The 57671-nt window shown below is 60.8% G+C and carries 47 protein-coding genes, 1 tRNA gene and 3 pseudogenes (2 of these 51 only partly in view); 18 read left to right on the forward strand and 33 right to left on the reverse strand.

Features of this window, described 5'->3' with window-relative positions; translation table 11 throughout:
- On the reverse strand, positions 1-679 hold the 5' portion of the coding sequence (locus tag QSV36_RS15250; RefSeq protein ID WP_289132886.1) for a LysR family transcriptional regulator. 173 nt of this gene lie to the left of the window's left edge; the window shows 679 of its 852 coding nt (coding positions 1-679); the start codon lies at positions 677-679; its stop codon lies beyond the left edge, outside the window.
- 337 nt (positions 680-1016) lie between these two features.
- Here QSV36_RS15250 and QSV36_RS15255 point away from each other — a divergent pair, with 337 nt between their 5' ends.
- Together QSV36_RS15255 and QSV36_RS15260 are read left to right on the forward strand one after the other, a co-directional pair.
- Complete coding sequence (locus tag QSV36_RS15255) at positions 1017-1754, forward strand: SDR family oxidoreductase (protein WP_289132888.1); 738 nt, start codon at positions 1017-1019, stop codon at positions 1752-1754.
- 123 nt (positions 1755-1877) lie between these two features.
- Positions 1878-2777, forward strand: coding sequence for an AraC family transcriptional regulator (locus QSV36_RS15260; protein WP_289132890.1), 900 nt, complete (start codon positions 1878-1880; stop codon positions 2775-2777).
- A 36-nt stretch (positions 2778-2813) separates the two neighbouring features.
- Here the strand turns inward: QSV36_RS15260 and QSV36_RS15265 are convergent, their stop codons facing one another.
- Entirely contained in the window at positions 2814-3575 is a 762-nt protein-coding gene (locus QSV36_RS15265; RefSeq protein WP_289132893.1) for an SDR family NAD(P)-dependent oxidoreductase, read from the reverse strand.
- A gap of 302 nt (positions 3576-3877) precedes the next feature.
- Between QSV36_RS15265 and QSV36_RS15270 the strand changes: the two genes are divergently transcribed.
- The 7 genes and pseudogenes from QSV36_RS15270 (at position 3878) to QSV36_RS15300 (ending at position 12300) form a co-directional block, all read left to right on the forward strand.
- Positions 3878-5155: a bifunctional O-acetylhomoserine aminocarboxypropyltransferase/cysteine synthase gene (locus QSV36_RS15270; RefSeq protein WP_289132896.1), complete on the forward strand. Its 1278-nt coding sequence runs from the start codon at positions 3878-3880 to the stop codon at positions 5153-5155.
- Between the two features lie 63 nt (positions 5156-5218).
- Positions 5219-5983, forward strand: a complete 765-nt coding sequence (locus QSV36_RS15275; RefSeq protein WP_289132899.1) for a hypothetical protein — start codon at positions 5219-5221, stop codon at positions 5981-5983.
- 144 nt (positions 5984-6127) lie between these two features.
- Positions 6128-9355, forward strand: coding sequence for a T6SS effector BTH_I2691 family protein (locus QSV36_RS15280; protein WP_289132902.1), 3228 nt, complete (start codon positions 6128-6130; stop codon positions 9353-9355).
- Positions 9352-10167: a DUF6708 domain-containing protein gene (locus tag QSV36_RS15285; protein ID WP_289132905.1), complete on the forward strand. Its 816-nt coding sequence runs from the start codon at positions 9352-9354 to the stop codon at positions 10165-10167. The genes QSV36_RS15280 and QSV36_RS15285 overlap by 4 nt, the downstream gene beginning before the upstream one ends.
- 6 nt (positions 10168-10173) lie before the next feature.
- Positions 10174-10281: pseudogene (locus QSV36_RS25930) on the forward strand (PAAR domain-containing protein); the annotation flags it as partial.
- Positions 10282-10517: 236 nt separating this feature from the next.
- A complete protein-coding gene (locus QSV36_RS15295; RefSeq protein ID WP_289132907.1) occupies positions 10518-11354 on the forward strand; it encodes a DUF6708 domain-containing protein in 837 nt (278 codons plus the stop codon).
- A 130-nt stretch (positions 11355-11484) separates the two neighbouring features.
- Positions 11485-12300 (forward strand): DUF6708 domain-containing protein, encoded by an 816-nt coding sequence (locus tag QSV36_RS15300; RefSeq protein WP_289132909.1) that lies wholly within the window; start codon positions 11485-11487, stop codon positions 12298-12300.
- Positions 12301-12344: 44 nt separating this feature from the next.
- Here the strand turns inward: QSV36_RS15300 and QSV36_RS15305 are convergent, their stop codons facing one another.
- From QSV36_RS15305 to QSV36_RS15335, 7 genes are all read right to left on the reverse strand, one after another.
- Entirely contained in the window at positions 12345-12524 is a 180-nt protein-coding gene (locus QSV36_RS15305; RefSeq protein ID WP_289132911.1) for a hypothetical protein, read from the reverse strand.
- A gap of 89 nt (positions 12525-12613) precedes the next feature.
- Positions 12614-12916, reverse strand: coding sequence for a hypothetical protein (locus QSV36_RS15310; RefSeq protein WP_289132912.1), 303 nt, complete (start codon positions 12914-12916; stop codon positions 12614-12616).
- Between the two features lie 336 nt (positions 12917-13252).
- The gene (locus QSV36_RS15315; protein WP_289132915.1) at positions 13253-14209 is read right to left on the reverse strand and encodes a 2-hydroxyacid dehydrogenase; all 957 of its coding nucleotides are present in this window, start codon (positions 14207-14209) and stop codon (positions 13253-13255) included.
- Positions 14210-14218: 9 nt separating this feature from the next.
- A complete protein-coding gene (locus QSV36_RS15320; RefSeq protein WP_289132917.1) occupies positions 14219-15550 on the reverse strand; it encodes an MFS transporter in 1332 nt (443 codons plus the stop codon).
- A gap of 98 nt (positions 15551-15648) precedes the next feature.
- Positions 15649-17223, reverse strand: coding sequence for an aldehyde dehydrogenase (NADP(+)) (locus tag QSV36_RS15325; RefSeq protein WP_289132919.1), 1575 nt, complete (start codon positions 17221-17223; stop codon positions 15649-15651).
- Positions 17224-17428: 205 nt separating this feature from the next.
- Entirely contained in the window at positions 17429-18418 is a 990-nt protein-coding gene (gene araD1 / locus QSV36_RS15330; protein WP_289132920.1) for an AraD1 family protein, read from the reverse strand.
- Between the two features lie 28 nt (positions 18419-18446).
- On the reverse strand, positions 18447-19754 hold the full coding sequence (locus QSV36_RS15335; RefSeq protein WP_289132921.1) for an MFS transporter: 1308 nt from the start codon (positions 19752-19754) through the stop codon (positions 18447-18449).
- A 181-nt stretch (positions 19755-19935) separates the two neighbouring features.
- Between QSV36_RS15335 and QSV36_RS15340 the strand changes: the two genes are divergently transcribed.
- The 3 genes from QSV36_RS15340 (at position 19936) to QSV36_RS15350 (ending at position 24569) form a co-directional block, all read left to right on the forward strand.
- On the forward strand, positions 19936-21669 hold the full coding sequence (locus tag QSV36_RS15340; RefSeq protein WP_289132923.1) for an IlvD/Edd family dehydratase: 1734 nt from the start codon (positions 19936-19938) through the stop codon (positions 21667-21669).
- A 936-nt stretch (positions 21670-22605) separates the two neighbouring features.
- Positions 22606-23328, forward strand: a complete 723-nt coding sequence (locus QSV36_RS15345; RefSeq protein ID WP_289132925.1) for a FadR/GntR family transcriptional regulator — start codon at positions 22606-22608, stop codon at positions 23326-23328.
- A 77-nt stretch (positions 23329-23405) separates the two neighbouring features.
- Positions 23406-24569: an AAA family ATPase gene (locus QSV36_RS15350; RefSeq protein ID WP_289132927.1), complete on the forward strand. Its 1164-nt coding sequence runs from the start codon at positions 23406-23408 to the stop codon at positions 24567-24569.
- Positions 24570-24609: 40 nt separating this feature from the next.
- Here the strand turns inward: QSV36_RS15350 and QSV36_RS15355 are convergent, their stop codons facing one another.
- Positions 24610-25272, reverse strand: coding sequence for an HD domain-containing protein (locus QSV36_RS15355; RefSeq protein ID WP_289132930.1), 663 nt, complete (start codon positions 25270-25272; stop codon positions 24610-24612).
- 35 nt (positions 25273-25307) lie between these two features.
- On the opposite strand from QSV36_RS15355, the gene QSV36_RS15360 reads away from it, so the two are divergent.
- From QSV36_RS15360 to QSV36_RS15370, 3 genes are all read left to right on the forward strand, one after another.
- Positions 25308-26144 (forward strand): hypothetical protein, encoded by an 837-nt coding sequence (locus QSV36_RS15360; RefSeq protein WP_289132931.1) that lies wholly within the window; start codon positions 25308-25310, stop codon positions 26142-26144.
- Positions 26145-26455: 311 nt separating this feature from the next.
- Positions 26456-26698: a hypothetical protein gene (locus QSV36_RS15365; RefSeq protein ID WP_289132932.1), complete on the forward strand. Its 243-nt coding sequence runs from the start codon at positions 26456-26458 to the stop codon at positions 26696-26698.
- 82 nt (positions 26699-26780) lie between these two features.
- Entirely contained in the window at positions 26781-27044 is a 264-nt protein-coding gene (locus QSV36_RS15370; RefSeq protein WP_289132933.1) for a DUF3077 domain-containing protein, read from the forward strand.
- Between the two features lie 96 nt (positions 27045-27140).
- On the opposite strand, the gene QSV36_RS15375 is transcribed toward QSV36_RS15370, so the two are convergent.
- From QSV36_RS15375 to thrS, 21 genes and pseudogenes are all read right to left on the reverse strand, one after another.
- Entirely contained in the window at positions 27141-27944 is an 804-nt protein-coding gene (locus tag QSV36_RS15375; RefSeq protein ID WP_289132934.1) for an HNH endonuclease, read from the reverse strand.
- A 187-nt stretch (positions 27945-28131) separates the two neighbouring features.
- The gene (gene glsB, locus QSV36_RS15380) at positions 28132-29040 is read right to left on the reverse strand and encodes a glutaminase B (protein ID WP_289132937.1); all 909 of its coding nucleotides are present in this window, start codon (positions 29038-29040) and stop codon (positions 28132-28134) included.
- 213 nt (positions 29041-29253) lie between these two features.
- Positions 29254-29475: pseudogene (locus QSV36_RS15385) on the reverse strand (OST-HTH/LOTUS domain-containing protein); the annotation flags it as partial.
- Positions 29476-29490: 15 nt separating this feature from the next.
- Positions 29491-30640, reverse strand: a pseudogene (locus QSV36_RS15390) (IS3 family transposase).
- Between the two features lie 94 nt (positions 30641-30734).
- The gene (gene mads8 / locus QSV36_RS15395) at positions 30735-36332 is read right to left on the reverse strand and encodes a methylation-associated defense system ATP-binding protein MAD8 (RefSeq protein WP_289132940.1); all 5598 of its coding nucleotides are present in this window, start codon (positions 36330-36332) and stop codon (positions 30735-30737) included.
- Positions 36329-38002: a methylation-associated defense system protein MAD7 gene (gene mads7 / locus QSV36_RS15400; RefSeq protein WP_289132942.1), complete on the reverse strand. Its 1674-nt coding sequence runs from the start codon at positions 38000-38002 to the stop codon at positions 36329-36331. The genes mads8 and mads7 overlap by 4 nt, the downstream gene beginning before the upstream one ends.
- On the reverse strand, positions 38002-42177 hold the full coding sequence (gene mads6 / locus QSV36_RS15405) for a methylation-associated defense system protein kinase MAD6 (protein ID WP_289132944.1): 4176 nt from the start codon (positions 42175-42177) through the stop codon (positions 38002-38004). The genes mads7 and mads6 overlap by 1 nt, the downstream gene beginning before the upstream one ends.
- Position 42178: 1 nt before the next feature.
- The gene (mads5, locus tag QSV36_RS15410; RefSeq protein WP_289132947.1) at positions 42179-43597 is read right to left on the reverse strand and encodes a methylation-associated defense system restriction endonuclease subunit S MAD5; all 1419 of its coding nucleotides are present in this window, start codon (positions 43595-43597) and stop codon (positions 42179-42181) included.
- A complete protein-coding gene (gene mads4, locus QSV36_RS15415) occupies positions 43594-44238 on the reverse strand; it encodes a methylation-associated defense system protein MAD4 (protein ID WP_289132949.1) in 645 nt (214 codons plus the stop codon). The genes mads5 and mads4 overlap by 4 nt, the downstream gene beginning before the upstream one ends.
- Positions 44235-45596, reverse strand: a complete 1362-nt coding sequence (mads3, locus tag QSV36_RS15420; protein ID WP_289132951.1) for a methylation-associated defense system AAA family ATPase MAD3 — start codon at positions 45594-45596, stop codon at positions 44235-44237. The genes mads4 and mads3 overlap by 4 nt, the downstream gene beginning before the upstream one ends.
- Positions 45593-47635 carry a methylation-associated defense system DNA methyltransferase MAD2 gene (gene mads2 / locus QSV36_RS15425; protein WP_289132953.1) on the reverse strand — a complete coding sequence of 681 codons (2043 nt, stop codon included), beginning with the start codon at positions 47633-47635 and terminating at the stop codon, positions 45593-45595. Before mads2 ends, mads3 begins: the two co-directional genes overlap by 4 nt.
- On the reverse strand, positions 47628-47843 hold the full coding sequence (mads1, locus tag QSV36_RS15430; protein ID WP_289132955.1) for a methylation-associated defense system helix-turn-helix domain-containing protein MAD1: 216 nt from the start codon (positions 47841-47843) through the stop codon (positions 47628-47630). Before mads1 ends, mads2 begins: the two co-directional genes overlap by 8 nt.
- A gap of 288 nt (positions 47844-48131) precedes the next feature.
- Positions 48132-48208: transfer RNA gene (locus tag QSV36_RS15435), tRNA-Pro, on the reverse strand.
- 112 nt (positions 48209-48320) lie between these two features.
- The gene (locus QSV36_RS15440; RefSeq protein ID WP_170030400.1) at positions 48321-48677 is read right to left on the reverse strand and encodes a MerR family transcriptional regulator; all 357 of its coding nucleotides are present in this window, start codon (positions 48675-48677) and stop codon (positions 48321-48323) included.
- Positions 48658-48960 (reverse strand): integration host factor subunit alpha, encoded by a 303-nt coding sequence (gene ihfA, locus QSV36_RS15445; RefSeq protein ID WP_003250679.1) that lies wholly within the window; start codon positions 48958-48960, stop codon positions 48658-48660. Before ihfA ends, QSV36_RS15440 begins: the two co-directional genes overlap by 20 nt.
- 4 nt (positions 48961-48964) lie before the next feature.
- A complete protein-coding gene (gene pheT, locus QSV36_RS15450; RefSeq protein ID WP_289132960.1) occupies positions 48965-51346 on the reverse strand; it encodes a phenylalanine--tRNA ligase subunit beta in 2382 nt (793 codons plus the stop codon).
- A 33-nt stretch (positions 51347-51379) separates the two neighbouring features.
- A complete protein-coding gene (pheS, locus tag QSV36_RS15455; RefSeq protein WP_289132962.1) occupies positions 51380-52396 on the reverse strand; it encodes a phenylalanine--tRNA ligase subunit alpha in 1017 nt (338 codons plus the stop codon).
- Positions 52397-52505: 109 nt separating this feature from the next.
- Positions 52506-52862 (reverse strand): 50S ribosomal protein L20, encoded by a 357-nt coding sequence (gene rplT, locus QSV36_RS15460; protein WP_003250671.1) that lies wholly within the window; start codon positions 52860-52862, stop codon positions 52506-52508.
- Positions 52863-52889: 27 nt separating this feature from the next.
- On the reverse strand, positions 52890-53084 hold the full coding sequence (gene rpmI / locus QSV36_RS15465; protein WP_003250667.1) for a 50S ribosomal protein L35: 195 nt from the start codon (positions 53082-53084) through the stop codon (positions 52890-52892).
- 61 nt (positions 53085-53145) lie between these two features.
- Positions 53146-53697 carry a translation initiation factor IF-3 gene (gene infC, locus QSV36_RS15470; protein WP_013972005.1) on the reverse strand — a complete coding sequence of 184 codons (552 nt, stop codon included), beginning with the start codon at positions 53695-53697 and terminating at the stop codon, positions 53146-53148.
- Positions 53697-55619, reverse strand: coding sequence for a threonine--tRNA ligase (gene thrS / locus QSV36_RS15475; RefSeq protein ID WP_170030404.1), 1923 nt, complete (start codon positions 55617-55619; stop codon positions 53697-53699). The genes infC and thrS overlap by 1 nt, the downstream gene beginning before the upstream one ends.
- Before the next feature lie 337 nt (positions 55620-55956).
- Here thrS and QSV36_RS15480 point away from each other — a divergent pair, with 337 nt between their 5' ends.
- Together QSV36_RS15480 and QSV36_RS15485 are read left to right on the forward strand one after the other, a co-directional pair.
- The gene (locus QSV36_RS15480; protein WP_186690584.1) at positions 55957-56262 is read left to right on the forward strand and encodes a hypothetical protein; all 306 of its coding nucleotides are present in this window, start codon (positions 55957-55959) and stop codon (positions 56260-56262) included.
- 162 nt (positions 56263-56424) lie between these two features.
- On the forward strand, positions 56425-56637 hold the full coding sequence (locus QSV36_RS15485) for a cold-shock protein (RefSeq protein ID WP_003250656.1): 213 nt from the start codon (positions 56425-56427) through the stop codon (positions 56635-56637).
- A gap of 201 nt (positions 56638-56838) precedes the next feature.
- Here QSV36_RS15485 and QSV36_RS15490 read toward each other — a convergent pair whose 3' ends face one another.
- Complete coding sequence (locus QSV36_RS15490; protein ID WP_289132970.1) at positions 56839-57153, reverse strand: I78 family peptidase inhibitor; 315 nt, start codon at positions 57151-57153, stop codon at positions 56839-56841.
- Between the two features lie 272 nt (positions 57154-57425).
- Between QSV36_RS15490 and QSV36_RS15495 the strand changes: the two genes are divergently transcribed.
- Entirely contained in the window at positions 57426-57638 is a 213-nt protein-coding gene (locus QSV36_RS15495) for a hypothetical protein (RefSeq protein ID WP_289132973.1), read from the forward strand.
- Here the strand turns inward: QSV36_RS15495 and QSV36_RS15500 are convergent.
- A protein-coding gene (locus tag QSV36_RS15500; protein WP_289132976.1) for a nucleoside hydrolase crosses the window boundary here: on the reverse strand, positions 57610-57671 show its 3' end. It continues 940 nt past the right edge of the window; only the last 62 of its 1002 coding nucleotides appear in the window; the start codon falls outside the window, past its right edge — the gene reads right to left on this strand; the stop codon is at positions 57610-57612. The genes QSV36_RS15495 and QSV36_RS15500 overlap by 29 nt on opposite strands.

Genomic DNA, 57671 nt, shown 5'->3' on the forward strand with positions numbered 1-57671 from the left:
CTCCAAGCCCCTTCGCGCACATCTGCGCCTGGACCGTCCGGCTGCTGCTGGTGAACACGGTGCGGGCCTGCGGGTAACGCTGCTGTAACCAGTGCACATCCGGGTAATGGGCCTGGGCAACGTTCATCAGGATGAGCCCCAGCCCCTCGCCGTCCGGGTGTGGCGCCGGGGCATGCAATGCGCTGTAGAGTCCGTACGGCAAGGTCGTCAGCTTGCGCTGGACGATGTCAGGCTCGGTGAAGGGCACGATCCGGAAAGCGATGTCGGCATCGCGGCGGGCAAGGTCGAACAGCCGATGCCCGGCAATGACTTCGGGCACGATCAATGGAAACCGCCGTGCCAGTTCGACCAGCACCGGCGACAGCACATGGCAGGCGAACCAGTCGGCCGAGGAGATGCGCAACAGCCCCTCCGGCTGATCGCCATGCCCCGCCAGGCGACGTTCGATGGCGAGGGCACTGTGCTCCATGGCCAGCGCCAGGTCGAGAATCCGCTCGCCATTGTCGGTGAGCACCAGCCCCTGGGCGGTGCGCAGGAAGAACGCTTGCCCGCTGGCCTGTTCAAGCACCTGCAAACGCCGCCCGACGGTCGGGTGACTGACGCCCAATGCTCTCGCGGCCCCACCCAACGAGCCACTGCGGGCAATTGCCAGGAAGATCCGCATGTCACTCCAGTCCATGCCGCCCTCCTGTTCCAGAATGAGCGATGAGGTTGCAACAATGACGGTCAGGCTGCAATCCCCTGAGCAACTGGCTTTGAACGTACTGGCCGGCCAAATTCACCCGCAGCGGACAGCTGAAGCCAGGGCGGCTGCGGGGCCCATCCCTGCCAGGCGCGGCGCCTACAGGTACAACGCAGGCCTGATGGCAGATGAAATCCCAGCGCGGCAACCCCTGCAGGATCGTGCATGCCATTCGCAGGATTGGCCTAACCTGACCCAGCCCAGGCTTTTTACTCTTGTTTCACCACCTGCTTATCGACAGGGGCTTCTCCAGCCACGAACAGGAGTGAGTAAAATGCACGGCATTGAACAAAAAGTCATCGTGATCACCGGCGCCAGCAGTGGTATCGGCGAAGCGACTGCGCGCCTGCTCGCCAGCCAAGGCGCACGTGTGGTGCTGGGCGCCCGCCGCACCGACCGCCTGGAAGCACTGGCCAGGGAGATTCGTTCAGCGGGCGGTATTGCTGATGCCCTGGCGCTGGATGTCACCCGCCTGGATGACATGCAGTCGTTCATCGACTTCGCTGTCGAACTGCATGGCCGCGTCGATGTGCTGATCAACAACGCTGGCGTCATGCCGCTTTCCAAGCTGGAAGCGCTCAAGGTCGATGAGTGGAACCGGATGATCGACGTCAACATTCGCGGCGTACTGCACGGCATTGCCGCAACGCTGCCACTCATGCAACAACAGCGTGCCGGGCAGATCATCAATATCGCCTCCATCGGTGCCTACGCCGTGAGCCCTACCGCTGCGGTGTACTGCGCCACCAAATATGCCGTACGGGCCATTTCCGAGGGCTTGCGCCAAGAGGTGGGCGGTGACATCCGGGTCACCGTCATTGCTCCGGGCGTCACCGAATCCGAACTGGCTGACAGCATTTCCGATGAGGGCGGGCGTGCCGAGATGCGCGAGTTCCGCAAGATCGCGATTCCAGCTTCGGCGATTGCCCGAGCGATCGCCTACGCCGTGGAACAGCCTGCGGATGTCGATGTCAGCGAACTGATCGTGCGCCCGACCGCAAGTCCATTCTGAGTGACCGGACGACAGCGAGGAAAGCAGATGGAGCAGGCCGGAATGGAGACATTCCGGCTTTTTGGAGGTCGATGTCCCTGGAATGGTTTTTCCAGGCGGCCAGCAAGAGAGGCAACGCTACCCATGAACGTCATCGAGCGGACTTCTGCCCATGGTCTGGAAGCTTATATCCGTGGGCAGCGGCTTGCCGCCTCGGATGTTCTGGCCGATCGCGACATGCTGGTGCAGATCTTCAACCGTGAGCGCGAACAAGGTGACTTCATCGTCCCTGCGGTAGCCGAGCCCCTGCTGGTATGGGTCATCTCTGGCAACGCTACCGTGGAGGAACGCGAGCTTGGCGGCGAGTGGCAAAGCAGCCGGGTGGCCAGGGGTGATTTCTTCCTGACGACCTCGGCACAACCTTACGAAATGCGCTGGAAAGTGGACGGCGCAGACCCCTTCGAAGTGATGCACATCTACCTCGGCATTCCGCTGCTGGAGAAAGCCATTCATGAGGTGTTGGGCGGCGTTGTGCAAGCGCTTCGCCTGCGTGAAGTCTCGGGCGGGCGCGATGAAGGCTTGTCCGTTCTGCTGCAACACGTGCAGCGGGAACTGACCGGGCAACGGCCCAGCCCGCTTTATCTGCAAGGGTTGGCCCAGTGCATCGCCGTTCACCTTGCGCGCAACTACCTGGACAACTCAGCGGACGATATCGCGCGCCGCAATGCCCTCCCCGCTTACAAGCTACGCCGCGTGTTGTCGGCAATGGAAGCCAACCTGGCCGGGGAATTCCAGCTCGGGCAGCTGGCCGAGATAGCCGGAATGAGCGCGTACCACTTCAGCCGGCTGTTCAAGAAGGCGGCGGGCTACTCGCCGTCACAGTTCTTTATCCGGCTGAGGATGGCAAGGGCGCGGCAACTGCTTGTGGAAACGGACCGGAGCGTCATTGATATAGGGCTTGAGGTTGGCCACAGCAGCCCCAGCCATTTTTCCCAGGTGTTCAAACGAGAGGTTGGCGTTACGCCCACTCAATACCGCCAGTAGCGAGTGGGCAACGCCATTCACAGGTTCCGGCGCGCATCACCCCACCGCGACGCTCATGCCGCCGTCGGCCATGACCACCGAACCGACAATGAAGCTGGCGCGCTCCGATGCCAGGAAGGCGACGATTTCGGCGATTTCCTGCGGTGCTGCCGCCCGGCCGATAGGCGCAGACTTGCCGTGCTCCTGCAAGAACCCGCGGCCGTCTTCCATGAAATGATTCAACAGATTGGTCACCACGTCACCCACGCCAATGGCGTTGACCCGGATGCCATGTTCGATCGCCTCCAGCGCCTGGGTGCGGGTCAATTGCGCCAGTGCGCCCTTGGACGCGGTGTAGGCCGCGATACCGGGGAAGGCGAAATAGGAGGCGTAGGAGGCAATGTTCACGATCGCCCCACGCTTGTTCTTGAGCATTTCCTTCATCGCTTCCCGGGAATGCAGGAACGCCCCGGTCACGTTGGTCTGCATCTGCCATTCCCAGTCTTCGCGGGTCATCTCGAGCAGCGGCTTGTACAGAATGCGACCGGCGTTGTTGACCAGCACGTCCAGCTTGCCAAAGCTGTCGACCGCCAGCGCCACTGCCTGCTCGGCAGCACCGTCGACCGTGATGTCAGCGACAAACGGAACAAGGCCAGCACGCTCGAGTGCGTTGACTGCGGGGTCGATGTCCTCGGCGATCACCTTCGCACCGCGAGCATGAAGGAGTTCGGCGGTGGCCTTGCCGATGCCGCTGGCCGCGCCGGTGACCAGCACTACCTTGCCTGCCACTTCGTTTGGGGTTGGGGTGAAGTCGGTCATTTTCTCGTCTCCAAGTCAGGAATGGGTTGTCGCTTTCGACGGTGCCAATTTCTTCCTTTTCGACGTAGGCCGCCCTGGCGACCTTGCTCCGGCTGTCGGAGTTTTGCTTCTTTCAAACAATGAACAATCGCCCCGTCGGCCAGGCGGCGTATGGGTTGCGAGGATAAAAGCCCCACTGGGGGCCGCTGTGCCATCAGTCACTGCCTGGGCCCGGCGCCGCGGCAACTAGCCTGGCACCCTTGACCCACCCCCTCCCCGCGTCACATGCTCGCTCGCTCCACCCACGCTCAAGGAACGATTGCATGAAGCTGGAAACCCTCGCCATCCACGCAGGCTTCAGCCACGACCCGGCCACCCGGGCCGTGGCCGTGCCGATCTACCAGACCACCTCGTTCGCCTTCGACGACACCCAGCACGGCGCCGACCTGTTCGACCTGAAGGTGGCCGGCAACATCTACTCGCGCATCATGAACCCTACCAACGACGTGCTCGAACAGCGCATGGCGGCGCTCGAGGGCGGGGTCGGTGCGCTGGCGGTGGCCTCGGGCATGGCGGCCATCACCTATGCCATCCAGACCGTCGCCGAGGCGGGCGACAATATCGTCTCGGTGGCCAAGCTGTACGGCGGCACCTACAACCTGCTGGCGCATACCCTGCCGCGCATGGGCATCCACACCCGCTTTGCCGCGCATGACGACATCGCCGCCCTGGAAGCACTGATCGATGAGCGCACCAAGGCGGTGTTCTGCGAGTCCATCGGCAACCCCGCCGGCAACATCGTCGACATCGCCGCGCTGGCCGAAGCCGCCCACCGCCATGGCGTGCCGCTGATCGTCGACAACACTGTGGCCACCCCGGTACTGTGCCGGCCGTTCGAGCATGGGGCGGACATTGTCGTGCACTCACTGACCAAGTACATCGGCGGCCATGGCACCAGCATCGGCGGCATCGTGGTCGACTCCGGCAAGTTCCCCTGGGCCGCGCACAAGGCGCGCTTCGCCCTGCTCAACACCCCCGACCCGTCCTACCACGGCGTCACCTACACCGAAGCCTTCGGCGCGGCCGCGTTCATTGGCCGCTGCCGCGTGGTGCCGCTGCGCAACACCGGCGCCGCGCTGTCGCCGTTCAACGCCTTCCTGATCCTGCAAGGCCTGGAAACCCTGGCCCTGCGCATGGAACGCCACACCGAGAACGCGCTCAAGGTGGCCCGCTACCTGCAAGCCCACGAGCAAGTCGCCTGGGTGAAGTACGCCGGCCTGCCCGACCACCCCGAGCATGCCCTGGCCCAGCGCTACACTGGCGGCAAGCCGGCGGCGATCCTGTCGTTCGGCATCAAGGGCGGCCAGGCCGCCGGGGCGCGCTTCATCGATGCGCTGCAACTGGTGGTGCGCCTGGTGAACATCGGCGATGCCAAGTCACTGGCCTGCCACCCCGCCTCCACCACCCACCGTCAGCTCAACGACGAAGAGCTGGAAAAGGCCGGCGTGCCGCGCGACATGGTGCGCCTGTCGATCGGCATCGAGCACAGCGACGACATCATCGCCGACCTGGCCCAGGCCCTGGAGGCCAGCCGCGGTTGACTTTCCGCGCCCCACCCAATGCCGACGGCGGGCGCACCTCGTGCAAAAGCGGATTCCCTTGCAATGACCCTGTTCTACCTGAAACTCATGGTTACCCCGCTGCTGATGTGGGCCATTTCCCTCGCCTCGCGGCGCTGGGGTGGCCTGCTGGGCGGGTTGCTGTCCGGCCTGCCGGTGACCTCGGCACTGGTAATGACCTTCCTGTGCCTGGAACAAGGCACGGCCTTCGCCCTGGGCGCGGTGCCCGGCGCGCTGGGCGGCCTGGCCGCGGTACAGGCCACCTACACGTTCTACCTGTTCGCCACGCGCCGGCTCGGCATAGCCCCGGCCGTGTTGCTGGCGATCCTGTTCTACGGCCTGGCTGCCTATGCATTTACCCACTGGGGCAGCCTGTACTTGTCCATCGGCGTGGCGCTGCTGCTGATCGGCGTATTGATACGCGCCAGCGGCCGCGAACCGAAACCGGACACCCTGGCCCGCCCCCGGCATCGCTACTGGGAGATCCCCCTGCGCATGGTGTCGGCAACCGCGCTGCTGATGCTCACCACCCGCCTGGCCAGCTGGCTGGGGCCGGCGACCAGCGGGATGCTGGCGCCGATCCCGGTCATTGCCTGGCCGCTGGTGGTGTTTGCCCATGTGCAGCATGGCCGCGCCGGGATGGCGGCGATGGTGCGCGGCAATGCGATTGGTGCGGTGGGGGTGATTGCGTTCTATCTGGTGATCGCGGGGCTGCTGGAGGCCTGGGGTGTTGCCATTGCCATCAGCCTGGCCATGGTTTGTGCCGTGGGGCTGACCATCGGGTTGGCGGCTGCGTTGCGACGGCGTTGAGCCATCAGCCACACCTGCCTGAGCGGCATCCATCACTCAGAGAAGTTTCCTACAAGCTTTTAGGAAGGCCAAAGCCTCTCTGGAAAGCGATTCCCCGTTAGTGTTCAGGGGCCGACAAGGCCCTGGCCAACACGAGGATCGCCCGTGAACATCAGTCAACGCATCGCCATCGCCGCAGCCGAAGCGGGCCTGCCGCACGACCAGTGCATGTCCTGTGAACGCCAGGGCCTGCCGATCCTGCCGCTGCGCCGCGCGCTGGTGCCAGACACCCGCCCCGAGTGTGTCGTCACCGTGGCGGATAACCTGCATATCTCGACCAGGATCGGCTTGCGCACCTTGCGCATGGGCTACCTGTACGTGCTGCTCGACCAGCAGGTCTGGCAGGCCTATGCCGTCAGCGCGCAGGGCCACCTGCGCCGCTTCAACCCGTACGAGCCACCGGATGGCCCGCCAAGGCCACTGCCGGAAAAGTGCGTGCATGAAGACCACGACATTCCCTCCGCCTTCCTCAACCTCGACACCGAGCGATACAGCAGCGCCTGGCTGGCCTTTTCCAGCGACGCCTGGCCGGTCAGCGTGCTGAACGCCTACAAGCGGGGCCAGGCTCCGGCGCAGCGCTTCGAAGGGCTGGACCTGACCCAGGCGCGCAAGCATCCCGAGCTGCTGGGCATCGCCATGACGCCGGACAACTTGCAGGTCGACACGCAGGTGTTCGAGTACGCCCAGCAGGCGTGTTCACCGTTCGACAGTGCGCACGGTTTCCATAGCCGCTGGCTGCGCCGGTTCGCCCTGCGTGGCTACCTGATCAATGCGATCAACCGCCACCAGCTGGAAAACGGCGTGCTGGCCGTGGTGCTCGACGACACCGTAGGGCTGATCCAGGAATACAACCAGCAACGCCTGAACTGGGTCGTGAAGCGCCAGGCCTGGCGCGAGGAGCCGATGCGGGCCTATCAGTTGCAGACCTCGCAGATCCTGCAGATCATTCGTGCCACCAACAGGGAACGGGCCGCGCAGGAAGTACCGTCGCTGGAGCCGCTGACCGGTGATGGCCCGCCGGTGTTCACCGACCCGACAGTCACGCGACAACAGTTGGTCGAGCGGAAGCAGCAGGAGAGTGACGAGCGGCTTGAACAACGCTACCACGAACCGCAGCGCGCGGCGTTCCAGGCGGCTTACGACCAGCAGGAAGGCGAGTTTCAGCGTTACATCGACCAGGACGCGCAGGCGTACGTTGCCTTGTTCGATACGCCGATGTTCCAGGTGGTCGAGGCGTACGACTACGACGGTAACGACCGTGAGTCCGGCGTGGCGTATGCCAAGACCCTGGCGCTGTGCCTGGGCGGAGGCATTACCGAAGCCATGGTGCCGACCACCGAGCCGCGTATTCCCGCCGCCGGAACCAGCGAGGCCCTCTGGCTGAAATGGCTGCAGGACCCTGACAGCCCACCCTACCGCGCCTTGCTGATGCGCGACCGGGCGTTGCTGGCCGGGCTGCTGCCGAGCTTTGCCGCGGGTGACGGCATCAACTGGAATGACAGTGACAAGCTCTACAGCATGCTGAGCAAGATCATTGCCAGTGACGACGCCGGCTTGCGCATGCGTACCACCCTCAAGCAGGCCATTGCTGAAACGCAAAGCGCGCTCAACGCGGCCAGTCAGCGGCTGGCGCCCTGCCTGTCGCCTGGCATTCAGAAAGCCGTGCGGCATCTGAACAGCGCCACGCAGTATCTCTACAACGGCGTGCAGCTGATCGAGCTGGAAGTGAAGATGAAGCTGGGCGAGTACTACGCCCTGCAGAGCCAGCACCTGCGGGAAATGCAGCACAAGGCCAATGCCTCCATCGCCGCGGCGCGGGACCGGATGCAGCGCAACCTTGACGATTTCGAGTTTGGCTCGATGAAGTCGATGCGCAAGGTGCGGCCGATCATCCAGCACGGGCTGATGAGCCTGGCCGTGCTCGACCCGCGCTTCACCCACACGATGATCAGCGTGACGGTGTGGGTCGAGGGCACGGCCGAGGAAGTGCATGGGCGGTTGTTCAAGGAAGCCAGCATGGGCGTGAACCAGGCGAGCAGCGCAGCGCAGCTTGCCCTGGTGGATATCTCGGTGGCGGCGGGGACCTTGGAAAGCGATGCGCGCAGGTTGTTGCAAGGGATGAAGATCACCTCGCAGCAGGCGGCGCGATTGGTAAAGACCGGTTTTTCCGGGTTGCGCGGGGTGGCTGGGAGCTGGGAAGTGCTGTTGGCGATAGGTGGGTTGTATCTGCAGCAGGACAGCCTGGGTAGGAATCAGGAGAGGGCGGAAGAAGAAATTGGGCCCAAGGCGCATGAGGCCAAGTTGGCGTTGCAGGGATCCCAGTTGGGCGTGTTGGGTGGGCAGATTGAGCTGGTGGGGCTCATTCTGAGGTCAAGTACCCAGCATATTGCCGCGCCGTGGGCAAAAAGCGCGTCTGGTACTGGAGTATCGCTGATAAGAATCGGTGCCTTGATAAGTGCAATAGCTGGGGTTTTCGACACCGTACAAGCTTTTACTGCTGCTAAGCGTGCACGGGCAGCCGGCGACAACACAGCAGAAACGAATTATTTCCGTGCGGCTTTTTTTAACGCCTTCTCAACTGGCGCGTTTGTCTGGGCAATATTTAAGCCCGCCCTGCGAGGGCCTTTAGGTCTGGCTATAATACTGGCACTCACTGCGTACGCACTTACTCGTTCAGCTGGACAAAACGAATCTAATGCACTAGAGCGGTGGGCGCGACGATGTTGTTTTGGGAGAGGTGATAGAAGTCCGGTCATCTCTTGGGATACACCTGAATATGCCGACATAGCGTTTGCAGAACTGAATGCTGCCACGATCGGCGTGCACGCAGCGGTTCATTTCGAATCCAAGCGCTTAAGCGACCCGACCGCCCCCAAGATTGGTGAACTGGTCAGCCTGGAGCTAGAGCACAAACTAAAATTTCACATCATATTGCCCAAATACGATGATGAATACTCGGCCTATCGCTGGATCCTGTCAGTACATCGTTATGGTGACGGAACCCTCCCTGATTTTATTGGCGGAGAAACCCTCGCACTTGATGAGTACGGACCAGTTCAAGTTGAACCCCTTACCGAGGGGGCAAAATTCCACGGCTTTTCGCAGCCAAAGCAGCCTGACTACAAAGATAATATTTCAGTAAAAAAAGAGCGACGTCCGTATGACTTGGATGAGCCGCATCTGTCTTGGCTAGAGTTCACTGGAACGGTGGAGCTTATGCCGACTATTGGACCACACACCATAAGAGCCGCGACGCTACTGATATGTTACTGGCCAGATAAGAGACTACCAGAGGCATATGTCGAGGTCTGCGTTAAGGAAGCTAATGAATGAAAGCCAAACCCAAAATTCTTTCGGAGCGGGCTTTATGTTGGAGTCACGACCTGCCTGATGTCAGTTCAAGTGCAGTTCCACGCTTAAGCTTTGAAGATATAGATCCTTCGCCAAACTTTTTTGACGAGGTATGCTTGGAGCTTCCTCGCTCTACTGTCAGTTTACGTGGTATTGTCCTGTTAACAGGAGTGCCGATATTGGCTTTTACTGCTGGTGTATTTATCTACATGCCTGGCATTTTTTTCAGTATTAATTGGTCGGGTGACTGGCATATTGACCTCCTAGCCTCGCTAATGGTTCTGGTTAGCATATGGGCCACTGCGACATACATAAAGATAGATTTGTTGCTACCACGGGACGAACCTATCCGTTTCAATCGCTTACGACGCAAAATCTATCTCTATCAATTCAGATTCCACTACATCTATCTGTTCAGCCGCAAACACTGGGGCGTAAAACCGGTCGCCTACAACTGGGACGACGTAACCGCCGAAGTCTACCGAGTCTACGCCCCCGGCCACGGTGGCCTGTTCGAAAACGTCATGCTGTCAATCCGCAATCCGGATACCAACGAAGTCATCGACCGCGTGTTCTTCACCCACGACCTCCGCCGCGGCGAAGCCTACTGGGCCATCGCCCGGCTGTTCATGCAGCAGGGGCCTGAAGCCCTGCCGAAGTTCGTCCACCCACCCCGCGACTGGAATGACGACGATGGCTTGAGCCACATGCACTGTCTAGCGCCAAAGGTACTTTGGCCGGAAGCCATTGACCGTGAATCCCGTACTGCCCCGGCTGAAGGTGAGGCCCGATGAAACCCGCTGCATGGCACCAACCCGGTAGAAAGCGGCAGTTCCGCGTACACCTTCAATGGCAAGCCGGTTGCCAGAGTGGGAAACCGCACCACGTGTGGCGCTGTAATAGTATCGAGTTTTACGCCGCCGAGGTTTCCGGATTACAAACCTGATTTTAATCTAAGCAAGACCAAACAAGCCTATTCCGATACCGCTATAGGTAGATCGCAATTGAGTATATCGGGTGCGATAGAGCTTTTCCCTGTCTCTGGAAGACATACGATAAGGTCGGCAACATTACTGATTGCATATTGGCCAGACAGAAACATATCAGGCGCACGACTTGAAACGTTTGTGCGGGAGGTGAATGAGTGAAAGATCAGCATAGGGTATTATGCGAGAGAGCACTGGGTTGGAGCTACGATTTACCCCATGTTGAGGAAGCGCCACTTCCCCTGTTTGGCGCAGAAAGAATTTCGCCGCCTCCAAATCATTATGACGAAATATATCTAGAGCTATCACGAGCCACAATTAGCCTGCGAGGATTGGGCGTTTTGTTAGGTGGTGCCGCACTGATTTTAGGTGGTGTAATGAAACTGTTTCTATTTTGGCTGATGTTTTTTAATGATTGGCAAGGCGACTGGATAACGAAGGTTTTTCTTTTACTTTGCCTCCCAGCTGTAGTGTGGGCGCTATTACCGTACGTAAAGCTGGATCTGGTACTCCCCAGAGATGAACCGATTCGTTTCAATCGGCTGCGTCGGAAGATTTATATTTATCAGTACCGATTTCACCGCTTTTTCATCTTTAGCCGCAAACACTGGGGCGTCAAACCGGTCGCTTACAACTGGGACGACGTAACCGCTGAAGTCTACCGAGTATACGTTCCCGGCCACGGTGGCCTGATCGAAAACGTCATGCTGTCGATCCGCAACCCAGAGACCGATGAAGTCATCGACCGCGTATTCTTCACTCACGACCTCTACCGCGGCGAAACCTGCTGGGCCATCGCCCGGCTGTTCATGCAGCAAGGCCCTGAAGCGCTGCCGAAGTTCGTTCACCCACCCCGTGACTGGAACGACGACGATGGCCTGAGCCACATGCACTGCTTAGCGCCAAAAGTTCATTGGCCAGAGGATATTGACTGTGAATCCCGTACTGCCCCGTCTGGGCCTTCAGGATCGAGTTGTACAGCCCCAACCAAGTAGGAAACGGTAGCTCTGGAAGTGCCTACCATGGCAGGGCGTTTCATACCTTTTCGCAGCAACACTGCTGACAATGTATTGGCCGGGTTAAATATTGAAATTGCGTATACTGAAGTGCATATCCGGAGGAAGCATGTCGCATAAGCCAAGCGTGTTAATGGGCCGAGCGCCAAGCTGGAGCTACGATCTACCGAGCATTAACGAAGCCCCCGTATCCGACCTTATTCTGGACAGCGTCAACCCGCCTCCCAATCATGTCAATGGCGTGTACATGGAGTTACCTCGTTCCACTGTACTTCTACGCGGCGTATTGGCTTTGCTTGGTGTTCCGATGCTGTTGTTCTTGTTTGGTATAGCGGCACGAGTATACTGGAGCCTCATTGATTACGGCCATACCTTCGATTGGATGATGGTGATAATTTCAATATTCGGCCCTCTAATTTGCATATGGGTCGTCAGCGCATTTGTCAGGCTAGATTTAACACTTCCGCGGGACGAGCCAATACGTTTCAATCGCTTACGTCGAAAAATCTATATATATCAGTTCAGATACCACTACCTGTACCTGCTCAGCCGTAAACACTGGGGCGTTAAACCGGTCGCCTACGACTGGGACGACATAACCGCAGAAGTCTATAGAGTCTACGCCCCCGGTCACGGTGGGCTTATTGAAAACGTCATGCTTTCGGTCCGTAACCCGGAAACGGACGAAGTCACCGACCGCGTGCTCTTCACCGATGACCTTCACCGAGGCGAAGCCTACTGGGCCATTGCGCGATTGTTCATGCAGCAAGGACCTGAAGCCTTACCGGCATTCACCCACCCACCCCGTGACTGGAACGACGACGATGGCCTGAGCCACATGCATTGCCTGGCACCAAAAGTTCACTGGCCGGAAGACATAGACCGTGAATCCCGTACTGCCCCGTCCGAGGTAGAGGATCGATGATCGTGCCGCGGTTGGCCAGCCTTACTGTTCGCCTGCCCAGCCAATCATTCCCTACGTTGGTCCAGCCCCACGGCAGGCTGCTCGACGCTCTGCCTGCCATCATCAGCCAGGCCGTCATCCGCCGGGCCATCGCCGCCCTCTTCTTCGTTCATCAGCGGGTCGTCATCAGGGTCGGGGATGGTCGGCCGATCGGGGTCAACTGCCGGGTCGGGTGAAGTGGGCAAGTCAGGGTTCGTACCGCCTTGTGCACTCGGATCGGGGCTCATCGCTGCATACCTCTCACAAAATTGTTAAACGAATCTCGGGCCACCTATCAGCGCGGTTGCGGATGCTCGGCAGAAACCGAATTGTTGGCTTCCACATCCTGCATCTCTTCCTCGACAGGGCCCTCGTCATCCGCAGGTAACGGGACTTCCCCAGCACCGCTGCCGGCCTGCGCGTCGTTGGTCCTTGCGCTGCCATTGTCCCGATCCAGCTGCCCGTCCTGGTCCGAACCGGGGTTGCCAGGCGGTGGGTCCCAATCGACGGGACGCTTTTCGGACCACGCCTCGCCGACGCCTTGCCTTGGCTCGGACTCGGTTTTCTCGAGCCCGGGGCCTTTCTGATCGTTTGCCATGGAAGTTCTCCTCGGTTTGCGCGTTGATCGCGCATACAGATCGGACGGGAAACGGCCAGCAGCAGTGCCTTGGGTTCGACAGGTGGCACAAAAGGCCGGGGTACCGATCATGGCTTGCCGCTCTGGACAGCCGTTCCCCGTTAGGGTTCGGAGGCCGTCAAGGCCCTGTTCAACACGAGGATCGGCCAAGTCATCGAGCGCCGGTTCCTGTATCACGACATAAAGCAAGGCAAACGAAGGTGTTCGAGGTTGACCGGTTGGGGCGCTCGACCACCTTGTAAGCCAGGCCGCTACCGGCGCCTGCTGGACGGTGCCGCTTGCTGGCTGTGCGCAGCCCTATGGAACCGGGTGGTTCGGTGCCCTGCCCTCGAGCACCGCTGCCAACTCGGCCGCCGCAGTGCGCGCCATCAGTGCACGCGCCTCGACGGTGGCCGAGCCGATGTGCGGCAGCGCCACCACCTGTGGCAACGCCAGCAACGGCGAGGCGGCCGGCAGCGGCTCTTGCTCGAACACGTCCAACCCGGCCGCGCCGAGCTGCCCCTCGACCAGCGCCTGCACCAGCGCGGCCTCATCGACCACAGCACCACGGGCGATATTGACGAACACGGCATCGGCCCGCATGGCTGCGAACTGCTCGCGGCCGAACAAGTGATGCGTGGCCGGACTCAGCGGCACGCAGACGCAGACGAAGTGCGCCTCCCCCAACAACTGTTGCAGCGGCACCCGCCTTGCGGCGAACTGCGCTTCATACTCGGGCTTGGCACTATTGCCGCTGTACAGCACCCGCATGCCAAAACCGAAGTGCCCGCGCCTGGCCACCGCCGCACCGATGCGGCCAAGCCCGACGATACCCAAGGTCTTGCCGTGCACATCGCGGCCGAAGCGTGTGGCGTCGATAGCCTGCGTCCACTCGCCATCACGCACCATCCGCGCCAGCTCGCCAGCGCGTCGGGCTGCCATCATCAGCAACATGAACCCGGTATCGGCGGTGGCTTCGGTCACCGCATCCGGGGTGTTGGTCAAGCGGATACCGCGCTTGCGCAAATACGCCAAGTCATAGTTGTCGAAACCGGCAGACACGCTGGCAATGGCCTTCAATGCCGGGGCCTGGTCAAGCAGCTCGGCACCCAGCGGCAAGGTACTGCCGATCAGCCCGTCGGCGGTGGCCAGCGCCGCAAGAAAGCGTTCGCGGTCGGCCAGCGGCTGGTCGAAACGCTGAAAGTGGTAACGTCGGCCCAGGTCGGCCAGCACCTCGGCGCTGGAAATGGGGCCGAAGGAAACGACACGTTGCATGGAACCTCCTCAGTCGATAGGCGTTTCAGGTTGAGCCGCGTACAGCCGACGCGGGACGCCCCAGATGATCAATACCACCGCCAGCAGGCTGACTGCCGCCAGCAGCCACAGTGCCGGGGTCGGCGACCCGCTGACGTCGCGTACCCTGCCGACCAGATACGGGCCGACAATGCCGCCGAGCTGGCCGATGGAGTTGATCAGCGCAATACCCGCCGCCGCCGCCAGGCCGGCCAGGTACTTCGGCGGCAGGGTCCAGAAGATCGGCATCCAGGCGATGATCCCGGTCATGACCAGGCTCATGCCGAGCATCAGCAGCCACAGCTGGCCGCTGAAACCCGCGCATAGCGCATAGCCTGCGGTGGTCATGGCCGCACAGCTCGCCATGTGCCAGCGACGCTCGCCGCGCAGGTCGGAGCTGCGGCCGATCAGCAGGTTGCCCACCACTGCCAGCAGGTACGGGATCATGCTCAGCAAACCGATGTCCATGGCATCGGCCACGCCAGCATTGCGAATCAACTGCGGCATCCAGAACAGCAGCCCGGTCAGTGCCATCACCAGGCACAGGTAGATCGCCGACAACGCCAGCGAGGCCGGCTCGCGCAGGATGGCGCGAACCGAGCTGCCTCCTTCGGGCCTGGGCTCGGCATCGAGACGCTCGCGCAGGTAGCGCTTTTCTTCCGCGTCGAGCCAGCGGGCATCCTCGATGCGGTCACTGACCAGCCACAGCACCAGCAGGCCCAGCAGTACCGACGGCAGCCCCTCGAGCAGGAACAGCCATTGCCAGCCGGCCAGCCCGTTGACCCCGTCGAAGTGGCTGAGAATGAACCCCGCCAACGGGCCACCGACGATGCCGCACAGGCAGATCGAGCTCTTGAAATAGGCATTGATGCGCGCACGGCGGTCGCTGGGGTACCACTGGGTGAAGAAATACAGCACCCCGGGCACGAAACCGGCCTCCATTACACCGATGAGGAAACGCAGCACGTAGAACCAGGTTTCGCTGGTGACGAACATCATCGCCGCCGAGGTCAGGCCCCAGCTGATCATGATCCGGGCGATCCAGATGCGCGCGCCGATGCGGTGCAGCAACACGTTGCTCGGCACTTCGAACAGGAAGTAGCCGACGAAGAACAGGCTCGCGCCCAGCCCGTAGACCGCGTCGCTGAAGCCCAGCGCGCTCTGCATCTGCAGCTTGGCAAAACTGATGTTGACGCGGTCCAGGTAGGCGAACAGGAAACACACGATGAACAACGGCACGATGCGCCAGTTGATCTTGCGGAACAGGTGGTTATCCAGCGATTCCCGCGCAACCAGGTCGGCGGGTAAGGAGTGACTGGGCATGGCTGCAACCTCTTGTTGTTGTTCTCGGGGTATGGGTCGAATGCCCGCCCGGGCCTTGGCCGGGCGGGGGCAGCGAGATAACGGCGCAGCTCCAGGCGTCAGGCCAGCGCCTCGCGGCTGTGCTGGCCGTCGACCAGGCGCTGCAGGCCCAGCGGGTTGGCGTTTTTCAGGGCGTCGGGCAGCAGCGCATCGGGGTAGTCTTGATAGCACACCGGGCGCAGGAAGCGGTCGATGGCCAAGGTGCCGACCGAGGTGCCACGCGCGTCGGACGTGGCCGGGTACGGCCCGCCATGCACCATCGCATCGCATACTTCCACGCCGGTCGGGTAGCCGTTGACCAGCAGGCGCCCGGCCTTGCGCTGCAGCACCGGCACCAGCGCGGCGAAGCGCTGCAAGTCTTGCGGCTCGGCAATCAGGGTGGCGGTCAGTTGCCCATGCAGGGCTTGCACGGCGCGGCGCAGCTCGGCTTCGTCGGCAACGGCGACGGCCACCGTGGCCGGGCCGAAGACCTCTTCCTGGAGCAAGGCGTCACCGTTCAGCAGCAGGCTCACGTCAGCCTGGAACAGCTGTGCCTGGGCCTGGTCACCCACCTGTTCGGCGCCGGCCAGATGGCGCACGCCCGGATGCTGGTGCAGGCGTTGTACACCTTGGGTATAGCTGCGCAGGGTGCCGGCATTGAGCATGGTCTGCCCGGGCTGGTCGGCCAGTTGTGCGCCAAGCGTGGTGAGGAAACGGCTGAACGCTGCGCCAGCGATACCCAGGACCAGCCCGGGGTTGGTGCAGAACTGCCCGCAGCCCAGCACCACCGAGCCGGCCAGTTCCCTGGCCACCTGCTCGCCCCGGGCCTGCAAGGCCGCTGGCAAGACCAGCACCGGGTTGATGCTGCTCATTTCGGCGAACACCGGAATCGGCTGCGGGCGCGCCGCCGCCAGCTCGCACAGGGCCCGGCCGCCTTTGAGCGAGCCGGTAAAGCCCACCGCCTGGATCGCCGGGTGGCGCACCAGCGCTTCGCCGACACCGGCACCGTAGATCATGTTGAACACGCCGGCGGGCATGCCGGTGGCGAGCACGGCGCGCTCGATCGCCTCGGCCACCTGCTCGGCGGTGGCCATGTGGCCGCTGTGCGCCTTGACCACCACCGGGCAGCCGGCGGCCAGCGCTGCGGCGGTGTCACCGCCAGCGGTAGAGAAGGCCAGCGGGAAGTTGCTGGCACCGAACACGGCTACCGGGCCGACGCCGGTACGGTACTGGCGCAGGTCCGGGCGTGGCAGCGGCTGGCGCTGTGGCTGGGCGCGGTCGATGCGCGCGCCGAGGAAGTCGCCGCGGCGCAGCACGTTGGCGAACAGGCGCATCTGGTTGCTGGTGCGCGCCCGTTCACCCTGGATGCGCCCGGCCGGCAGCGCGGTTTCGCGGCACACGGTGGCGATGAAGCTGTCGTCCAGCGCATCCAGCTGGTCGGCAATGGCATCGAGGAACTGCGCACGGCGCTGCGGCGCCATGCCGTTGTATTCGGCAAAGGCCGCTTCGGCTGCCTGCGCGGCGGCGTCCACTTCTTCAGGTGTGGCTTGGGCAAAGGCCAGCGGCAAGGCTTCGCCGGTACGCGCATCGAGGCTGTGCAGGCGCACGCTGCCGGCGGCGCTGCGCTGGCCGCCAATGAAGTTGCTTCCGGTCATGGTTGACTCCTGTAAATGAGAAAGAAGGTTCAGATGCTCGTGTCAGGCAGTTAGCGGAAAGGGGGCTGCTGCGCAGCCTTTCGCGGGCTCGCCCGCTCCCACAGGAACCGCGCAGTTCTGGCAGCTTGCGCCGTATTTGTGGGAGCGGGCGAGCCCGCGAAGGGCCGCAAAGCGGCCCCGATTCAGCAACCGGCTGGCAGCGAGCTCAAAGGCTTTTCACCAGCCCGGGGCGGACCTGCGCGGGTGCGGCTGCAATGCCATTGCGCAGCGGCTGGCCAAAGGCATCAAGGCTGACCTCGAAGGTATCGCCCGGGCGCGCCTGGATGCCGTCGGCGAACGACAGCGTGGCGGTGCCGAAGTAATGCACGTGGATATCGCCAGCGCGCAAAAACTGCGGGTACTTGAAGTGGTGGAATTCCAGGTTCTCAAAGCTGTGGCACATGTTCTGCTCGCCCGACAGGAACGGCTTGCGCCACAGCTCCTGGCCGTCACGCAGGATGCGGCTGGTGCCTTCCAGGTGGGCCGGCAGCGCGCCCAGGCGCAGCTCGGGGCCGAAGCTGCAGGCGCGCAGCTTGGAGTGGGCCAGGTACAGGTAGTTGCGCCGCTCCATCACATGGTCGGAAAACTCGTTGCCCAGCGCATAACCGAGGCGATACGGGGTACCGTCGGCAGCAATCAGGTACAGCCCGACCAGCTCCGGCTCCTCACCGGCATCCTCGGCAAACGCCGGCAGCGGCAGGTCGGCGCCCGGGCGCACGACGATGCCGCCGTCGCCCTTGTAGAACCACTCCGGCTGCGCGCCCGCCTCGCCTGCCGGCGGTCGACCGCCGTCCAAGCCCCACTGGAACATGCGCATGCTGTCGGTCACGGTGCCTTCGGCCTGCTGCTGGTGCATCTTGTCGCGGGTGGCGGCGCTGCCCAGGTGGGTCAGCCCGGTGCCGGTGACCAAGCAGTGCGCCGGGTCCGGATGGTCCAGCGGTGGCAATACCCGGCCTTCGGCCAGCAGGGCCAGGTAGTCGTGACGCTCGCCCAGGCCAGCGGCCTGCACTTCGGCGGCCAGGTCTCGGCCGGCGGCAATGGCTTGCAAGGCCAGCTCACGGGTGCTGCCGGCGCCACGTACTTCCAGGGCGTACTCGCCTTCCACCACGCCCACCCGGCGTGCGCCGGTGGCGGTTTCGAATTGAATCAATCGCATGCTTGTGCTCGCTCTTCGGTTGCGAAAGTTAGCGGGAGGCCGGGGCTACCCGCGTAGAAGCCAGGCGCTGGCGGCGCTCGAGGCGGTTGTAGACCACCCCGGTCAGCAGCAAGCCGAACAGCATCACCACGGCCAGGAAATACAGGCCCGACGACAGCTGCCCGGTGTGCTCCTTGAGCGCGCCGATGCCGAACGGGCCGAGGTAGCCGCCGAGGTTGCCGATGGAGTTGATCAGCGCGATGCCGGCAGCGGCACTGGCGCCAGAGAAGAACCGCCCCGGCAAGGTCCAGAAGATGGCCGTGCAGGAGAACAGCGCGAAGGCCACCAGGCACAGCGCCGCCAGCTGCAGGCCGGGCACGCTCAGCCAGGCACTGAGGAACAGGCCGAGCGCCCCCAGGGCGTACAGCAGGCCGAGGTGGCCGTAGCGGTCATTCAGGCGGTCGGAACTGCGCGGCACGATCAGCAGGCCGATGATGCCGAACAGGTACGGCACCGCCGAAACGAAGCCGGTGACCAGGTCGCTGCCGCCAAACTGGTGGATCAACGTGGGGAGCCACAGGCCCAGGCCGTAGATGCTCAAAGTGACCGGCAGGTAGAACAGCGCCAGCAACAGCACCCGCCCGTCCTTCAACGCATGCAGGGGGTTGCCGTGGCGGGTCTGGCCGAACTCGCGCAGGTCGTTGGCCAGCTGTTCCTGCAGCCAGCTGCGTTGCTCGTCGCTGAGCCAGCGCACCTTGGCCGGGCCGTCCGGCAACAGGCGCAGGGTCGGCCAGGCCAGCAGCACCGCCGGGGTGCCGATGCAGATGAACAGCCATTGCCAGCCATGCAGGCCGAAGCTGCCATCAAGCCCCAGCAGCGCGCCGGAAAGCGGCCCGGTAATCAACATGGCCAGCGGCTGGGAAAGGATGAAGAAGCCGAGGATCTTGCCGCGATGGCGCACCGGGTACCACTGGGTGATGTAGTACAGCACCCCCGGGAAGAAGCCCGCCTCGGCCGCCCCCAGCAGAAAGCGCATCAGGTAGAAGCCGTTGGGCCCGCTGACGAACGCCATGCCGACGGTGATCGCGCCCCAGGTGACCAGGATGCGGGCGAACCAGCGGCGCGCGCCGAAGCGGTCGAGCAACAGGTTGCTGGGCACCTCGAACAGGAAGTAACCGATGAAGAACAGCCCGGCGCCCAGGCCATAGGCCGCGTCACCCAGGCCGATGTCGGCGCCCATGTGCAGCTTGGCAAAGCCCACCGCAGAACGGTCGACATAGGCCACCAGGTACAGCAGGACCAGAAAAGGGATGAGTTTCAGTGTGATCAGGCGGACGAGCCGCTGCTCCTGAATCATGGCGATGTCTCCGATTGTTCTTGTAATGGGCAGAGCACTGGGTCGGGCTTTTTGGCAGGCCATCGACCGGAAAATCGATCATATAGTATTACCATTTAAAACAACAAGCCTTCACATGGCGCTTTTTTGTCGATACAGTCAGCCACACAACGACAAATAGTAATACTAATTAGGTGTCCCCATGTCTGATCACAAACGCCCGCTGCGCTCCGCCCAATGGTTTGGTACCGCTGACAAGAACGGTTTCATGTACCGCAGCTGGATGAAGAACCAGGGCATCCCGGACCACGAATTCCAGGGCAAGCCGATCATCGGCATCTGCAACACCTGGTCGGAGCTGACCCCGTGCAACGCGCACTTCCGCAAGATTGCCGAGCACGTCAAGAAAGGCGTGCTGGAAGCGGGCGGCTTCCCGGTGGAGTTCCCGGTGTTTTCCAGCGGCGAATCCAACCTGCGCCCCACCGCCATGCTCACCCGCAACCTGGCCAGCATGGATGTGGAAGAGGCGATCCGCGGCAACCCGGTGGATGCCGTGGTGCTGCTGACCGGCTGTGACAAGACCACCCCGGCGCTGCTGATGGGTGCGGCGAGTTGCGACGTGCCGGCGATCGTGGTCACCGGCGGGCCGATGCTCAACGGCAAGCACAAAGGCAAGGACATTGGCGCCGGCACCATCGTCTGGCAGATGCACGAGGCCTACAAGGCCGGGCAGATCGACCTCAACGAGTTCCTCTCGGCCGAGGCCGGCATGTCGCGCTCGGCGGGCACCTGCAACACCATGGGCACCGCCTCGACCATGGCCTGCATGGCCGAGGCACTGGGCACCTCGCTGCCGCACAACGCCGCCATCCCGGCGGTAGATGCACGCCGCTACGTGCTCGCCCACCTGTCGGGCATGCGCATTGTCGACATGGTGCGCGAAGACCTGCGCCTGTCGAAGCTGCTCACCCGCGAAGCGTTCGAGAACGCCATCCGCGTCAACGCCGCCATCGGTGGCTCGACCAACGCAGTGATCCACCTCAAGGCCATCGCCGGGCGCATCGGCGTGGACCTGCAACTGGAAGACTGGACCCGCATCGGCCGCGGCACGCCGACCCTGGTCGACCTGCAGCCTTCGGGGCGCTTCCTGATGGAAGAGTTCTACTATGCCGGTGGCCTGCCCGCGGTCATCCGCCGCCTGGGCGAACACGGCCTGCTGCCCAACCCCGGCGCGCTGACCGCCAACGGCAAGAGCCTGTGGGACAACTGCCAGGCTGCGCCGCTGTATGACGAGGAAGTCATCCGCCCGCTCGACAAGCCGCTGGTGGCCGACGGCGGCATCTGCATCCTGCGCGGCAACCTGGCGCCCAAGGGTGCCGTGCTCAAGCCGTCGGCGGCCACCCCGGCGCTGATGCAGCACCGCGGCCGGGCGGTGGTGTTCGAGAACTTCGAGGACTACAAGGCACGCATCAACGACCCCGAGCTGGAGGTCGACGCCAGCTCGGTGCTGGTGATGAAGCACTGCGGGCCCAAGGGCTACCCGGGCATGGCCGAGGTCGGCAACATGGGCCTGCCGGCCAAGCTGCTGGCCCAGGGCGTGACCGACATGGTGCGCATTTCCGACGCGCGCATGAGCGGCACGGCGTACGGCACCGTGGTGCTGCACGTGGCGCCGGAGGCTGCGGCGGGTGGGCCATTGGCTGCCGTGCGCGAAGGTGACTGGATCGAACTGGATTGCAAGGCAGGCCGCCTGCACCTGGACATTTCCGAGCAGGAACTGGCCGGCCGCCTGGCCGACCTGCAAGCCCCGTCGCAGTTGATCAGCGGTGGCTACGCCAGGTTGTACCTGGACCACGTGATGCAGGCCGACGAAGGTTGCGACTTCGACTTCCTGGTCGGTTGCCGCGGCGCGGCGGTGCCCAAGCACTCGCACTAAGGCGCGTCCTTGGGGCCGCTTTGCGGCCCCAAATCGCTTGACTGAGTTGCATCAGAGCATGCCCACAAACACCGGCAATGCCGCTGCCATCCTCCGCGTCGCCTGCTTCGCGGCACAAGGCCGCTCCCACAGGTACTGCGCTGCTTCGAGTTGTCACTGCACCTCTGGGAGCAACTGCCTTGCTCAAATGTTCAAAGCTGGCGTTATTCCTGTAGGAGCGGGCTTGCCCCGCGAACACCGGCAAAGCCGGTGCCATCCTCCGCGTCGCCTGCTTCGCGGCACAAGGCCGCTCCCACAGGTACTGCGCTGCTTCGAGTTGTCACTACACCTCTGGGAGCAACTGTCTTGCTCAAATGTTCAAAGCTGGCGTTATTCCTGTAGGAGCGGGCTTGCCCCGCGAACACGGGCGAAGCCTGTGCCATCCACTGCGTCGCCTGCTTCGCGGCACAAGGCCGCTCCCACAGGTACTGCGCTGCTTCGAGTTGTCGCTACACCTCTGGGAGCAACTGTCTTGCTCAAATGTTCAAAGCAGGCGTTATTCCTGTAGGAGCGGGCTTGCCCCGCGAACACGGGCGAAGCCTGTGCCATCCTCCGCGTCGCCTGCTTCGCGGCACAAGGCCGCTCCCACAGGTACTGCGCTGCTTCGAGTTGTCACTACACCTCTGGGAGCAACTGTCTTGCTCAAATGTTCAAAGCAGGCGTTATTCCTGTAGGAGCGGGCTTGCCCCGCGAACACCGGCAAAGCCGGTGCCATCCTCTGCGTCGCCTGCTTCGCGGGGTAAACCCGCTCCCACAGGTACTGCGCTGGCTTCGAGTTGACACTACACCTGTGGGAGCGGCTTCAGCCGCGAACACCGGCGCAGCCGGTGCCATGCACCGCGTTGCCGCGCTAATGCTATGATGCTGCCCCCGCCCGAAGGATCGCCCCCGCCGCACATGAACTACCGCCAGCCCACCACGCGCAAGAGCATGCACGCCACCCTGGTCCAGGACCTTGGCGTACAGATCGTCTCCGGCCAGCTCGCACCCGGGCAGAAGCTGCCCTCCGAGGCCAGCCTGTGCGAAACCTACGCGATCAGCCGGCCGGTATTCCGCGAGGCCATGCGCGCCCTCACCGCCAAAGGCCTGATCGAAGCCCGCCCGCGTACCGGCACCCTGGTCCGGCCCCGGCATGACTGGCACATGCTCGACCCCGATGTACTGCACTGGCTGATGCAGGCCACGCCGCAGCAGGAATTCTTCAACATGCTGTCCAGCGTGCGCTGGGTCATCGAGCCCGCCGCCGCCGCGCTGGCCGCCACCAACGCCAGCGCCGAGGACGTCGCTTCGATCGCCGAGGCTTACCAGCGCATGGAAGCCGCACGCAACCATGAAGAGCGCCTGCAACCCGACCTGGACTTCCACGCCCGCATCGCCGACGCCACCCACAACGACCTGCTGGCCTACCTGTGCAACATGCTGTCGATGGCACTGCGCGAGTCGGTGCGCTATTCCAACCAGCGGGCGAATTTCGACCAACTCGCCCTGCCCCGGCACAAGGCAATCCTGACCGCCATCCAGAACGGCGACGCGCTGGGCGCGCGGCATGCTTCACTGGTGCAACTGGAAGATGCCCGCGTGGCCCTGGCCAAGGTGCTGGGCCAGGACCCGGCCAGCTGAGGCGGCGCTGAACGGTAGCCATGCCGCCGCCGTTCGGCCAGAATGACCCGCTCGGCGCCATAGCCTGGACACACCGCATGCTCACCACCCTCGCCATCGGCAACTACCGCTCGATCAACCACCTGGTACTGCCGCTGAGCCAGCTCAACCTGGTGACCGGCGCCAACGGCAGCGGCAAATCCAACCTGTACAAGGCCCTGCGCCTGCTCGCCGAAACCGCCCAGGGCGGCGTGGTCGCGGCGCTGGCCCGTGAAGGCGGGCTGGATTCGACCTGGTGGGCCGGGCCCGAACCCAGCGCCCGCATGCAACGCGGCGAAGTGCCGATCCAGGGCCAGCACCCGAGCCAGGCCAAACGCCTGCGCCTGGGCTTCGCAACGGCGGACCTCAGCTTTGCCATCTCCCTCGGCCTGCCGATTCCGTTGCCGTACCCCTCTGCCTTCATGCTCGACCCCGAGATCAAATGCGAAGCCATCTGGGGCGCGGGCGCCTACCGGCCCGCGTCGTTGCTGGTGGAGCGCCGAAACGCCCTGGTGCGCGCCCGGGAAGGCAACAGCTGGGCGGTGCTCGACCAGCATGCCGACAGCGGCGAGAGCTTTTTCAACATTGTCGGCCGCCCGCGCCAGGCGCCAGAGATTGGCGAGCTACGCGCGTACATCAATAGCTGGCGCTTCTACGATCACTTCCGCATCGACCGCGACGCCCCCTGCCGCCAGCCACAGCTGGGCACCCGTTCACCAGTGCTGCACCACGACGGGCGCAACCTCGCCCCGGCGCTGCAAACCATCATCGAAATTGGCGATGTCGAAGACCTGATGGCCGCACTGGAGGACGCGTTCCCCGGCAGCCGGCTGGAGATCGATGCACCGCCTGGCGGGTTGTTCAGCGTGCGGCTGCACCAGCACGGGCTGCTGCGGCCGCTAGCGGGTGCGGAACTGTCGGACGGTACCTTGCGCTACCTGTTGCTGATGGCCGCGCTGCTGACACCCCGCCCGCCCTCGCTGATGGTGCTGAACGAACCGGAAACCAGCCTGCATGCCGACCTGCTGCCAGCCCTGGCGCGCCTGATCATTCGCGCTTCGCAACGTAGCCAGGTGTGGGTGGTGTCGCACAGCCGGCCTTTGATCGAGGCATTGAGGGCGTGCGACGGGTGCAATGTGCTGGAGCTGGAAAAGCGCCAGGGGCAGACCGGGTTACGCGGGGTTGGCTTACTGGATGAGCCGCTGTGGCGATGGCCTGATTGAATCTGCGCCCTCGTAGACCTTGAGCCATGTGCCACTTCCGTCAGCCAACGCCGTTAGCCCCAACCTCCTCCATGAAACCCGCAAGGTAGGTTTCCAGCCGCGCGTGGCGTTCGGCAGCCAAGCGCGCCCCTTCCGCCGTCTTGAAGCCCGATGCCAGCTTGAGCAGCTTGGTATGAAAGTGCTCGATGGCGTAGGCCGTGTCCTGATACACCCGCCCCTGCGCAGCGGGATTCTTGAAATCGTACAGCGCCGAGCCCATCCGCCCGGATACGTAGAAACATCGGGCAATACCCACCGCACCGATGGCGTCCAGGCGATCACTGTCCTGCAGAATTCTGGCTTCGAGGCTAGTTGGCTCGAAACCTGCGGAATAGCTGTGCGTTTTGATCGCATGGGCTACCTGCTCGACACGCGGCAACGGCCAGCCAAGCGCGGTGAGGATGGCGCAGGCCTTGTCGGCCGACAAGCTCGACGCCTGCTTGCGCAAAGGTGAGTTCTTTTCGACCGGCACACAGTCGTGCAGTAGCGTCGCGGCCAGCAGTACCTCCAGGTCGCCGCCCTCTGCCCGCTGGATGCGCTGCGCATTTACCCATACGCGGTGGATGTGGGCGAGGCCGTGGGAGCCGTCTTGGTGGTCTGGCGGGAGATGTTTCAGCAGTTGAGCGGCGAGGTGTTGGAAGGGGGTGAAAGCTTCGCTGGTCACAGGATCGCTCCATTTTTTCTTTACATGGCATCAAATTGACACTGTCCGACCATTTTGTAACCCTGACGCACAGCAGCGTCAGCCCGACGAAGCGGTTTGGAAAACAAGCGATGGAAAGCAAGCACCAGCAACTGACGAGCGCATACCGCCAGACATTATCTGACCTTCCCCTGCACTGGCTTGATCGGAGCCGCGAGCACGAAGCTGATTTCAAGCACCTTTCTGGTTTGTTTCTTCCCGGTACCTCGCTGCACTACGAGCAGGCAATGAAACGTATCATGGTCATCGGCCGAGAAACGCGTCGCTGGGATATTGTCACTGCCAGGGAACCCTTCATTGACTTGGATGATTACATCCAGCGCGCCATGGCAATCCAGCAAGAACACTTGGCCAAATACAGTTCCGGTAAGGCCGACCGGGGTGCCAGTTTCTTCAATTTTGTGCGCGAAATTCGCCAAGGCGATAATACCCTCGGCGTCGCTTGGGCCAACCTCTTCAGCTTTGCATGGCAGCGAGGGTCACCCATGCGTTGGGAGCACTTCAAAGAACTCGTGAAGGTATCCAAGCGGCTGCTCGAGGTTCAGATCGACATACTCCGACCAGACATCATCGTTTTCGCCAACGGCGCGAGCAGTGCCCATATACGGCAGCAGTTCTTCCCGCATAAAGGCGAGCTGAGCGTTTGCAGCGAGCTTGGAGATTATCGCGAGCATGGCATTTCGCTCAACCAGCTGTGGCGGTTCCGCCTGCACGATGCGATTCAGTGCTATCGCATACAGCACCCTAGTAGTGTGAGTGCGAAATCGCGCGCAGCGCGTCGCTTCCTTCTGGAGCAGATTCTGCTCTGCAAAAGGTCGACCATTGAGTTGTAGCTATTGGAAGAAGCCCGGGAAAATATCTGAATTAACCTCTTCCTTGTAGGCCATTTCCCAAAGATACTCCCCTTCCCTGTTTTTCGTTGCGGACGTTTTTACAGCGTTCTAGTCTCGGTCCGTCGTTGCATATCAACGACCGGCTTTGACAGGCCGCGACGATACACAGTGCATGCCCGTTCATGGCGGTTGTGCATGGGGCACGCTCGCGTGCGCCGGTTTCTGTGTTCGCCGGTCTGTCAACCCATGTACAGCTGCCACCTTTCCGTTTGACAGCGGGTTGGCGGTGGCCCTACCGAGAACACAGTAAAATGCTAAAAATCGTTCCAGATCCGCCTCAAAACCTCCAATCCCTTGAAGACATCCTGATCCAGGCGACGGATTACGCATTGTGCGCGTCGACTGTCGTACATCAGGCAATGCTACTGCATCCCAAGTCATCGGCATCAATTCTCATGATGGCGTCGATGCATGAGCTGGAGACGCTGCGAGCCCTGCTTGAGCAAGCGCTGATCCAGGTGCAAATGCCCTCTGAGCCTCAGACCTTGCACTAAGGCTTCAACGATGTTTCGCCTGAGCTGGCTTGCCGGCGACAGGGCCAGCGCAGGCACTAGAGATTTTCGGGGAGATTGAACAATGCCCACTGAAGAAACCAAATTCACCGTCGGCAAGACCACCTTCTACCAAGGTGCAAACCAGACCCATCCCCTCTTCAGCATCGCAGCCGGCATCCCTTGTCAAAGCGCCCGTGAACAGGCCTCGGAACTGATGGGTTACGCACGGGACCTGTCCCTGGACGGCTTGATGGAAGACAAGCCTCAGCTGATATGGGCTTCGCACTACCTGTGCGCGTTAGCCAAGGCGCTGATGGATGATGCCGAGCTGGGCATGATGCGCTGAATTACCCTTCATCACACCTTCAAGACCTCGCTTGCCCGGTTTTGAAGGTGTGCTCCAGCTACCCAAGCCGCCTCTGTGTACCCTGCCTACTGACTACTAAGGCTCAATGACCCATCGCCCGCGCAAAATCCCTTTCAGCGCATCAATGCTCAATGTCATATCCCGCTTGCGGTGGACCACCGCGTGACAGTTGGCGCACAACGTCACGAGATCTGTCTCAGGGTTCACGACCTTCTCGCCACCAAAGTCCGAAATCGGTACGACATGGTGCACATGAATGAAACCTTTAGCGTGCTCGCCGTATGCCTGCTCGAAATCAAACCCACATGCCTTGCAGTCGAGACCGTGGATAGCAATGGCCTTCATCCGCAGATCTTTTCGGCGTTCGTAACGGGTTCCAAAGTAGCTTGTTTTGCTACCTTCACTGGCAGACTCAAAGGTAAGTGAACCGTCCTCCATATCCGCTACAGCCGCGTCGACCACCGGAGGCAACAGCTTCGCGTGGCTTAGGATGGCGTCGTAGTCGGATTGAGAAATGGGCCGGACCCCGTCACGCCAGTAGTTGCTCACACGACTGGCAGAGATTGTCTCCAGGTACTCCCCTCCAATTTTTGAGGGGACGGCGTTTTCAAACGGGGTGAAGTTTTCAATCAGGGCAAACAGGTCACCCTTGTCACTTCGCCGGTCGGCGTAGACCTTGCCTATACGCGCCTTACCAAAATAATGCGGATCGGCGCTTAGGCGGACAGAAGCAAAGGCTTTATCTTTGATACGTCCCTTGTAGTAGACCACCTCGGTTCCCTGAGCAAGCCAGGTTTGGTATCGCTTGGGGAAGTGATAGACGGCGCCTGTCTCATCTTCCCACTGCGACGTGTCGTTTTCTACGATGACAACGGGCATTCCCTTTTCCTCTCGGCTGATGGCAAAAGCCTATCAAAAAAGAGGAAATTTCCTACATAGCAATGACAAAAATCGGGAGCCTCGCGGCGTCGTCTATTTCGCTACGACCAACGCCGCTACGCGCATTTTTCTAACCGACGAGCGCCATTGCCGACCCGCTCTCATCTCTGTATCTGGTCAGCCCTGTTCAGAACACCGACCATCCAATACGTGAACTCAGCAACTCAAGCGCCGCCATCCCGGCCAGAGAGTTGCCCGCAGCGTTCAGCTCAGGTGACCATACGCACACAGTGAATTGCCCCGGCACGATCGCCACGATGCCGCCCCCTACGCCGCTCTTGCCAGGCAACCCCACACGGTAGGCAAAATTGCCGGCCTCGTCATACAGCCCGCTGGTGGCCATGATCGAGTTCACCTGCTGGGTCTGGCGTGGGGTGAGAATCTGCGAGCCGCTGTGCTTGCAGAAACCATCGTTGGCCAGGAAGCAGAACGCCTTGGCCAGGTCGAGGCAGTTCATTTGCAGCGCGCAATAGCTGAAATAGCTCCGCAGCACCGTTTCGACTTCGTTATGGAAGTTGCCGAACGACTGCATCAGGTACGCCATGGCCGCGTTACGCGCGCGGAATTGGTACTCCGAATCAGCAACGCGCGCATCGATCGAGATGTGCGGGTTGCCCGACAGCCGCCGCACGAAATCGCGCATCGACAAGGTAGGTGCTGCGAAGCGCGACTGGTTGATATCGCAGATCACCAATGCACCCGCGTTGATGAACGGATTGCGCGGGCGCCCGCGTTCGAACTCCAGCTGTACCAGCGAGTTGAACGGCTGACCGGAGGGCTCATGGCCAAGCCGCTCCCAAATGGCCTCGCCCGAGTGGCCAATGGCCTGAACCAGGCTGAACACCTTGGAAATACTCTGCACCGAAAACGGCACCAGGGCGTCGCCTGCGCAGTGATAACTGCCATCGTTGCCGTAGACGGCGATGCCCAACTGGTTCGCCGGCACGTCGGCCAGCGCAGGGATGTAGTCAGCCACTTTGCCCTTGCCGATCAAGGGACGTACTTCTTCGAGAATCTCGTTCAACAGCGTTTGCATGGAGGGCCCTGTATCAATCCCCAGACGACGGCTTAGGGGTAGTGTTCTTGACGAAGGTTAAGCGGGAGAAATCACACATTCGACAAGAAATGGCGGAGGCTACCATGCCGGGCTGCGGCCATGGGGCCAGCAGGATCAGGCGGGCCTGTGCCTCCGTTGGCACTGGGCAAGTCATCGGCGGATACAACGCAAACGGCTCGATGCAGGTCGCACCTAGCGGGCGGTTTTGTGGCGAACGTAAAGCGCACTCGCGCCACCTGACAGCTGCCGAGCCTGTAGCTCGAACGCATGTGGATGCCCCTTGATCAGATCGCTCAGCTTCTTGAAGCCATGGGTGCGCGGATCGAACTCCGGTCGGAGCTTTGTTATGTTTGCGCCCGGCATCCCCAAGCTCGCCCAGCCCTCCTCGTCAGCAAGGTCGTCCAGGATCTTTGAATCGCCCCTGGTTTCCTAGACACTCTCCAAGCTCAGAAAATAGCGTTTCTCATACTCTACTGGTGACAGCTGCATAGCACTGCTGTGTCGGCGTTTAGGGTCATAGAACATCTCGATGTAATCGAAAATACCACTTCGGGCTTCGTCACGCGTTGCGTAGATCCTTCGTCGGATTCGCTCCCGCTTCAAAAGCTGGAAAAAGCTCTCGGCTACGGCATTGTCGTGGAGTTTTCCCGTCGGCTCATGCTGCTGACCACATTGTTGGCCTTAAGGAAGCTTTGCCAATCTGAGCTACTGAACTGACTGCCTTGGTCTGAGTGAATCATCACTTGCTGCTGTGGCTTGCGTCGCCAAACGGCCATCAACATCGCGTCGATAGCAAGGTCGCTGCACATCCTTGGCTTCATTGACCAACCAATGACTTGGCGTGAGAAGAGATCCAGCACTACCGCCAGATAAAGCCATCCTTCATAGGTGCGGATGTAAGTGATATCTGTCACCCAGACCTTGTTCGGCTCGCTGACCTTGAACTGCCGCGCAAGGTGGTTGGGAGATGCCACTGTTGGCTTTCCGCCATAAAACCCAGGACGACGGCGATAGCCCGTTTGCGAACGTACCCCCTCTGCCTGCATCAAACGACCGACTCGATTCCGCCCGCATGTCTCTCCCAGCTCACGCAGGTCATCGTGAATTTTGCGGTAGCCGTACACACCTCCGCTTTCGAGCCAAGCATGTTTGATCAAGCCAAGCAGACGGTGATCTTCTTTTGCTCGGGCAGATTGCGGCTCAGCCAACCAGGCGTAGTAGCCGCTGGGATGCACCTTGAGGGTTTGGCAAAGGCGCCGCACCGGGTAATCCGTCGAGTGCGTCTTGATGAAGGCGTACTTCAGCCGCACTCCTTGGCAAAGTACGCGGCGGCCTTCTTTAAGATGTCTCGCTCTTCCGTCACGCGTTTGAGCTCGGCGCGCAGCTTGCGCAGTTCGGCCTGCTGATCACTGTCTTGCTGACGCTGCTCTTGAGGCTTGCTGTAGACCTTGATCCAGGCGTAAAGGCTGTGCACGGACATGCCCAGGCGCTGGGCGACCTCGGCGACAGGTTTGCCTTTTTCGGTCACTTGCTTGACCGCTTCGATCTTGAATTCTTCGGGGTAACGCTGACGACTCATGGCACCTCCTATTTGGGCCTCATTATGAGGCTTGGAGGTGTCTACGAAACCAGGGGCGATTCAAAGGCTAACTTATTGGAAAGGCCAACAAGTCTTAACGATGGCCAATCCCCTCCTCAGCAACTGCAACTCTAGTTGCGCCACCATGCTGTGTTACACGCGGTCGACACCTCAGCTTTACAGCTCCCTTAGAAAACGACTCATCCGTGGCCTTGCTAGACCACACGTAGGCTTCCCCGGCTTTCAGCAGAGCCATACGCTCTGGCGTCAGGTTGCCGAGTGCAGCGTTAGCCTTCTGGATGTGCTTCAACCAAGCAGGCGAATTGAACTTGTGCATGATGATCTGGCTGGACAGTTCGATCAGGCTGACAGGCACAGATGGCGGGTCTTGGCTTGCAACCATGATGCTGACGCCCTTGTGCCGCATCTCTCGGACCACTTCGATGAGCCCGGCAACCAGGTCAGGACTCTCGATGTATTTATGGGCCTCATCGAACACCACCAGCTTATTGAAGCTGCGCCCATCGATCCGTGCATCAGCGAACAGCTGCAGGAGCACGACGAACAGTCCGAGGGCTTCATCCTTCTCGATGAATTCGTCCCGCAGGTCCACGATGATCAATCGGCCTGGTCTCACCACCTCAGTGAGCGAGGTGCCGTCGCTGATGTACTCGGCGGCCAGGTCAAGGCGCATCCGAGCCAGCTCCTTGAGGTGATCGGGAACCGACGATGCATCGATGCCTGCACGCAAGCCCTCAAGGGTGATGTCGTCGCGCATCGCCTTCATGATGCGCATGATCTGACGGATGTACGTGGCTTGATTGCCTACGGCTCCCATCAAAAACTTCCAATGCGAAGCCTTCAGCTCTGAGGCCGAGAACTGCAAAGGGCGTACTTCGATGTCGGGGTACTCGGCCTGACGCTCTTCGATCTTGTCGGCTGGTACGAGAAGCAAGACATCCGCGAGTGCCCTCGGCTCCGCGCCATACACCTCCTTCAGAGCGCGAACCTGATCTTCCTCCGAGTTCGCCCCCACCATCGACGTGAATTCGGGTTTGTAGTCCATCGTCGGGCTGTAGTGGAAGATCACCGTGGACAGCGGCTCGGGAAGGCAGTTGATACCGGGGATCTGCAGCGAAGCCATCTCTGCCACGCTGCCCAAGGTGTAGCTCTTGCCGCCACCTTGAACGCCGAACAGGCTGATGGTGTGGGTCTGATTGAGGTCGAGTGCCACCTTGCGCCCAGACACTTCGCCAAGCAAACCGTACTGCGGTGTTGCTCCCGTGGCACCGAGCATGATGTCGTAAGCCGCGCGACTATCGGTAGCCTCGCCGTCTTGAGGCTGCGGCTGCGTAACGGAGGCTCTCTGGGGAGCCTCCTCCCCCGCAACAAGAACCGATGCGGGCGCCTGTTCCGCAGTCGCAGTCGCATCCGAACCCGGCTCGTCTGCTGACGGTGGTGTGCCAGCGCTTGCAGCCTGCACGGTGCCAACTGGCTGGGGAGCCGCCAGCGCCACGGGGGCAGGCTCCGGCTCACGCACGTGCACGCTTGAAGCCACCTCATGTTGCGTGTACTTGCCCCTCGGACTGTCGTCCCACGCGAGTGTTCGATCCCGTGGCGGGCTGAGGAAGGCAGCTGTTTCAAAGGTAGGAACGGCTGGCGCCAACTCCCTGCGACGAAGCAGTTCTTGCGTGACCTCTCGCACTGTGTCGGCAGAGCGGGCGTACTGGACGCTAGCCACCGTTTCGGTGTCAGTCACTGCCGACTCCACCAACTGTCGAATCAAATCACTACCGATCCGATAGAACTCGATGCCGTTTTCATGCTCGGCGGGCTCAGTACCTGGCTTGCTGAAGTCAAACACCACAGCACTTCGTGTGAACTGCAGGGTGTAAGGCCGTTCATCAAGGCGTCGCAGGAAGTAGTGAGCCTCTTCGGCGGCTTCTGGCAAGACCACGCCATAGCGTTCGGAGCGGTCTAGATAAAAGCCCAGCAGTGCAGCAAGATCGCGATTCTTGATGGGGCGGTCAGGCCGATCTACGTCAGCCATCCTGGGGTCGAAGTGATAGGCCAAGACGTGCTCGGACTGAGCGATCTGATCTGTGATAGACGCCTTCAACTGCGAGTAGGCAGCCACATCACCCACTTGGCTGTAGCACTTCACTTCAACCAGCCGACATGTCACCACGCGACTTGCTGGGTCGAGGTCGAACAGAGCAAGGTCAGTCCGTCGGAAGCTGACTTCATCGCCCATTTCCTCAGCGCTTTGCTTCAACGCCTTGTATAACTCCAAGTGCGCGTCCAACGGCACGACGACTTGATTCTGGAAAACGCCCTGGTGTTCGAGGAACAAACGCGAGAGCGCCAAACCCATCGCCTCGGCCCGCTGGGATGAAGAGGACAGTAGCTTCAAGGCCAACCGGCCGGACAACGATCGAAGCTGGTCCAGCATCACCAAGGCATGTCGCCCCGTATTGGGCAGTCCGTACTCACCCAAGATGGGAATCAGCAACGACTCAAGCTCAGCAACGGACCGCGAGGTTATTGCCAATCGATGGCTCATCGCGCTCGCCATGTCGGGCGAGTGGTCGATCAGATAGTCTGGCCGTGTGGCATGCCGACGATGGTCGAAGAACTCGATTCCCAAGTTCCGATCAATCGTTAGCACCCAATCACTGACCTCATGAACCTGATGGAGCATGGCACGCTCATCTGCGGACAGGCTCAGCGCAACAACAGGGCGCGCATGCGGCAGGTATTGACTGCGAGCAACCGTCGCCACTGCGACCGAGACAGCACGGGAAACGCCACCCATGAGGTCGGATAACGCCTCCGCCCCCACCAGCGGCTGCGCCGCGCCATGAAGCGGACGACGCAGCCAAGTGATGGACTGCTCGTCTTCCAGATAGTCCACTTCGAAGGGCTGAACCAGACCATGAACAAACGAAGAGTCGTCACTGTCCTGGACATCAACTGCTCGAATTTCCTCAGCCGGGAACAAGTCAAACAAGAAGGACAGGTGCGCCGCATGCAAATCCGGATCCTCACGGAATTCCTTGATCGCACGAATGGCCAGTCGCAGCTTGGGGTGCAAATGACTGTTGGTCGGCGTCGAAAAAGCGTCTGCCTCCTTGGCGCTCGCTCCCGAGTCTGGCGACAAGAGTTCCAGCAATGCTTCCCCGGTCGAAGGGGCTGCAGGATCAAGCACGAAGAGCCGGATGTCGTAACGTAGATCGGCGAAGTCAGGATGTCGCTGGAGTGCAAGCAGCACCTCGGCCATTGCGCCTGCGCGCCCCGCGTTGAATGCGTTGATCGTCAGCGTCTCCACATACGGGTGCTGGACCAGATAACGCTGCACGCGCGCGACAAGATAAGCACTATCGATCGTTGCCCCGCCTATGGCTGGCTCTGGCAAGCCCAAGGCAGCACAAACCTCCCCAATCAGGCCACGAGGGTCCTTTTCATCGGTCGCCGCGTACAAGGACCAGAACGGGTTGATGTTGTCCACAGCCAGCGCTGTCCGCCCCAGCTCCTCACCGAAGGGAACAACCGGCGGAAATGCCGCTGGCGCAAGCTGCTTGATCACTGCGTCACGTGTCGGGATCACAAACTCTTTATTGCTAGCCCGGCTCTGCTCCATCCAGGTCTGGCCGAGATGGCTCCATGCAACATGCCAGTTGGCACGCAGAGGATGCGTTGGCCCCAGCAGCACAGCATCTCGTCGCCTGCCTTGGTAGTCTTCCAGCACGAGGGCCACTGAATCTATGGTGAGCGCGTAGCGAAGCTCATCCATCGCTTGCCGCGCTACGGCCGTCTCGGTGGAGCTGGCACGTGCAAGCGCTGTGTCGATCCAAGCCAAGTAGGCGGAGGCGTAGTTCTGAGCCGGCTCCTGAAGGGACAGAAGATCGCTGGCCTGCATGGTCAGCCGTTGGTCCCCCTTGAGCACTGCGGCGAAGAACAACTCCCGAGCCTCCCGGAATCGAGTTACCTCGTCCGAGACCGGCCACTTGAATGACGTCGTAGATCGGGTGGCAACACCCGAAGCGCTGATCGAAAGTCTCAAGCGGTTAAGATCTTCCGGGTCTTCAAGAAAAGCCCGCTCCAGGTTCGCCAAAAGGCTGGACACCAAGACGTTCGCCTTACCCTCCTTGCCCAGGCGAATCTCCAAGGTTTCGGCGCTGGCTATGGCCTTGCTACTGCGCTCCACCCAGCCGCAGCCGGTCACAGTAACGGCTCCAGGATCACGATCCTGAGTCACCGCCGCAAAACGTGCACGCAGCAACGCATGCATCAAGCTTGCCTCACGCGGGACCGCACGCTGCGGTGGTTCTACCTCCACCTCGTCGTCGGTGACCACGTAAAACAGGTCACTTTCGTTGGGGCTGGCGTGCGTCTCCGCTCCATCAGTGTTGAACCGGATGGGATTGCCTTCTCCGTCCGCGAGAGGGATGCGATCACCGTCCTCGGTCTCTGCATACACCCGCACGTAGTGCCAGCCTTCCTCCCAGTCAATCTTGCCAATCGACGAAAAAGCAATCGCACCTGAGTCGGTCCCCTTGCTCCAAGCGGCCTTACGCCTACGCAGGCCTGTCGGACCGTTGTCGCGCGACACAACCTCTGCCACAAACCGCGATAACCCTTCGACCTTGGACGGCACCGGGTCAACACGGAAAGAGACACTGAACTTCTTGAGGCCGGTTTTTGAGATGGGAAGCACTTTGTGCCCGATCAACTCAGCCAATCGGGGGTCTTCGTTGTCATCCTTCACCACGGGCAAGTCAGGCAGTGCGACATCGCCGATGTAGATGGCATCGGGGTTGACTCCGCCGTCCTCGAACAACCATTTATTGAACGCAAGTGGCCAATTCACACGGTCACGAACGATGGCTTGCGTCCACTCCTTGGGATTGGAGACGCCGATGCGGGAGAAGAACTCGCCAAGCTGCTTGCAGAACACGGGGTCCAGCAAGCCCAGCTCAAGTGCGCGAACGCGCTCCGTCTTGGTAGACCAGGTCACGCGCTCAACGCACTCTCGGTTGCGCGCCACCCGCGCAGGTGCGCGCTCGGCCTGTTGGAACAACTCAAAGTCCGGCACCAGAGCAAGCTCAAAAAGCGCGGCCCCCATCGCATCCGGATCAAACTCATTGACCTGGCAGGTGAGCAGGTAACGTGCTACAGCAGCGTCATCGGAATACCGCCACCGGGCGTCACGCCGCCGCAACTCGCTCAAGCAGGCCTCTACGGCCATCCGCAAGTTGGCGGGGACTTGAGCCAGCAACTGCCCATTTAGCTCCGCATACGCGCCATCGATCGAGACCTCTTCGAACGTCGCGACCCCAAAAGAATCTTCCGCTGAAGCACGCAGGTCATTCGGCACGAAGACCAGCAACGGGGGCCGAAGCTCATCGTTCGGTAGCGGATTCCGCAGCTCAACCAGCTTGGTGCTGCTGACAGCCATGTCCGGTGCCATCGCTCGCAAGCCCACGTCAGCCAGTACCACGACGTTCGCTGACGGCACGGCAGCCCGCAGGCCGCCAGCCAAGCGAATCATCAGCTCTCGATCCAAGTCAGTGACCCGCATGCAATGCCCAAGCTCGCGAGCGGCAAGCAACTGGGATAGCTTTGGAAGCAGGACCGATTCCAGCGCGGCGTTCAGTTCTTGATTGGTGAGTTCACGCAGTCCCTGACTCATGCGCGCGCTCCTTCGTTTCGTTCTGCAATCGTGTAGCGCGGCACCACGGTCTGGGTCACGTAGGCATCAGACAAATCTCGATAGAAGCCAATCTCACGTAGGCGTCCGGTGAATGCCTGCACATTGCTGCGCAGTGCCTTCCGTTCGTCGATGGTCGGAGCGCTGAACCCCTCACCGGGCGGCAGCTGATCTATGTAGAGCCCATAGCGTTCACGCAAGAACGACAGCAAGTCGTCGATCCGCATCTCGCCGGTGAAGTAGCCCTGGTCCCCACCGGGGCGCAACACCGCGATCTGTAGCAACACTTCCAGCAGGCGACTCTCCAGCGCAAATCGCCGAGGTGCGTTTCGCGCACGGGTCTGCGCAAGCAGCGCACCCGACTTGTTCTTCAACATCGTCGCGTCCAAAGACTCGATGATGTACTTCCGATGGAATGCACCACGCAGAGCCACCAGAATCTCGATGTAGGTCTCAAAGTCCGAGAGTCCCATCTTTGTGATGGCTTCGACCTCTGCGTCAAGGCCCGCATCCCCCTCAGACAAGGATTCCAGCAGTCCGGCAAGCCGCTCACCAAAGAACTTCTCTCGCTCTTCCGCGAATGGTTCCCCTTGCAAACCGTAGAGTTCGCCGACCGAGAACACGGAGTTCAGGGGTCGGATTAGTTTCCCTCTCCGAACGAGGTGCTCAGAAAACTCGTCAAGCTTCTTGGCGACGAAGTACGCTCGCACAAAACTGGGAATGCGCCGGTAGTAGCCATCTGCGCTGCGCTCTGCCAGCGCTGCGGTAGAGGACTCTGAGCTACCCGACAGATCAACGAACAAGCCGAGCTTGTAGGGGCAGTCACCCTGAGGCTCGCGCTGCTCGCGGGGCTTCATGGGGCATGCCGATTCAGCGCACAGCGAGTTGGCTCCCTCCAGCTTCTGCCAGGCAGGCAGGAGCTTCAGCAGGCGAAGGTGGTACAGCGCCAAGTGGAACGACAACAGCACCTTCAGGTACTCCACCATCACCGAGCGCGGCATGAAGGGCTTGTAGAACAGCAGTCGCTGAATGTCTTCGGCCATCAGATCGGCTGAGCCGATGCATACAGGCGCAAACCGATCTCCGCCCGCGCGCGTGTCCGCCGTGTCCTTCCTCTGCGACAGAAAGTGCAGCAGCGTCGCCGTCTCAATGTCTGTCAGTGCCTTGTCGTTCAGCTCTCTTGTGAGCTTGTCGAACCCGTCGAAGAAGAAGCCCTTGAGATGCTCGATAGCGTTGTGGCCGGACCTATTTCTTGCGTGATATAGCATCTGATAGAGATGCTGGGCGGCGCCGTAGTCACGCGAGTGCTTCGGATTGCGAAAGCGATAGGTATAGCCATGCAGCGGTCGCGGCCCTGCCACGGCGGCGTTTTTCTTGCCTCGGTTCACGATGTCCATCAAGTGGGTTTCCACCCAACGTTCCACCATGTCTCGGTGCTGGGTGAAACCCAAGAACTTGTCGCTGGCATCGAGGATGTCATCAACGAACTTGTCCACGGTCAGCTCGCGCTTGTCGCGGAAAACGCTCGGATAGCCCCCATGCTCCAGCCGCTCGAACAAGCCCGTGAGCACCCGATCCATCTCGATGGTCTTGAAGTCGAGATAGCTGATCTTCGGAAGTCGGAACTCCCTGTCCTTCTTCTGCAATGCCATCAGTTCCCCCTGGCGCCGCTCTCTGCGGCTTCTTCTTGGCGAGCGCTCTTCACCGGGCTGTGCAGTAAACGCATCTCCACCCGACCATCGTCATGGCGTGCCAAGCGGTAGAAGTCGTGCCCCGTGGTGGTCAGCAGGATTTCGCGGTAAGGCTGTGCGTTGAGACTGTTCTTGAATACGCCAAGGCAGAGATAGAACCCCTGCATCTCTTCAACGCTTGGCCGATAGCCTTCATTCAGCCGTACCAGCATCTCGAACACGTCGAGGTTGATGATCAGCTCGCTGCTGATGGCACCTGCGCCTTGGCCTTGGTACTTCAGCAGCAAACCGGTCGGCAGGTGTTCAACGAAGCGAGCCTTGGCCGCAAAGTCTTGTACCTGCAGCCCAAAGCCCTCCACTGGGAAGAGCCGGTAGCTCCGAACCGTACCGTGTTCGACCTGCCGCAACTGCAAGGCCAGGCTGGCTCCAAGGCGCTCCGGGCGCTGTAGCCCCTCGCCTCGGTTGACCGCATGCAGGATTTCGCTCGTGAGTTTGTCGATTGGCATTTCGCCTCGAACGATCTCCACCATGCGTTTGGCGGAGCGATAGGGCAGCATCTTTTCCCAGCTCGCGTCGCGCCGCTCAAAGAAATGCTTGCGGCGTGCCATGGCCACATACTCGCGATGTTTGCACGCCCGGTGGCGAACTGACGAGTCAGACACGCCACGCGGCAGGTCGCCGAACAGGCGCTTCAACACCTCGAAGTCAAACTGCCCTCGACGCTCGAAGCGGAACAGGGCGCGGTCATCCGGCTGAACAAAGTCCAGGCCTCGGTCGAAGCGGGGGTCCTCCTGCTTGCCAACATCCAGGTCGCTCAGTAGCGTCAGCAGCCGATCCGAGGTGGCTTGCCCGCCACCCATCCAGCTGTTGAAGTAGAAGCTACGTGCCACCTCATCGTGCTTGCCTGAGGCGTAGAGCGCATGAATCTCACCACAGTCGCGGTTGCCAATCAGCATGAACGACAGCGCTGAACGCAGGTCGCGCATCGTGATGTGCAAGCGCCCGCGCAAGTGCGCCATCGTGTAAAGCGTCTTGAGGCGTTCCAACAAGCGCGGCCCAGCGATCTCATCCTGGAAGCTGCGCGCGTTGTGCAAGGCATAGCAACTGTCTTTCAAGTCACACTGCTCACAAGCAGCCCAGTTCTCGGGGCGGACGATGCTTCTCAGCGTGCGCTCCAGAATGGACCCGCCCTGAGCATTGCTGGCGTCATCGGCCACAACGCTGCGCAGATTCAGATTCACCACCGCCACGCCAGACTCAGTTTCCCCGGTAGCAAATGCACGCCGAACCAGGGCCGTGAGCGCCGGGAAATCCCGTTCATGCGCAGCTAGGAAGTCCACTAAGCGGCCTTCGTTGATCGCAATCAGTCGCGTCTCGTGGGGCCTCCAGGACGCTGCGTCGTTGCCCCGGAACGGGGCCAGGAAGTCCAGCAACACTTGGTTGTTGTCCTTGTTGCCCTCATCTTGGCTGCCGTCGTAGTTGATGAGGTAGCGCTTGCCGTCCAAGCTCAGCTCGCTGCCGTTTGCCAAACCACGATTGACGGCCCCGCCACGCGCTTCGACCTCTTTCTCTAGCCGTTGCAAGAAAGCCGTCTTGCCGTCGCCAGCGTTGCCCGAGATCAGTACGAGCCGGAACTCTCCCTGCAGCACAGCAGGCAACAAGGCACGGTCTAGTGCAGTGTCCACATAGGCTGAGAACCCAAGCGCGTCCATGCCCCGCGTACCCGCATTGCTGCGCCGGCTTTGGCTGTAGAGCGTCAGCAGGTGTGATACGAACGCATTTGTGTTAGGTGCCGATTCAGCCAAGGCGGGCAGCCCGCTACTCACGCCCGTCACCATGGCCGCCAGGCTGACCGTCTGCACTCGACGCGCATGGCGAACTTCTGCCAGCGCATCGCGGAAATCGACGGCCGTGTGAAAGCGCTCTGCCCTGCGCGGCGCAATGGCCTTGAGCACCACACTCACCAACTCTGGCGCCAAGTCGGCAAAGCCTGAGAGTTCACGCGGATCCGGCGCAGGCTTGTTGATGGGCGGTTCCGTGGTGTCCCAAGGGTAGCGGGCGGTCAATGCCTCGTACAAAGTCAGGCCCAGCGCATACAGATCGCGGTCCGCGCGCTCGCCGTTATGCGGAATGACCTCGGGGTCAAAGCCTGGCGGCAGATAGCGCCGCGAGCCCCCGCCGCGCGACTCCTTGTCGTCGGCCCGCACCGAGACATTGAAGTCGATGATCTTGGCGCCCTTCTGCGTCCACAACAGATTGCGCGGTTTGATGTCGCAGTGATGGAAGCCCTGCGCATGCAGATGCACCAGCCCCTCAATCACCTGCTTGCCCAGCTCCAGAGCGTCCTCGGGGGACAGCAGGCGATCGTGGATCATGTCGCCGACATCGGCCCCTTCCACGTACTCAAACACCAGGAAGGGAATGTCACGCCCTGGAATCACATCTGCATCCAGCACACGCACCACGTGAGGGTGCTCGGGGATGTGCACCAGGTGACGGTACTCTTTCTTCAGGCGCTCCAATGTCGAGTGCCGGTCACTGACGATGAGCTTCACCGTGCGCGCCACATCGCCCAAGGTGTCGATCACCTTGTAGACCACACCGAAGCTGCCGCGCCCAAGCTTCTTCTCCACGATGAACTTGTGGGTCAGGCGATGGCCTGCCGCCAAGTTCAGGTAGTCGGTCTGGGCATCATCAACTTCAAAGACCTCGGGCTTCGGCGCCTCTGCAGCTTGGCTGGCTGCTTGCGCCATAGGTTGCAGCAAAGCACTCAATGCGCCCAGCGCGGCCGATGCGGTTGGTCGTTGGTGCTCATCAAAAGCGCACAAGCTTTGCAGCCAAGCATCAAAGGACTCATTCAATTCCGGTCGCAGTGCCGAGGGCTTGTTGAGGAACTCGCCGACCCGCTCCCACACCGTGGTGGGCTCGCCCGCGAAGGGGCGCTCGCCGGTGAAGAGTTCGTAAAGGATGACCCCTACGGAGAAGATGTCTGATGCGCTGGATGCGGCACCCGGCTCCCGGAATGCCTCGGGCGCCACATAGGCTTTCTCCACTAGATCAACGATGTCCGTCGCGATCGTCAGGCTGCGGTCCACACCGGGCTTGGCGAAGTCGAAATCGGTGATGCGTGTGGTGCCGTCCTGGCCAATCAAGACCGCGCCCGGCGTCAGGTTGCGATGCACCACACCGTGATGGTGGGCGTGGGCCAATGCCGCCAACAGGTCTTTGGCCACCCGCCACTTCTGGTCCAGCGTCAGCGCCAACTGGGGCCGAGCCATGTGCACCGTCAACGCCTGGCCCGGCGCATCGTCCAGGATCAGGATGAACGACTTGTCGTCATCGGTCGGAAAGAAGTCCCGCGCCGCTACGATGTTGGGATGCAGCGGCAGCCTGGACAGCGCCCGGTAGGCATTGGCAATGCGGTTGACCTGCGCCTTGCGCACATCCTCAGGCTGATAGGGATCGGCTTGATAGACCCGCAGGCGCGCCGTGCCACCCGCGAACGCGTTCTCGGCACGAAACTCGGTGTAGGCCTCCGCCGCCCCGAGCTTCTCTTTCACCTGCCAGTGACCAAAGCGCTGCACGGCGGAAGCTGGCTTCACCACCTTCAAGGCATGCAGGATCAATCCCTGCTGCTGCAGAATGCTCTTGGAGAAGCGCGCCGGGATGCGCGTGGCATCCTTGAAGTAGCGCTCTGCGTCCTTCAGCTTCACCACCCGGTCTGCATCCAACTGCTCACGGTCATTCAGGTGAGCATCGGGCGCGGTGAGCAAGATGGCGGCATCGACATAGATGCCGTCCAGCTCATTCCGACCGGGATTGGCCTGAGTCACCAAGCCCTTCACCGTGCGCGCATGACCTCGCAGCTTGCCCAGCGGCGACGGATACGGCGCGCGTCCCTCGGGGTACCACTTGTTGCCATACACATCGATGGTGCCGCGCGTGCCCTTCACGTCGATCAGGTAAAGGGCGTGCGGGGTCAGCAACGCGATGTCGATCTCGAAGCGCTCGCTCTGCCGCTCAATCTCGAAGTTGTGAAGCAAAACGAAACTGTCTGGCAAGCGATCCCGCAGGTAAGCGATGGCGCTACGCTCTGCATCATTGACCGGCTGGCCTACTGGGATCACTTTTGCCATCTCACTCCCCTCCCAGAATTTTTGCTTCGAGCATATCTCTGGCCTCTTGCTCCCAGACACACGCTTGATCCCTCAACTCACGGGCTCGAATGGCTGGCGCACCAATTTCTTCCCTGTCTTTCTTTGAGGGCCAAGGAACCTGAATTCGCTTTACTCGTTGCTCATCTGTGTGAGGAATGCTGGACCCAGCCGCTTCGCGCGAAAGCAATCTAACTCCATGCTCGCTAGACAGGAGTGTGAACAGATAGCCGCCGTCGATGTCGTCTTCCGGGACGATTCGAATCATGTTGTTGCTGCAGGAGAACCCATCGAGATAGCTGCCGACCATCACCGAGCGCCCAATGAGACCGCCGAGCTGACCAGCCTCCTGCACAACGATCATTCCTTTCTTGAGCAGCAGGCCGTATTCCGCTGCGACGCGCTTCATTAGGAACTTGTCAGAGGTGGGAGCCAACTCAAACACGTCGCCACCAGTGATGTAAGGACTCCCGAACCGTGGATCGGATGCGTAGAGCCTTTTGAAGATTCCGGGGATGAACACGTCTGCTACATTCCCAAGGGCAAGGTTCCCGCCAGCAGCATCAAATGCCCGACGAGACTCTGCATTTCTGGCGCTGTAGTAGTACCCATCTCCGCGATCCTTGAAGGCATCGCTGGATACCGCCGTCACGTCTGGCTTGGTAAGTAAGGAAACTGGAGTTGGCGTTCCCAGCCCCAGGCTCCTATGCAAGCGATTGCTGGCCTCATGAAGCAACTTCACTGCCTGAGAGCGCGCATCAGCAGCAGCATCAACTTTCTCGGCAATAGCAGCCTCTGTGCGTGCATCAAACCGGGGCACAGGCAAATCGGCAATGTGCTCGGGCTCAATGTGCTGAATAATCGCGCCATAGGTCCCCGAGACCACCAGAGGGACGCCATACCGACTTGATAAGTAGGCGTATAGATAGCCCGCCGGAACACGCTCTGGGTCCGGTACGACCTTCATGATGTGCTGTGAAGACCACATGCCCGCCATATCAGGGCGGACGTAGGTCATCCGCCCAATCGTCCCCGAGCAAGTGATCAAGGTGGTACCTGGGCTCAACTCCAGATGAGCCAGCTTCTTGGACTCCGCATAGCGCCGCTGCAACAGTGGCAAGTTAGCGAGGTCCGCATTGAGCATGTCGCTGTTGCTGAGGAACGGAACACCGTAACGCTGGTCATCAACCCAGATGCGTGCGAACACGGGACCGTTGTAGATGCCACCTGCATGCCCCGTAGTCAAAGTGCTCAGCGCATCCTTGCGCGCTTTCAGCTGCTTTAGGGTGTCGCGTGCCTCTAGGGCGCCAGACATGTATGGATTGCAATCCAGTCGCCGACCTCCTTCCTGAAGCCAGCTGGACCGAACGATGCGTGCGTTCTTGAAACTCGTGAAGGTCATGCTGGCACCTCCACCGGAAACCACGCCTGCAACTGAGCAAGAAGGCGACGAAACTCACCATCTTCGCAAGCTGCCACAGGCACTTTCGACGCGATGCGCTTGAAGATTGAAGAGGACAGCTTGACGTTGTTTTCTCTACGTAGCTGAATAAATAGCTCTTTCGGAGATGGCGGCTTGGTGGCTTCCGCTGGCCACAGACCGCGTTGAGTCAAAGTGGCTTTGAGTCCTTGCGGAGCTTCTAAACGCAACTCCTCAGCAAGCACCGGCGAGTCCTGCCAAATCCACTGTTCCAGCTCGGGATCAATAGCGATCACGATCACATCCTCTTGTGCCCAGCCGTTCTGGTGTAGGGAAGAGGTGACGTTCTGCAAGATTTGAGCTTGACCTGGCGAACCATCCCAATCGCAGTCGAGCACCACCACTGCCTTGCGGTGGCTTTGCAGAAACGGACTCAGGAGTGACCCTGCGCGAGTATTCAAACCTGGATCGTTTTGTCCCGCTGCAAAGAAAAGATCTTCGGCTGGATCAAAGGCAAAGTTGCCACAGCCGAGCTGGATCGATCGATCCTCGCGACTCAGGAAGCCGAGAAAAGTCTCGCGCATCGTCTTGTCGGCGACAAAAAAAAGGCAATCCCGCTTCATCCAAGAATCCCCGCTGCGAAGAGGCTGCCAAGGTCGATACCGCCCCGCCAATCTTTAAGGCGCGGATGCTCTTCGCCAGCGACTACTACAACGCCATGTCCAGTGGTCTGCCGTGCGCACAGAAGCTGCTCCAGCTTGCTAGCGGCAAGCACAACCGGCGAGTGAGAAGAGACCCAAACCTGGCTGCCATACAGCGACTCCAAGGATTGGAGGATGGCTTCAATGGCGCTTGGGTGAATACCGTTCTCAGGCTCCTCTGTCACCACGAGCTGTGGCGCATTGGGCAAATATGCAAGCAGGGTAAGTGTCAAGATGCGCAGCGTGCCATCAGACAATCCGCTGGAAGTAACGCTGTATCCACCGGCATAACGCACGCTGAAGTAGGCGTGATGGTCTTCCTCTCGTTCCTTCACATCGATGTCTTCGACCTGCGGCAATGCAGTCTTGACGTGGTCTACCCAGTCTTCGAAATCGCGACTGCGGTGGCTTCTTTGTTGCTCTAACGTTGCATCTTCTGGCAGACCTTGACGTTTGAGGTCCAATGCCAGCCACGGCAGATTGAGCGCGGAAGCAATCAGCGCTTTCTCCTGCCCAGGAGCGCTAGCGGCACGCAATTGCTCCCAATCTGGCGCCAGGAAAACCACCTTCTCTGTGAGCAGTTCGTAAAGCCAGGAGGCCGCAGGGAAGGCATCGGACTTGTACTTCACAGCGGACATGGCGAGCAGCCCAGGCTTGATGCGGACCTTGTCTTCCCGATCCGCGTCACACTGTATGGTCTTGGCTTCGTCAACAAAAATTGCTGGTCCGCCATATTCCCGGCGCAGGATGAAGTGCCAGTCTTCTTTGCCCTGATTGGTTTCACCCAGCATGCCTCCAACCAGTCGATTCGGGACGCTAGAGGGCGAGTAGGCGAACAGATACTCGTTTTTGACGTTCAGCTCGCGCTCATTGAAAACCTCAAGGCGCAGCTCGTAACGCAAATGGCTGGGCCACTTGTCAGGAGAATTCCGCAGCACCTCTTGTTGACGCTTGCTCTTGATGTTAGCGAACCAAGCATCTACCCATGCACTACGCTGGTCTTCTGGCAAGACCACTTCAAGAGCGAGCGAAAAATCATCACCTCGCCCAGCAAACACCAGCTCTCGCAATGCCGCTGCACGCGCAGGCAGGCTTCCTCGCTTCAGTGTGAAAACAGAGGCGATGTTGTCCGCACGGAGTAGCTCACCGAAGAGGCTTGGAAGATCAATGAGCGTTGTCTTGCCGGAGCCGTTCGCCCCAACAATGACTTGGAATGCGGACATATCCACGCTCAACTGCTCAAAGCAGCGATAGCGTGTAGCTTCAAGTCGCGTGATCATTTGCTGGGCTCCGGATGTTGGGCGCGGAACGCTGCATACGCCTTGGCGATTTCGGGCAGGTCGTCGTCGAGGACGCGCTCCTTGCGGTGCAGCGTACGCACTTGCAGGCCGCCACCGATGCGGACCTTCTCCTCATGGCTGACATCTACCAGGACTTCTTCGCCGTCAGGGTGGCGCTTATAGAGCGTGTTGCCACGGCGGTCGAAGCCCACCTTCTCGGCGACGGCCATGAAGACGGGGTAGTCCTTCTTCTGGCCGAGGTCTTCTGCCTTGATCACCTCTTCAGGCTTACGCTTCAGGAAGAGCAAGCTGGTCAAGATGTTGACATTGGCCTCAACGATGAAAGACTCCACCGGCAGGTCGATGCTGGCCAGTACCCAGCAGTGGCGAAGAATCCAGTAGCGGATGTACTCGTCACCAGGGTTGCCTAGGATGCCGTCAGGCAAAACGATGCCAGCGCGGCCGCCTGGCTTGAGCCACTTGACGCATCGTTCAATGAACAGCACCTCAGGCGACACAGCAGGCTTGATGGCATTGGTCATCACGAAGCCATCGCCTTGCCGCTCCCAGCGGCGGGCCAGCTCGTACTGCTCCAGGATGGTCTTTTCAGTAACTGGAATGTCGGAGCCAAACGGCGGGTTGGTCATCAAGACATCAATCGTGCCGAGGGGCATGGTCTCCTTCGCGGCAGGCACACCTGGCAGGTGGCCAGCCGGGAATTCCAGCGAATTCATGTGATAAAGGTGGCCGAGCGAATTGCCAGCCATCATGACGTTCATCTGGGCGGCACGAACCAGGAAGGGGTCGAAGTCGGCACCAAATAGATTGTTGGCAGCGAAGCGGGCCAACCGATCTCGGATGGAGACGAACTCCTCCGTATTCTCGTCGCCTGCCCTGATGCGTTTTTCTTCATGGAAGACCTTGTTCAGGTAGTTCAAGGTCTCGACAAGGAAGCCGCCCGTACCGCAAGACGAATCGAGCACGCGCTCATGCTCCTTGGGTGCCAGCATCTTGACCACGAGACTGATGGCGCCGCGCGGGGTGAAGTATTGGCCGCGATCTCCACGCAGGTTGGTGCCAACGATTTCTTGGTAGGCCGTGCCCTTGGCGTCCACATCGGTGCGGCCAAAGTCGTAGCGGGCCAGTTCGGAGACGATGAAGGCCAGGGCGCGGTCCGACAAGGTGATCTCTTCATTGCCCTTAAACAGCCCGTCGTACTTCTTCTTCACCGCATCAAAAAGCGGCTTGATGCGCTGACGGATTTGCTCTCTGCCAGCAGCTTCAAACGGCTCGAAAGGCCCCACCCAGAAGCGACGTGCATCGTTGGGCTGCTGCTCGTCGTACATCTTGCAGAAGATGAGGTATAGGAACTGCCAGAAGGCCGCATCCTTAGGCATACCTTCGTTGCCATGGATATAGTTGTGGCAGCGCCGGAAGGCCGTGCGCAGCATGACCGGATCGGCACGACGCAGGCGCCCCATGGAGCGCCCTTCAACACTGAAGGTGTCGTCCCCCAGAGGCCAGTCGCCGATGGGTTTGAACTTGGTGTCGAAGCGGGTGACCTCCTTCTTGAAGAAGAAGAACTCCAGGCCGTTGGTCCATAGGCCGTAGTCACAGCTTTTGACTTCGGCCATCACGGTTTCTAGCACCTCGAACTCTTTGCGCGCCTCTTCCGGATCGCGCATCCGATAGGCGCCCTTGGTGCCGAGCTTGGGCTCTTTCTCCACCACCACGGCGCGGTAGAGGTTGTCCACCGTGTGTGCATGACCAGGCTTGAAGATGGCGATGTCGATCTTGCGGTTCTTGCCCAGCACCTTGACCTTAAAATCAGGTTCCATGTCTTCGGCAGCAATGCCGTACTCATGGATGATGGCGCGGGCGATGCGCTGGCGAACTTGCTCCTTGTCACTGTCCTTTAAGGGGTTGCCGGTGATGTAGTCAAAGATCTTGCCCTCTTCGAGCGCGCGCTCAGGCGCTTGGGATTTTTGATCAAGGTTGTTCATATCATTGTTGTCCTGTGCTGAGCGCTGTTTAGGCATTGCGGGGCTCCTTATCGTCACAGTCATCGCTGCTGGCAGCAGCACCGCCCTCTCGCACCCAGGCGTCTACGTCTTCCTTCTTGAACTTCCAGAAGCGCCCAACCTTGTGCCCGGGCATCCCCTTGGCAGTCACCCAGGTGTAGATGGTGTCTTTGGCCACACCGAGGTAATCAGCGATTTCGTCGACTGAAAGCCACCGATCGTCCATAGAAAGCCTCGCCTGTTCTGAAAGGTTTATTAGCCAGCTTATACGATATCAGGCCAATTCAGTTGGGTTAGATTGGGTTAAGCCTGTTTTAGGCGGATCTGCAGCCAAGGAACTTGCGTAGACCTATCACCAAACAGCACTGATAAGGCTGCTCAGCGCGCCACGATGCGAGCCCAGCACAAACGGTCACCAAACGCTCACCAGAAACGGATTTGTGAGGTGAAAGCGAAAAATCGCGCCCATAAAAAAATCCAGCTACCGCTAAGTGGCTGGATTTTCTAGGTTTTTTGGTCGGGACGGAGTGATTCGAACACTCGACCCCTTGCACCCCATGCAAGTGCGCTACCGGGCTGCGCTACGCCCCGACTGGGCTTTGAAGCATGTTCTCAATGCTACCGAGAACGTTGAAGAATGTACCCTAACCTCCTGATAAATGAAAGCTTTTTCTCAAAAAATTTTCACTCATCACCAACCAGGTCACTTCTTCAACACCACCAACACATCCTCCAACTCGACAATCATCTGCCGAATCAGCTGCTTGTACTGGCTCGACTCATCCTTGGCCTCCTCACTGGAGAGCCGCAACCGCGCCCCACCAATGGTGAAGCCCTGGTCATAAAGCAGCGCACGAATCTGGCGAATCATCAGCACGTCCTGGCGCTGATAATACCGCCGGTTCCCCCGCCGCTTCACGGGATTGAGCTGGTCGAACTCCTGCTCCCAATACCGCAGCACGTGCGGTTTTACCGCACAAAGCTCACTCACCTCACCGATGGTGAAGTACCTTTTGCCCGGTATGGGGGGCAGTTCGTCGTTATGGCTTGGTTCCAGCATAGGCCTCAACCCGGGCCTTCAACTTCTGCCCTGGACGAAAGGTGACGACGCGCCGTGCGGTGATCGGGATTTCTTCCCCCGTCTTGGGGTTGCGGCCCGGCCGCTGGCGTTTGTCGCGAAGGTCGAAGTTGCCGAAACCGGACAGCTTGACCTGCTCGTTCTCTTCAAGTGCGTGCCGAATTTCTTCGAAAAACAGCTCGACCAGCTCCTTGGCCTCACGCTTGTTAAGCCCTAGCTCCTCGTACAGCCTTTCGGCCATCTCAGCTTTCGTCAGAGCACCCATGCCGTTATTTCCTTAACGTGGTGTTCAACCTTTGTTCGAGCGAGGTGAGGATGTTTTGCAGTGCGGCGTTCACCTCATCGTCGTTAAGAGTGCGCGATGGATGCTGCCAGGTCAAGCCGACGGCCAGGCTTTTTCTATCAGGATCAATGCCTTTACCCTGGTAGACATCAAACAGCCTGAGGTCTGTGAGCCATTCGCCTGCATTGTCACGAATTACTTCAAGCACCGCGCTAGAAGCTACATCACGTCCTGCGATCAACGCCAGGTCACGACGGGTTTCCGGGAACTTGGACAGCTCGCTGAACTTCGGCAGGCGGCCTTCGACCACGTCACCCAGCACCAGCTCGAAGAGGAACACCGGGCGGTCCAGGTCCAGGGCCTTGGCCAGCTCTGGGTGGATGGCACCGAGGTAGCCGACCAGCTTGCCGTCACGCTCGATGGCGGCGGTCTGGCCTGGGTGCAGGGCGGGGTGCTTGCCGGCGCTGAAGGTGAAGTCGCTCAGCGCGCCGGAGTAACCCAGCAGGGCTTCCACGTCGGCCTTCACGTCGAAGAAGTCGACGCCGTCACGGCCGTTGGCCCAGCCTTCCGGCAGGCGGCTGCCGGTGACCACGCCGGCGATCATCGGTTGCTGCTGCAGGTCGCCGAGCTGGCCGACGAAGCGCAGGCCGCTTTCGAACAAGCGCACGCGATCTTGCTGGCGGTTCAGGTTGTGCTGCAGTGCCTTGACCAGGCCCGGCCACAGCGAGGCGCGCATGGCGGCCATGTCGCTGGAGATGGGGTTGGCCAGCAGCAGCGGCTCTACGCCCGGGCTGAACAGTTCGAACAGTTTCGGGTCGATGAAGCTGTAGGTGATGGCTTCCTGGTAGCCGCGGGCCACCAGCAGGCGGCGCAGGGTCGGCAGGTCACCGCGGGTTTCCGGCTTGCCTTGCGGCGCCAGGCGGGCTTGTGGGTAGCGCACCGGCAGGTTGTTGTAGCCGTACAGGCGGGCCAGTTCTTCGATCAGGTCCACTTCCAGGCTGATGTCGAAGCGGTGGCTTGGCACGTTGACGGTCCACTGCCCTTTCCCACTCTTGGTAGTGGTCAGCTCCAGGGCGTTGAGCAGTTGCTCGACCTGGGCGGGGTCCATTTCCATGCCGAGCATCTGGGTGATGCGTTCGGCGCGCAGGGTCACCGGGGCGACTTGCGGCAGGTGCTGTTCGCTGACGGCTTCGACCACCGGGCCGGCTTCGCCGCCGACGATGTCCAGCAGCAGCTGGGTAGCGCGCTCCATGGCTTCGCGGGCCAGCTGCGAGTCGACGCCGCGCTCGTAGCGGTGCGAGGCATCGGTGTGCAGGCCGTAGGAACGGGCTTTACCGGCGACGGAAATCGGCTCGAAGAAGGCGCTTTCCAGGAACAGGTCGCGGGTTTTTTCGGTGTTCACGCCGCTGTGCTCGCCACCCATGACGCCGGCGATGGCCAGGGCCCGGGTGTGGTCGGCGATGACCAGGGTGTCGGCGCGCAGGGCCACTTCCTGGCCGTCGAGCAGGACCAGCTTCTCGCCTTCTTCGGCCATGCGTACGCGGATGCCGCCGTTGATTTCTGCCAGGTCGAAGGCGTGCATCGGCTGGCCGAGCTCGAGCATCACGTAGTTGGTGATGTCGACGGCAGCGTCGATGCTGCGCACGTCGCTGCGGCGCAGGCGCTCGACCATCCACAGTGGGGTCGGCTTGCTCAGGTCGACGTTGCGGATGACGCGGCCCAGGTAGCGTGGGCAGGCAGCCGGGGCGCTGACTTCGACCGGGCGCACTTCGTCGTGGGCAGCCGCTACGGCTGGCACCACCGGGCGGGTGACCGGGGTGTCGTACAGGGCGCTGACGTCGCGGGCCAGGCCGGCGATGGACAGGCAGTCGCCGCGGTTCGGGGTCAGGCCGATCTCGATGCTGGCGTCGTCCAGGCTCAGGTATTGGCGAATGTCTTCACCCACCGGGGCGTCGGCGGCCAGTTCCAGCAGGCCGTCGTTCTCTTCGCTGATCTGCAGCTCGGCGGCCGAGCACAGCATGCCGAAGGACTCAACGCCGCGCAGCTTGGCTTTCTTGATCTTGAAGTCGCCGGGCAGCTCGGCGCCGATCATGGCGAACGGGATCTTGATGCCTGGGCGGGCGTTAGGGGCGCCGCATACCACCTGGAAGGTTTCCTGGCCGTTGCTGACCTGGCACACGCGCAGCTTGTCGGCGTCCGGGTGTTGTTCGGTGGCGAGGATTTCGCCCACGACGATGCCGCTGAACTGGCCGGCAGCGGGGGTGACGCTGTCGACTTCAAGGCCGGCCATGGACAGGCGGGCGACCAGTTCATCACGGGAGACTTGCGGGTTTACCCAACCGCGCAGCCACTGTTCACTGAATTTCATGCTGTTCTCCTGAAAGTTGCGTCGGGCATTGACCTAGCGGAATTGCGCGAGGAAGCGCAGGTCGTTGTCGAAGAACAGACGCAAATCGTTGACGCCATAGCGCAGCATGGCCAGGCGCTCGGCGCCCATGCCGAAGGCGAAGCCCTGGAACTCTTCCGGGTCGATGCCGGACATGCGCAGCACGTTCGGGTGCACCATGCCGCAACCCATTACTTCCAGCCAGCCGGTTTGCTTGCACACGCGGCAGCCTTTGCCGGAACACATCACGCACTGGATGTCGACTTCGGCGGACGGCTCGGTGAACGGGAAGAACGATGGGCGGAAACGTACCGCCAGTTCTTTCTCGAAGAACACCCGCAGGAATTCTTCGATGGTGCCCTTGAGGTCGGCGAAGTTGATGTCGCGGTCGATCAGCAGGCCTTCGACCTGGTGGAACATCGGCGAGTGGGTGATATCCGAGTCGCAACGGTACACGCGGCCCGGGCAGACAATGCGGATCGGCGGCTGGCTGGACTCCATGGTCCGCACCTGCACCGGCGAGGTGTGGGTGCGCAGCAGCATGTTGGCGTTGAAGTAGAAGGTGTCGTGCATCGCCCGCGCCGGGTGGTGGCCGGGGATGTTGAGCGCTTCGAAGTTGTGGTAGTCGTCTTCCACCTCGGGGCCTTCGGCAATGCCGTAGCCAATGTGGGTGAAGAACTGCTCGATGCGCTCGAGTGTACGGGTGATCGGGTGCAGGCCACCGGTGGCCTGGCCGCGGCCTGGCAGGGTGACGTCAATGCATTCGGCCTCCAGGCGAGCGCTGAGCTCGGCTTCTTCGAAGGCCGCCTTGCGGGCATTGAGCACCACGGTAACGCGCTCTTTGGCGTCGTTGATCAGCGCGCCGACTTTCGGCCGCTCTTCGGCTGGCAGGTTGCCCAGGGTCTTCATCACCTGGGTCAGTTCGCCCTTCTTGCCGAGATAATTAACCCGGATCTGTTCCAGGGCATTGATGTCTTCAGCGCGCTCCACAGCTTCCAGGGCTTGGGAGACCAGCGCATCCAGGTTTTCCATGTACAGACTCCAGATACGAAAATAGGGGAAGAGCTTTGAAGGCTCTTCCCCTATCGATGACGTTCAATGCCCGACGGCGCTAGCGCCGCCGGGTGATTGTCGCGGGTACTTAAGCCAGAACGGCTTTAGCTTTCTCGACAATCGCAGCAAACGCCGCTTTTTCGTTCACTGCCAGATCGGCCAGAACCTTACGGTCGATTTCGATCGAAGCCTTTTTCAGGCCAGCAATCAGACGGCTGTAGGACAGACCGTTGGTGCGGGCACCGGCGTTGATACGAGCGATCCACAGTGCGCGGAACTGACGCTTCTTCTGACGACGGTCACGGTAGGCATATTGACCAGCCTTGATGACCGCCTGCTTGGCAACGCGGAATACGCGCGAGCGTGCACCGTAGTAGCCTTTAGCCAGTTTCAGAATTTTCTTGTGACGCTTACGAGCGATGACGCCACGCTTAACACGAGCCATGAGTAACTTCCTCTATCTAAACCAGAATTAACGTACGCGCAGCATGCGCTCGACTTTTGCCACGTCAGACGGGTGCAGCAGGCTGGCACCGCGCAGTTGACGCTTACGCTTGGTCGACATTTTGGTCAGGATGTGGCTCTTGAAAGCGTGCTTGTGCTTGAAGCCGGAAGCGGTCTTCAGGAAGCGCTTCGCAGCACCGCTCTTGGTTTTCATTTTTGGCATGTTGGAACTCCGCATTCGATAAAATTACACAATAATCATCAGGCCTGCCGTGCCCGGGAGATTACTTCTTCTTTTTGGGGGCGATGACCATCATAAGCTGGCGTCCTTCCATCTTAGGATGCTGCTCAACGGAGCCGTATTCGGCGAGGTCGGCTTCGACCCGCTTCAACAGTTCCATGCCCAGCTCCTGGTGGGCCATCTCACGGCCGCGGAATCTCAGAGAGATCTTGGCCTTGTCCCCATCGGTAAGGAAACGTACCAGGTTGCGTAGTTTTACCTGGTAATCCCCTTCTTCCGTCCCTGGACGAAACTTGATTTCTTTAATCTGGATCTGCTTCTGGTTCTTCTTGGCTTCGTTGGCCTGCTTCTTCTTTTCGAAGAGGTGCTTGCCGTAGTCCATCACCTTGCAGACGGGCGGCTGCGCGTCGGCAGAAATTTCCACCAGATCCAGCTTCGCTTCATCAGCGATACGAAGCGCTTCATCAATCGAGACGATGCCAATCTGCTCGCCGTCAGCGCCAATTAACCGAACCTCGCGTGCCGAGATATTCTCGTTGATCGGGGCTTTCGGTGCAGTTCGTTTATCGTTTCTCATTTCACGCTTAATAGTCATTACTCCGATTCTAGGCGACCGCGCTGGGCAACAGCGCTGTTGAGCAGCTGCGTGAATTCAGCCACCGGCATGGAGCCGAGGTCTTTGCCTTCACGGGTGCGTACGGCGACGGTCTGCGTTTCGACTTCGCGATCCCCTATAACCAAAAGGTACGGGACCTTGAGCAAAGTATGCTCGCGGATTTTAAAGCCGATCTTCTCATTTCTCAAGTCCGACTTGGCACGGAAACCGCTACCGTTCAGGGTATTTTCCACCTCGAGGGCGAAATCGGCCTGTTTGTCGGTGATGTTCATGATCACCGCCTGGGTTGGCGCCAGCCAGGCCGGGAACACACCGGCGTAGTGCTCGATCAGCATGCCGATGAAGCGCTCGAACGAACCGAGGATGGCGCGGTGCAGCATGACCGGGCGCACTCGGCTGTTGTCTTCGGCGATGTAGCTGGCATCCAGGCGCTCGGGCAGGTTCGGGTCGTACTGCAGGGTACCGCACTGCCAGTTACGGCCAAGGCAGTCGCGCAGGGTGAACTCGATCTTCGGCCCGTAGAAGGCGCCCTCGCCCGGCTGGTATTCCCACTCCAGGCCCGATTCGTTCAGGGCGTCGGCCAGTGCACCTTCGGCACGGTCCCACAGCTCTTCGGAACCAACGCGCTTGGCGGGGCGGGTCGACAGCTTCATGGCGATGTCGGTGAAGCCGAAGTCCTTGTACACGTCCAGGGTCAGCTTGATGAAGTCGGCGGCTTCTTTCTTTACCTGTTCTTCGGTGCAGAAGATGTGCGCGTCGTCCTGCACGAAGCCACGCACGCGCATGATGCCGTGCAGGGCGCCGGACGGCTCGTTACGGTGGCAGGCACCGAACTCGGCCAGGCGCAGCGGCAGGTCGCGGTAGCTCTTCAGGCCCTGGTTGAACACCTGCACGTGGCACGGGCAGTTCATCGGTTTTACCGCGTAGTCACGGCTTTCCGACGAGGTGGTGAACATGTTCTCGGCGTAGTTGGACCAGTGGCCGGAACGTTCCCAGAGAATGCGGTCGACCACCTGCGGGGTCTTGATTTCCTGGTACCCGTTGGCGCGCTGCACCTGGCGCATGTATTGCTCGAGCACCTGGTACACGGTCCAGCCGTTGGCATGCCAGAACACCATGCCCGGGGCTTCTTCCTGCAGGTGGAACAGGTCGAGCTGCTTGCCGATCTTGCGGTGGTCGCGTTTTTCGGCTTCTTCGATGCGCTGGATGTACGCAGCCAGCTGCTTCTTGTCGGCCCAGGCGGTGCCGTACACGCGTTGCAGCTGCTCGTTCTTGGCATCGCCGCGCCAGTAGGCGCCGGACAGCTTGGTCAGCTTGAATGCCTTGAGGAAGCGGGTGTTCGGCACGTGCGGGCCGCGGCACATGTCGACGTATTCTTCGTGGTAGTACAGGCCCATGGCCTGCTCGTCCGGCATGTCTTCGACCAGGCGCAGCTTGTAGTCTTCGCCACGGGCCTTGAACACGTCGATGACCTCGGCACGCGGGGTCATCTTCTTGACCACGTCGTAGTCCTTGTCGATCAGCTCCATCATGCGCTTTTCGATGGCGGCCATGTCTTCAGGGGTGAAGGGGCGCTCGTAGGCGATGTCGTAGTAGAAGCCTTCGTCGATGACCGGGCCGATGACCATCTTGGCGCTCGGGTACAGCTGCTTCACCGCGTGGCCGACCAGGTGGGCGCACGAGTGGCGAATGATCTCCAGTCCCTCTTCATCTTTAGGGGTGATGATCTGCAGGGTGGCGTCGTTGTGGATCAGGTCGCAGGCATCGACCAGCTTGCCATCGACCTTGCCGGCCACGGTGGCCTTGGCCAGGCCGGCGCCGATGGAAGCGGCGACTTCGGCTACGGACACGGCATGATCGAACGAACGTTGACTGCCATCGGGAAGAGTAATAACGGGCATGGCGCCTCCTCTCCTAGTGGTGACCCCTACCAAAGGTCACGTGGGTTGGGATGAGCCAGTACAAGATCCGACCTGCCTTCCTGCACAGGAAGCCTGCCCCACAGTGGCAGAAGCCTTTCGGCTTGCGGGGGACGAACCAGAGTGACTGGAAAGAAAAAACATCGCTGCGGTGCGCAACGGCGCGACCACAAGCCGGGCATGCTAGCACGCGGCTTGCGGGCCACGCAGAAATATTTGGAAATTACGCCGTTTGGGTGAACTAACACGGAAAATTTCCTATCAGACTTTGGGAAGCAACCTACTCTTGATGAGACCTTAACCCAAGGAGTAACTGGTTATGCGAGTTCCGTCTCTTCTGGCCCTGGCGGCCGCTGGCGCTTTGCTGCTGCCCGTGGCTGCGAACGCCGGCAACTTCCCAGCCGGGAAGGAGGCCGCCTACATGACCCAGTGTACCCAGGTGGCCAGCGGCCAGGGCGTTGACGCCGCAACCGCGAAAAAGCACTGCGATTGCGGTGCCCAGGCCATCAAAAAGAATTTCACCGACGCGGAAATCGCCGACCTGGACAGCAAGGATGGTGTCGATGCCAAGCTGATGCAGAAGGCGCAGACCGTGGTGAAACAAGCCTGCGCACCGAAGCGCTGAAACCTTACAGCCAGAGCAGGCCAGCCATTCTTTGCGCTGGATCAATATCCTGCGAAGGTAAAAGGCGCTAGATGCGCAGAATTAGACTATGATGTGTTCCGTGCTCCGTAGCCTCGGCCGCATTGCACCACTGAAAAAACTAAATGTTCTGGAGATTCACCCATGTCCAATCGCCAACAAGGCACCGTCAAATGGTTCAATGATGAGAAAGGCTACGGCTTCATCACCCCAGCAGGCGGCGGCGACGACCTGTTCGTTCACTTCAAGGCCATCGAATCCGACGGCTTCAAGAGCCTGAAAGAAGGCCAGACTGTTTCCTTCGTCGCCGAGCGCGGCCAGAAGGGCATGCAGGCTGCACAGGTTCGTCCGGAGTAATTCGGATAGCTGTAAGAAACCCGCCCTTGTGGCGGGTTTTTTTATGGGCGCGTTTTTTTGTGGGGGCGGCGTTGTGTCGCGCGAGGGGCGCGGAGTGGCCCTGGGGTTCAGCGCAGCAGCTTGTATTGCCGGGGCCGCTCTGCGGCCCTTTCGCGGCGCAAGGCCGCTCCTACAGGGAGCCGCGCCGGTTTCAGGGCTGGGTCAGCCGCAGTTGACGCGGGTCACCTTGCCCTGCTCGTCCACATTCAGGTTCAGGCGCTCGGAACGGTACTCCAGGGTGACCACATCGTGCGGCTTGAGAATGCGCGCCATCTGCGAGCCGCTGGCCTTGCGCGCCTGCTCCAGCAGTTCGGCGCTGGCCACCTTGCCAATGGCGAAATCGGCGCCGCTGGCTTCGCAGCGGCCATCGTTGCCAGCTGGCGCCGCAGCACCACCCTCGGCATTGCCACCAGTGCTGCAACCAGCCAGGACAACAGCCACCGCCAGGGTTGCCAGGTAAGCACGGGTACGGAACATGAAGCCTCCTAAATCGGTCCGGGAACTGCCTGATCCGACAGTTCCACTGTTCTTTTGTTGCAAAACCGGTCAAGTTTGCCTCAACCAGGCGGCACAGGCGAAAACGCAATCGTGACCGGATTTTGCACAAGCCGCCGCATTTGCCATATGCTTAAGTCGCAAGGTCAATGACGCAAAGTCATGATTTAGTGCAAGAAGTGGAGCGCACCCCGCCTCCATCGAACACCAGGGTCAGTGTTCGTCCTTCGTCCGGGCCCCCAACGAGAGCGTTAATGAGCAGCCACAGCATTGTTGCCGATATCAAGGTCAAATGGGCCGAAGGCCAGAGCGCGTACAGCCCCGGCACACCGGAAGAGTTACTACTGATTGCCATCGACCTGCTGGTGCGCGACCGCGGCAGCGAGGCGGCGCGCAGCTTTATCGACCAGGTGTTCGAACGCTACGCGCCGCATGCGGCTATTTCAATCGGGCCAAACGCGCGCTAAGCAGGTCGAACAGGCCCTGGGCATCGCCCTCCT

The sequence above is a fragment of the Pseudomonas sp. BCRC 81390 genome (genome assembly GCF_030341915.1).
Lineage (GTDB): Bacteria > Pseudomonadota > Gammaproteobacteria > Pseudomonadales > Pseudomonadaceae > Aquipseudomonas.

Bases quoted from the DNA above. Each gene is read 5' to 3' on its own strand.
- QSV36_RS15255 (WP_289132888.1), top strand. From the start codon at position 1,017: ATGCACGGCATTGAACAAAAAGTCATCGTGATCACCGGCGCCAGCAGT.
- QSV36_RS15260 (WP_289132890.1), top strand. From the start codon at position 1,878: ATGAACGTCATCGAGCGGACTTCTGCCCATGGTCTGGAAGCTTATATC.
- QSV36_RS15265 (WP_289132893.1), bottom strand. From the start codon at position 3,575: ATGACCGACTTCACCCCAACCCCAAACGAAGTGGCAGGCAAGGTAGTG.
- QSV36_RS15270 (WP_289132896.1), top strand. From the start codon at position 3,878: ATGAAGCTGGAAACCCTCGCCATCCACGCAGGCTTCAGCCACGACCCG.
- QSV36_RS15275 (WP_289132899.1), top strand. From the start codon at position 5,219: ATGACCCTGTTCTACCTGAAACTCATGGTTACCCCGCTGCTGATGTGG.
- QSV36_RS15285 (WP_289132905.1), top strand. From the start codon at position 9,352: ATGAAAGCCAAACCCAAAATTCTTTCGGAGCGGGCTTTATGTTGGAGT.
- QSV36_RS15300 (WP_289132909.1), top strand. From the start codon at position 11,485: ATGTCGCATAAGCCAAGCGTGTTAATGGGCCGAGCGCCAAGCTGGAGC.
- QSV36_RS15310 (WP_289132912.1), bottom strand. From the start codon at position 12,916: ATGGCAAACGATCAGAAAGGCCCCGGGCTCGAGAAAACCGAGTCCGAG.
- QSV36_RS15315 (WP_289132915.1), bottom strand. From the start codon at position 14,209: ATGCAACGTGTCGTTTCCTTCGGCCCCATTTCCAGCGCCGAGGTGCTG.
- QSV36_RS15320 (WP_289132917.1), bottom strand. From the start codon at position 15,550: ATGCCCAGTCACTCCTTACCCGCCGACCTGGTTGCGCGGGAATCGCTG.
- QSV36_RS15325 (WP_289132919.1), bottom strand. From the start codon at position 17,223: ATGACCGGAAGCAACTTCATTGGCGGCCAGCGCAGCGCCGCCGGCAGC.
- araD1 (WP_289132920.1), bottom strand. From the start codon at position 18,418: ATGCGATTGATTCAATTCGAAACCGCCACCGGCGCACGCCGGGTGGGC.
- QSV36_RS15335 (WP_289132921.1), bottom strand. From the start codon at position 19,754: ATGATTCAGGAGCAGCGGCTCGTCCGCCTGATCACACTGAAACTCATC.
- QSV36_RS15340 (WP_289132923.1), top strand. From the start codon at position 19,936: ATGTCTGATCACAAACGCCCGCTGCGCTCCGCCCAATGGTTTGGTACC.
- QSV36_RS15345 (WP_289132925.1), top strand. From the start codon at position 22,606: ATGAACTACCGCCAGCCCACCACGCGCAAGAGCATGCACGCCACCCTG.
- QSV36_RS15350 (WP_289132927.1), top strand. From the start codon at position 23,406: ATGCTCACCACCCTCGCCATCGGCAACTACCGCTCGATCAACCACCTG.
- QSV36_RS15365 (WP_289132932.1), top strand. From the start codon at position 26,456: ATGCTAAAAATCGTTCCAGATCCGCCTCAAAACCTCCAATCCCTTGAA.
- QSV36_RS15370 (WP_289132933.1), top strand. From the start codon at position 26,781: ATGCCCACTGAAGAAACCAAATTCACCGTCGGCAAGACCACCTTCTAC.
- QSV36_RS15375 (WP_289132934.1), bottom strand. From the start codon at position 27,944: ATGCCCGTTGTCATCGTAGAAAACGACACGTCGCAGTGGGAAGATGAG.
- glsB (WP_289132937.1), bottom strand. From the start codon at position 29,040: ATGCAAACGCTGTTGAACGAGATTCTCGAAGAAGTACGTCCCTTGATC.
- mads8 (WP_289132940.1), bottom strand. From the start codon at position 36,332: ATGAGTCAGGGACTGCGTGAACTCACCAATCAAGAACTGAACGCCGCG.
- mads7 (WP_289132942.1), bottom strand. From the start codon at position 38,002: ATGGCATTGCAGAAGAAGGACAGGGAGTTCCGACTTCCGAAGATCAGC.
- mads6 (WP_289132944.1), bottom strand. From the start codon at position 42,177: ATGGCAAAAGTGATCCCAGTAGGCCAGCCGGTCAATGATGCAGAGCGT.
- mads5 (WP_289132947.1), bottom strand. From the start codon at position 43,597: ATGACCTTCACGAGTTTCAAGAACGCACGCATCGTTCGGTCCAGCTGG.
- mads4 (WP_289132949.1), bottom strand. From the start codon at position 44,238: ATGAAGCGGGATTGCCTTTTTTTTGTCGCCGACAAGACGATGCGCGAG.
- mads3 (WP_289132951.1), bottom strand. From the start codon at position 45,596: ATGATCACGCGACTTGAAGCTACACGCTATCGCTGCTTTGAGCAGTTG.
- mads2 (WP_289132953.1), bottom strand. From the start codon at position 47,635: ATGCCTAAACAGCGCTCAGCACAGGACAACAATGATATGAACAACCTT.
- mads1 (WP_289132955.1), bottom strand. From the start codon at position 47,843: ATGGACGATCGGTGGCTTTCAGTCGACGAAATCGCTGATTACCTCGGT.
- QSV36_RS15440 (WP_170030400.1), bottom strand. From the start codon at position 48,677: ATGCTGGAACCAAGCCATAACGACGAACTGCCCCCCATACCGGGCAAA.
- ihfA (WP_003250679.1), bottom strand. From the start codon at position 48,960: ATGGGTGCTCTGACGAAAGCTGAGATGGCCGAAAGGCTGTACGAGGAG.
- pheT (WP_289132960.1), bottom strand. From the start codon at position 51,346: ATGAAATTCAGTGAACAGTGGCTGCGCGGTTGGGTAAACCCGCAAGTC.
- pheS (WP_289132962.1), bottom strand. From the start codon at position 52,396: ATGGAAAACCTGGATGCGCTGGTCTCCCAAGCCCTGGAAGCTGTGGAG.
- rplT (WP_003250671.1), bottom strand. From the start codon at position 52,862: ATGGCTCGTGTTAAGCGTGGCGTCATCGCTCGTAAGCGTCACAAGAAA.
- rpmI (WP_003250667.1), bottom strand. From the start codon at position 53,084: ATGCCAAAAATGAAAACCAAGAGCGGTGCTGCGAAGCGCTTCCTGAAG.
- infC (WP_013972005.1), bottom strand. From the start codon at position 53,697: ATGACTATTAAGCGTGAAATGAGAAACGATAAACGAACTGCACCGAAA.
- thrS (WP_170030404.1), bottom strand. From the start codon at position 55,619: ATGCCCGTTATTACTCTTCCCGATGGCAGTCAACGTTCGTTCGATCAT.
- QSV36_RS15480 (WP_186690584.1), top strand. From the start codon at position 55,957: ATGCGAGTTCCGTCTCTTCTGGCCCTGGCGGCCGCTGGCGCTTTGCTG.
- QSV36_RS15485 (WP_003250656.1), top strand. From the start codon at position 56,425: ATGTCCAATCGCCAACAAGGCACCGTCAAATGGTTCAATGATGAGAAA.
- QSV36_RS15490 (WP_289132970.1), bottom strand. From the start codon at position 57,153: ATGTTCCGTACCCGTGCTTACCTGGCAACCCTGGCGGTGGCTGTTGTC.
- QSV36_RS15495 (WP_289132973.1), top strand. From the start codon at position 57,426: ATGAGCAGCCACAGCATTGTTGCCGATATCAAGGTCAAATGGGCCGAA.